General features: G+C 54.2%; 44 protein-coding genes and 1 tRNA gene (2 of these 45 cut by a window edge). 13 read left to right on the forward strand and 32 right to left on the reverse strand.

From position 1 onward, the window contains the following. The 3 genes from QGH09_07550 to QGH09_07560 all read left to right on the forward strand — a co-directional run. A protein-coding gene (locus QGH09_07550) for a M20/M25/M40 family metallo-hydrolase (protein HJO18035.1) crosses the window boundary here: on the forward strand, nucleotides 1–8 show its 3' end. The gene continues 1,546 nt to the left of window position 1, outside the view; the window shows 8 of its 1,554 coding nt (coding positions 1,547–1,554); its start codon lies beyond the left edge, outside the window; the stop codon is at nucleotides 6–8. Between the two features lie 287 nt (nucleotides 9–295). Then, nucleotides 296–1,585, forward strand: coding sequence for an aminotransferase class V-fold PLP-dependent enzyme (locus QGH09_07555; GenBank protein ID HJO18036.1), 1,290 nt, complete (start codon nucleotides 296–298; stop codon nucleotides 1,583–1,585). 245 nt (nucleotides 1,586–1,830) lie between these two features. Next, nucleotides 1,831–3,117 (forward strand): citrate synthase, encoded by a 1,287-nt coding sequence (locus tag QGH09_07560; protein HJO18037.1) that lies wholly within the window; start codon nucleotides 1,831–1,833, stop codon nucleotides 3,115–3,117. A 12-nt stretch (nucleotides 3,118–3,129) separates the two neighbouring features. Here QGH09_07560 and QGH09_07565 read toward each other — a convergent pair whose 3' ends face one another. The 11 genes from QGH09_07565 to QGH09_07615 form a co-directional block, all read right to left on the reverse strand. Then, nucleotides 3,130–3,921 carry a transporter gene (locus QGH09_07565; GenBank protein HJO18038.1) on the reverse strand — a complete coding sequence of 264 codons (792 nt, stop codon included), beginning with the start codon at nucleotides 3,919–3,921 and terminating at the stop codon, nucleotides 3,130–3,132. Then, nucleotides 3,899–4,870, reverse strand: a complete 972-nt coding sequence (locus QGH09_07570; protein ID HJO18039.1) for a hypothetical protein — start codon at nucleotides 4,868–4,870, stop codon at nucleotides 3,899–3,901. Before QGH09_07570 ends, QGH09_07565 begins: the two co-directional genes overlap by 23 nt. After that, nucleotides 4,867–7,083, reverse strand: coding sequence for a glutamine amidotransferase (locus tag QGH09_07575; GenBank protein HJO18040.1), 2,217 nt, complete (start codon nucleotides 7,081–7,083; stop codon nucleotides 4,867–4,869). The genes QGH09_07570 and QGH09_07575 overlap by 4 nt, the downstream gene beginning before the upstream one ends. A gap of 24 nt (nucleotides 7,084–7,107) precedes the next feature. Further along, the gene (locus tag QGH09_07580) at nucleotides 7,108–10,503 is read right to left on the reverse strand and encodes a DUF4175 family protein (GenBank protein ID HJO18041.1); all 3,396 of its coding nucleotides are present in this window, start codon (nucleotides 10,501–10,503) and stop codon (nucleotides 7,108–7,110) included. A 5-nt stretch (nucleotides 10,504–10,508) separates the two neighbouring features. Next, nucleotides 10,509–12,383: a BatA domain-containing protein gene (locus QGH09_07585; GenBank protein ID HJO18042.1), complete on the reverse strand. Its 1,875-nt coding sequence runs from the start codon at nucleotides 12,381–12,383 to the stop codon at nucleotides 10,509–10,511. Between the two features lie 23 nt (nucleotides 12,384–12,406). Beyond that, on the reverse strand, nucleotides 12,407–13,315 hold the full coding sequence (locus QGH09_07590; GenBank protein ID HJO18043.1) for a DUF58 domain-containing protein: 909 nt from the start codon (nucleotides 13,313–13,315) through the stop codon (nucleotides 12,407–12,409). A 1-nt stretch (nucleotide 13,316) separates the two neighbouring features. Continuing rightward, entirely contained in the window at nucleotides 13,317–14,327 is a 1,011-nt protein-coding gene (locus QGH09_07595; protein HJO18044.1) for an AAA family ATPase, read from the reverse strand. A 22-nt stretch (nucleotides 14,328–14,349) separates the two neighbouring features. Continuing rightward, entirely contained in the window at nucleotides 14,350–15,177 is an 828-nt protein-coding gene (locus QGH09_07600) for a DUF4159 domain-containing protein (GenBank protein ID HJO18045.1), read from the reverse strand. Nucleotides 15,178–15,179: 2 nt separating this feature from the next. Beyond that, nucleotides 15,180–17,774: a tetratricopeptide repeat protein gene (locus tag QGH09_07605; protein ID HJO18046.1), complete on the reverse strand. Its 2,595-nt coding sequence runs from the start codon at nucleotides 17,772–17,774 to the stop codon at nucleotides 15,180–15,182. A gap of 113 nt (nucleotides 17,775–17,887) precedes the next feature. Continuing rightward, nucleotides 17,888–18,160, reverse strand: coding sequence for a hypothetical protein (locus QGH09_07610; protein HJO18047.1), 273 nt, complete (start codon nucleotides 18,158–18,160; stop codon nucleotides 17,888–17,890). 58 nt (nucleotides 18,161–18,218) lie between these two features. Beyond that, entirely contained in the window at nucleotides 18,219–18,899 is a 681-nt protein-coding gene (locus QGH09_07615; protein HJO18048.1) for a methyltransferase domain-containing protein, read from the reverse strand. Between the two features lie 499 nt (nucleotides 18,900–19,398). Here QGH09_07615 and lepB point away from each other — a divergent pair, with 499 nt between their 5' ends. After that, nucleotides 19,399–19,944, forward strand: coding sequence for a signal peptidase I (gene lepB / locus QGH09_07620; GenBank protein ID HJO18049.1), 546 nt, complete (start codon nucleotides 19,399–19,401; stop codon nucleotides 19,942–19,944). On the opposite strand, the gene QGH09_07625 is transcribed toward lepB, so the two are convergent. From QGH09_07625 to QGH09_07645, 5 genes are all read right to left on the reverse strand, one after another. Next, entirely contained in the window at nucleotides 19,941–21,767 is a 1,827-nt protein-coding gene (locus tag QGH09_07625; protein HJO18050.1) for a long-chain fatty acid--CoA ligase, read from the reverse strand. The genes lepB and QGH09_07625 overlap by 4 nt on opposite strands. A 51-nt stretch (nucleotides 21,768–21,818) precedes the next feature. After that, complete coding sequence (gene moaC / locus QGH09_07630) at nucleotides 21,819–22,331, reverse strand: cyclic pyranopterin monophosphate synthase MoaC (protein ID HJO18051.1); 513 nt, start codon at nucleotides 22,329–22,331, stop codon at nucleotides 21,819–21,821. Further along, nucleotides 22,324–22,968, reverse strand: coding sequence for a redox-sensing transcriptional repressor Rex (locus QGH09_07635; protein ID HJO18052.1), 645 nt, complete (start codon nucleotides 22,966–22,968; stop codon nucleotides 22,324–22,326). Before QGH09_07635 ends, moaC begins: the two co-directional genes overlap by 8 nt. Nucleotides 22,969–23,237: 269 nt before the next feature. Continuing rightward, entirely contained in the window at nucleotides 23,238–23,978 is a 741-nt protein-coding gene (locus tag QGH09_07640; GenBank protein HJO18053.1) for a lysophospholipid acyltransferase family protein, read from the reverse strand. A gap of 92 nt (nucleotides 23,979–24,070) precedes the next feature. Then, nucleotides 24,071–24,712 carry a CarD family transcriptional regulator gene (locus tag QGH09_07645; GenBank protein HJO18054.1) on the reverse strand — a complete coding sequence of 214 codons (642 nt, stop codon included), beginning with the start codon at nucleotides 24,710–24,712 and terminating at the stop codon, nucleotides 24,071–24,073. 223 nt (nucleotides 24,713–24,935) lie between these two features. On the opposite strand from QGH09_07645, the gene QGH09_07650 reads away from it, so the two are divergent. Both QGH09_07650 and QGH09_07655 read left to right on the forward strand, forming a co-directional pair. After that, nucleotides 24,936–25,601, forward strand: coding sequence for a class I SAM-dependent methyltransferase (locus tag QGH09_07650; GenBank protein ID HJO18055.1), 666 nt, complete (start codon nucleotides 24,936–24,938; stop codon nucleotides 25,599–25,601). A gap of 116 nt (nucleotides 25,602–25,717) precedes the next feature. Continuing rightward, nucleotides 25,718–25,806 (forward strand) — tRNA-Leu (locus tag QGH09_07655). Between the two features lie 147 nt (nucleotides 25,807–25,953). Here QGH09_07655 and QGH09_07660 read toward each other — a convergent pair. Beyond that, nucleotides 25,954–27,384 (reverse strand): hypothetical protein, encoded by a 1,431-nt coding sequence (locus QGH09_07660; GenBank protein ID HJO18056.1) that lies wholly within the window; start codon nucleotides 27,382–27,384, stop codon nucleotides 25,954–25,956. A gap of 260 nt (nucleotides 27,385–27,644) precedes the next feature. Then, nucleotides 27,645–28,328 carry a hypothetical protein gene (locus QGH09_07665; GenBank protein ID HJO18057.1) on the reverse strand — a complete coding sequence of 228 codons (684 nt, stop codon included), beginning with the start codon at nucleotides 28,326–28,328 and terminating at the stop codon, nucleotides 27,645–27,647. 181 nt (nucleotides 28,329–28,509) lie between these two features. On the opposite strand from QGH09_07665, the gene QGH09_07670 reads away from it, so the two are divergent. Further along, nucleotides 28,510–29,367, forward strand: coding sequence for a sulfurtransferase (locus QGH09_07670; GenBank protein ID HJO18058.1), 858 nt, complete (start codon nucleotides 28,510–28,512; stop codon nucleotides 29,365–29,367). A 93-nt stretch (nucleotides 29,368–29,460) separates the two neighbouring features. Here QGH09_07670 and QGH09_07675 read toward each other — a convergent pair whose 3' ends face one another. The 4 genes from QGH09_07675 to QGH09_07690 all read right to left on the reverse strand — a co-directional run bounded on the left by QGH09_07675 (nucleotide 29,461) and on the right by QGH09_07690 (nucleotide 38,193). Then, the gene (locus QGH09_07675; GenBank protein ID HJO18059.1) at nucleotides 29,461–31,278 is read right to left on the reverse strand and encodes a TRAP transporter large permease subunit; all 1,818 of its coding nucleotides are present in this window, start codon (nucleotides 31,276–31,278) and stop codon (nucleotides 29,461–29,463) included. A gap of 22 nt (nucleotides 31,279–31,300) precedes the next feature. Then, a complete protein-coding gene (gene dctP, locus QGH09_07680; protein HJO18060.1) occupies nucleotides 31,301–32,317 on the reverse strand; it encodes a TRAP transporter substrate-binding protein DctP in 1,017 nt (338 codons plus the stop codon). Nucleotides 32,318–32,337: 20 nt separating this feature from the next. Next, a complete protein-coding gene (locus QGH09_07685) occupies nucleotides 32,338–33,270 on the reverse strand; it encodes a TRAP transporter TatT component family protein (GenBank protein HJO18061.1) in 933 nt (310 codons plus the stop codon). Between the two features lie 216 nt (nucleotides 33,271–33,486). Beyond that, nucleotides 33,487–38,193 carry a 2-oxoacid:acceptor oxidoreductase family protein gene (locus QGH09_07690; GenBank protein ID HJO18062.1) on the reverse strand — a complete coding sequence of 1,569 codons (4,707 nt, stop codon included), beginning with the start codon at nucleotides 38,191–38,193 and terminating at the stop codon, nucleotides 33,487–33,489. Between the two features lie 447 nt (nucleotides 38,194–38,640). On the opposite strand from QGH09_07690, the gene QGH09_07695 reads away from it, so the two are divergent. Continuing rightward, the gene (locus QGH09_07695) at nucleotides 38,641–39,912 is read left to right on the forward strand and encodes an aminotransferase class V-fold PLP-dependent enzyme (GenBank protein ID HJO18063.1); all 1,272 of its coding nucleotides are present in this window, start codon (nucleotides 38,641–38,643) and stop codon (nucleotides 39,910–39,912) included. Between the two features lie 38 nt (nucleotides 39,913–39,950). Here QGH09_07695 and QGH09_07700 read toward each other — a convergent pair whose 3' ends face one another. Beyond that, nucleotides 39,951–40,874, reverse strand: coding sequence for a formyltransferase family protein (locus tag QGH09_07700; protein HJO18064.1), 924 nt, complete (start codon nucleotides 40,872–40,874; stop codon nucleotides 39,951–39,953). Between the two features lie 150 nt (nucleotides 40,875–41,024). On the opposite strand from QGH09_07700, the gene QGH09_07705 reads away from it, so the two are divergent. Beyond that, nucleotides 41,025–42,428 (forward strand): LysM peptidoglycan-binding domain-containing protein, encoded by a 1,404-nt coding sequence (locus QGH09_07705; protein ID HJO18065.1) that lies wholly within the window; start codon nucleotides 41,025–41,027, stop codon nucleotides 42,426–42,428. A 7-nt stretch (nucleotides 42,429–42,435) separates the two neighbouring features. Here the strand turns inward: QGH09_07705 and QGH09_07710 are convergent, their stop codons facing one another. The 6 genes from QGH09_07710 to speB form a co-directional block, all read right to left on the reverse strand. Beyond that, nucleotides 42,436–44,889 (reverse strand): tetratricopeptide repeat protein, encoded by a 2,454-nt coding sequence (locus QGH09_07710; GenBank protein HJO18066.1) that lies wholly within the window; start codon nucleotides 44,887–44,889, stop codon nucleotides 42,436–42,438. Continuing rightward, the gene (locus QGH09_07715; protein ID HJO18067.1) at nucleotides 44,783–46,408 is read right to left on the reverse strand and encodes an amidohydrolase family protein; all 1,626 of its coding nucleotides are present in this window, start codon (nucleotides 46,406–46,408) and stop codon (nucleotides 44,783–44,785) included. The genes QGH09_07710 and QGH09_07715 overlap by 107 nt, the downstream gene beginning before the upstream one ends. Nucleotides 46,409–46,433: 25 nt before the next feature. After that, complete coding sequence (locus QGH09_07720; GenBank protein HJO18068.1) at nucleotides 46,434–46,718, reverse strand: MoaD/ThiS family protein; 285 nt, start codon at nucleotides 46,716–46,718, stop codon at nucleotides 46,434–46,436. Beyond that, the gene (locus QGH09_07725) at nucleotides 46,715–48,541 is read right to left on the reverse strand and encodes an aldehyde ferredoxin oxidoreductase N-terminal domain-containing protein (protein ID HJO18069.1); all 1,827 of its coding nucleotides are present in this window, start codon (nucleotides 48,539–48,541) and stop codon (nucleotides 46,715–46,717) included. The genes QGH09_07720 and QGH09_07725 overlap by 4 nt, the downstream gene beginning before the upstream one ends. Before the next feature lie 99 nt (nucleotides 48,542–48,640). After that, nucleotides 48,641–49,552: an EamA family transporter gene (locus QGH09_07730; protein HJO18070.1), complete on the reverse strand. Its 912-nt coding sequence runs from the start codon at nucleotides 49,550–49,552 to the stop codon at nucleotides 48,641–48,643. Between the two features lie 17 nt (nucleotides 49,553–49,569). Continuing rightward, entirely contained in the window at nucleotides 49,570–50,388 is an 819-nt protein-coding gene (gene speB / locus QGH09_07735) for an agmatinase (protein ID HJO18071.1), read from the reverse strand. A gap of 128 nt (nucleotides 50,389–50,516) precedes the next feature. On the opposite strand from speB, the gene QGH09_07740 reads away from it, so the two are divergent. Further along, on the forward strand, nucleotides 50,517–51,749 hold the full coding sequence (locus QGH09_07740; protein HJO18072.1) for an aminotransferase class V-fold PLP-dependent enzyme: 1,233 nt from the start codon (nucleotides 50,517–50,519) through the stop codon (nucleotides 51,747–51,749). A 19-nt stretch (nucleotides 51,750–51,768) separates the two neighbouring features. On the opposite strand, the gene QGH09_07745 is transcribed toward QGH09_07740, so the two are convergent. Together QGH09_07745 and QGH09_07750 are read right to left on the reverse strand one after the other, a co-directional pair. Beyond that, nucleotides 51,769–53,025 carry an amidohydrolase/deacetylase family metallohydrolase gene (locus QGH09_07745; GenBank protein ID HJO18073.1) on the reverse strand — a complete coding sequence of 419 codons (1,257 nt, stop codon included), beginning with the start codon at nucleotides 53,023–53,025 and terminating at the stop codon, nucleotides 51,769–51,771. 31 nt (nucleotides 53,026–53,056) lie between these two features. Then, entirely contained in the window at nucleotides 53,057–54,115 is a 1,059-nt protein-coding gene (locus QGH09_07750) for an MBL fold metallo-hydrolase (GenBank protein ID HJO18074.1), read from the reverse strand. 102 nt (nucleotides 54,116–54,217) lie between these two features. Here QGH09_07750 and QGH09_07755 point away from each other — a divergent pair, with 102 nt between their 5' ends. From QGH09_07755 to ahcY, 3 genes are all read left to right on the forward strand, one after another. Further along, entirely contained in the window at nucleotides 54,218–54,652 is a 435-nt protein-coding gene (locus tag QGH09_07755) for a hypothetical protein (GenBank protein HJO18075.1), read from the forward strand. Nucleotides 54,653–54,794: 142 nt separating this feature from the next. Beyond that, complete coding sequence (locus QGH09_07760) at nucleotides 54,795–55,742, forward strand: metalloregulator ArsR/SmtB family transcription factor (GenBank protein ID HJO18076.1); 948 nt, start codon at nucleotides 54,795–54,797, stop codon at nucleotides 55,740–55,742. Between the two features lie 45 nt (nucleotides 55,743–55,787). Further along, entirely contained in the window at nucleotides 55,788–57,290 is a 1,503-nt protein-coding gene (ahcY, locus tag QGH09_07765) for an adenosylhomocysteinase (protein ID HJO18077.1), read from the forward strand. A gap of 82 nt (nucleotides 57,291–57,372) precedes the next feature. Here ahcY and QGH09_07770 read toward each other — a convergent pair whose 3' ends face one another. Then, nucleotides 57,373–57,671 carry the final stretch of a carbohydrate-binding family 9-like protein gene (locus QGH09_07770; protein ID HJO18078.1) on the reverse strand. It continues 451 nt past the right edge of the window, so only the last 299 of its 750 coding nucleotides appear in the window; its start codon lies off the right edge, out of view — the gene reads right to left on this strand; its stop codon occupies nucleotides 57,373–57,375.

The following is a 57,671-nucleotide window of genomic DNA, read 5'->3' on the forward strand; positions in this document are numbered from 1 at the left end:
CCGACTAAACGGCCGACTGAGCGCTTGGCCGATTAGATGGACTCGTGACGAGGCCTGTCGAGGTGAGGCTGTGTACTATAACTTCTAATGTCGCCAGCCTTAGCTCGTGCTCAACCGACAAACTCAGACAGAGCGCGGCGGCCTTAAACCCCGTCGCGACAGGGTTTAGACTTCCCCTCCAGGCTCGCTACACCGGTCCGCTGCCCGAATAGGCAATTCGGTGGTTGCTCCGTCAGATTTCGGCTATGATGCCCGTACGTGGGACCCATTTCTCCAAATTCGAAGGAGTTCGACAATGACCGCGCACGCACGACGAGACGGTGACGGAATTAGCCGACGAAATTTTTCCCGCTTATTGGCCGTCGGTGGCTCAGCTGCCCTCCTCGGCAAAACGGGTATTGCATTTGAACGGCCGGCGCCACTCCCCCAGACCCCAGCCTCGCCTGATGAAGCTTTCTGGCGGTCCGTGCGCGAGCAGTTCCCAATGCCGACGAATATCAGCGTTATGAATGCGGCCAATCTCTGCCCATCCTCGCTGCCGGCTCTTGAGGCAATGTACGAAAACACAAAGGACGTGGATGGCAATCCATCGTTCCAGAACCGTGCCAAGATGGGAGAGGGCAAGGTTAATACGCGTAAAATCCTTGCCGATTATCTACACACGACGCCAGAACAGATCGTTATAACCCGCAACACAAGCGAGGGCAATAACCTAGTATCGAGTGGCGTCGAACTCACAGCGAACGACGAAGTCATCATCTTCAACCACAACCATCCCAGCAACAACGTGGCCTGGAAGGAAAAGGCGAAACGCTACGGCTTTACGGTAACCGAGCTCGAAGTTGTAAATCCTCATCCGGGACCCGATTACTACATTGATCTCGTTCGTCGCTCGATCACAGCGCGTACCAAGCTCCTGTCGTTCACACATCTAACAAATACGGTGGGCGACCTTTTCCCAGCAAAAGCACTTTGTCAGTTGGCCCACGAGCATGGTGTCCTGGTTCTCGTGGACGGCGCGCAAAGCTTTGGACTAATGGACGTCAACCTCAGCGACATGCAGCCAGATTTCTACACGGGTAGCGCACATAAGTGGCCGTGTGGTCCAAAAGAAACAGGCGTTCTCTTTATCAACAATCGAACACACGACAAGATCTGGCCAAGTATTCACAGTGCCGGACGGGGAGACGTCGGTATCTCGCGGACTTTCGAGAGTTTTGGCCAACGTGATGAACCAGCAATTATCGCTTTCGGCGAGGCACTAAGATTCCAACAGCGGATCGGCATGAAGACGGTCCAAGCCCGTTCCCAAGAATTGGCTCAGTCATTGATGGAACAGCTTAGGACAATCGAAGGCGTGACCTTAACGACAAGCCAGGACCCGACACTGTCTCAGGCTGTCGTGGTCTTCGAAGTCACCGGTATCGATGCAAGGAAACTGTACAACGCGCTTTACGACAACGAGAAGATAGGCACCGCGGGTCGTGCTAACGGCTTACGAATTTCGCCGCACTTCTACAATCTCCATTCTGAGATCGACCGTACCGTTGCGGCAATAAAGCATTACATGACGACTGGTGTGTAGGGAATCGCTTTCCACTGAAGCCTAACGGATGCCGGGTCTTGACAACCCCTGGCACTGCCCTTTCTGAGGGTTCACTCTCCCCCCTCAGGGGATCCTACGGCGAACGTGGGGCCTCTCCTCAGCTCTCTGCAGTGAACACTAACTGCCGATCGGCTGTAGACGCTGGCTCGATGCAAACTAACGTAGGGGCGGAGAGTGCGAGATGGCTGATGAGAAGGATCGTAATAATTGCACCGTGAACCCTCATGTCTAAGACGCTAACGATCACTGACAATCGCACCGGGAAGCAATACGAGATTCCGATTGAGCACGGCGCGATCCGTGCCATGGACCTGCGTCAAATCAAGACGAATGCTGACGATTTTGGTCTTAAGACATACGACCCGGCGTTGATGAACACCGCTAACTGTGTAAGTCGAATTACCGATATTGACGGTGATCGTGGCGTGTTACTTTACCGCGGCTACCCAATTGAACAATTGGCAGAGAATAGTGATTTTCTCGAAACCGCCTACTTGCTACTTTCCGGCGAGCTGCCAACCACGGCGCAACTTAATAAGTGGAAGACTAACGTTACGCTCCATTCAATGCTTCACGAGAACGTCAAGAAGTTTATGGAAGGCTTCCGCTACGATGCTCACCCGATGGGCATCTTTCTGAGTACGGTTGGTGCCCTTTCAACCTTCTATCCAGACGCTAAGGACATTTTCGACGAGCAGTCGCGCCTCACTCAGACAGTCCGCCTCATCGCAAAGGTGCCCAGCATAGCAGCCTATGCTTTTCGACATAGTCAAGGCTTGCCCTATATTCCCCCTGATAACGAACTCAGTTTCACTGGGAACTTTCTAAATATGCTGTTCCGCATGGCCGAACTGAAGTATCAACCGAATCCAGTGCTAGAGCGCGCCCTCGACGTTTTATTCATCCTGCACGCCGATCATGAACAAAACTGCAGTACGACCGCTATGCGGACAATTGGCAGTTCGCATTCCGATCCGTACTCAGCATTAACCGGTGCAGCTGCAGCCCTCTACGGCCCACTCCATGGAGGCGCAAATGAAGCAGTGCTAAAGATGCTATCGGAGATCGGTACCGTTGATAACGTACCAAAGATAATCAAGAGCGTGAAGAGCGGAGAAAAAAAATTAATGGGGTTCGGTCACCGGGTCTATAAATCGTACGACCCACGTGCCAAAATCATTAAGCAGACTGCCGATTCTGTCTTCTCCGTAACAAAGCAGAACTCGAGACTTGATATCGCACTTGAGCTCGAACGAATTGCCCTGCAAGATGACTATTTCATCAAACGTCGTTTGTATCCGAACGTTGATTTTTACTCAGGCCTGATCTACGAAGCCATGGGCTTCCAGCCGGCTATGTTCCCGGTACTATTTGCTATCCCCAGAACTGTCGGCTGGATCGCTCAGTGGGAGGAAATGCTACTCGACACCGAACAAAAGATTTCGCGACCTAGACAACTCTACGTTGGCGCGACACAACGCGATTATGTAAATCGAGAAAACCGTTCCTAGCTCTGTCGGTGGTCACCGTGGCAAACGAAAACTGAGACCCATTCCGATAAACACATCCTCAGTTTGTCCAACGAGACCCCTCCCGATGTATAGGTCGAGTTGGACAATATCCGTTAGTAAAAACGTGAGACCGCTGTCCACTGCAATAAACCCTTCACTGGTCACCGTGTTACCCGTTTGCTTCTCATTCCCGAAGAATTCGAAGAACGCACTTAGGCGATCGGTTAGCCCTAGGCCGAGCGCCATCGAGTACAACGTAAGCTGATCGCGCTCGGGGTTACCAGCGGATGATTCCCACTTCGCTCCAACGTTATAACCGAGCGACAGTTTCGGAGACAGTTCGTGGGCGAATGCTACAAGAAACGAGGGGTCGATACCATTACTGGAATACTTGTCGCCCCCGGTCGGGAGCGATAATCCCCCAAGCAGTGCCATCTCTGGCCGCCAGCCATCAGCACGCTCGATAAGATTGACCTTGGCACCTAGGTGACTATCACCCAGCCCCAGGCTTCCCTCTTTCCCGACTACACCAGCGTGGCCAATACGAAGTTCCGTACGGCTACCAAGACCAATGCGGAGCAAAGTCCCTGGTACTTCATAACCGTTCACTTCACCATCACGAGCCAGAAGGTATCCCGTCTCCACCTGCAGCAGACCTCGTGCAACAACCGTAGCCGACTCGGTCTGGTCCGGACGGTCGGTAGTCAGTACCGGCGATTGGGCAATTGCGCGCTCACTGCCGACTGCTAGAAATATCAAGAAGGGTAACAGTCGCACGTTCTTACTGACGGGCACGAATCTCATGTGATACACGTGCTAGCTTAAGTAGGAGGATTTCCATTTCAGCCTCATAAGTGTGTCTAGCTAATTGCCCTACCTGTGCCTTCAGCACCTCAACCTCAAGCTCTAAAATGTTTCGTTGGTCGAGAAGGCCAGCTAGCCTCTGATCTGATAATTGGTCTGCCTCCACCGAACGGTCCAGAAATACGCGCCTCGCCAAAGTACCATCGAGTCCTGGCTCGCCAGCTACCTTGCCGACGCCATCACCAGTGTCATCGAGGATTGGACGTTCTGTCGACACACGACCCTGCTGCTCATACCACCGCCCTACGCCGCTACTGGCCCGCGTGAAAGCCTCCCATATCGACACCCGTCCATCTTTATCGAAATCGCTAGCTTCAGTTTTGAACGCCTCGACGAAGAAGGCAGCGAATTGCGTCTCGTAGCGCTGCTCAGGACTGTTAGTGGCAGTGATGACAATTCGTCGTTCACCAGTCAGGTACTCTAAAAACGGAAAGCTGGCAGATGTCGTATTCGCAAAAATGAGCCGTCCCGGCAGGGGTTCCAGAAGGCTGCGCCATTCGGCCGCATCGAGGTCTGGGCCGACAAGATTAAATTTGGCATCGATACCATCGAAGGTGCCGTGGCCAATGAGTACGACGAGTAACGTAGCATCATCGCTGAGACGCCGAGCCAGGGTTCTCGTTACCTGACGGATACCTTCCTGAGAAGCACGCCCCACGCGAGGCCCAGGGATTTCGGCTAGAACGAACAAATCTTCTTCTTGGAAATGTAAATCGCTGCGAAGAGAAGATACGAGCGCACCACGCCAACGATCGTACCGTTCTGCGTACGGCGATCCTCCGGACGCGCCAGAGACAATCAGCGCAAACCTTTGTTGCGCCGACGTAGACGCTCCAGCACTGACAATAAAAAGCACTGAAATCAGGAGGCGTCTACACCACCCACTCATCGCATTCCCCATTGTCGTCGCAGAAGCCATTCGACCGACGGCAGGAATACCAGAAGCAGAAATACCCAAACATTGTTCCAGAGATCAAGTCGGACCGACGTTGCCGAAACTGTCGCATTCTCCCGTAACTGCCCAGGTAATTCGCCCAGCGCATCAACAGGCACAACGGCACCTCCTGTTCGCTCGGCCAGCCTCGCCAGCACTTCGCTATTCATGCGTGGGTCAGTTAGCTCACGATCACTACCACCGACAAGGACCCGGGTCTCCACGCTTCCAAGACTGGACGATTCTTGGTCAGCCCGCACGTCAATGCGATAAACACCGGATTGCGCCGGTGTGAACTTTGCCGTGTACCGCCCTGCCACAGCGTCGGTCAAGCTAGGTCGTATCTCCTGGATATCACCAGCCGGCCCAGTCACGCGCACTGTTATCGACGCATTAGCGACGGTCTCATAAGTCGAGTCGCGACTCGAAATCTCCAGATGCACGACCTCACCAGCAACGCGGCCTCCCTCCGTCGAGACGGTTACTGGACCGGGCGCGATCTCTGAGAGCCAGCGGACCGTCTGTTTCCAGAACGTATCGTAGGTATCGTCATGTGAGGGAAGAAGCATCTTCCACCGCCACGATGCTTCTCCAGTAAACACCATGGTCCGCCCACGACCATACCGCTGCACAGCGATCAGAGGGTATAAGCCGCCACCGGCGCCGACCGTGTGTGCGAGCACCGATGCCCCAGGTTTCGGGTCGCCGAGTGCGGCAACTCCAGCCAGCGGGGGCACCGCATCCCACCTGGCTCGATTGATGTCAGCTGTCGTTCCTAAACGCATGAGGCCGTGATTCGCGCCGGCGGCGGTCAAGCTCACGGTGTTAGGCTCACGGACCGCGCCTTGAGCAATTGTCGTGGTGCGACTAGCCAGGTACAAAGGAAGAATTGTCTCAATTGGAGTGCTCGCCAGGCCACGACCTACAAATGCCTGCGCTCCAAACACTAGTAAACCGCCTCCCCGCTTCGACACAAAATCAACCGTCATGTTGAGCTGGTCTGGCGAAAAAAATTCCGCAGGAGTGTTTGCCAAAACGACGGCATCGTAGAAGAAGAGCGCGGAACGATTCTGAGGATAACCCGTCGAGAGCGCGGGCGTCCGATCGGTATCCCCCTGAATGTAAAAAGTGTTCTGTCCTCGGTCGTTAGCACCCTTCAGCACGACCGAATCTAACTCAATCCCTTCGTCCTGGAGCCAAGCCCGCTTAAGGAAACTGTGGTCATAACCTGGGGCGCCTTCAACCAATAACACCCGCCGCAGTCGACCTGACGGTGGCACAAGCACACGCATGGCATTGTTGTCCGGGGTCAACTCAGTCGGGTCGACAGGCAACTCAACTGTGTAGCGCGTCGCAACGTCTGATTTCGGAGATACACGGAACACGATTGGTAAAGGCGCACCTGATTCGGCTGGGGTCACCCAATCCAGTTGGACTAACCGCCCATCTTCCAGAAGCCTGACCTCGATTGGCTCCTTGCCAAATCCATGACTGACAACGGACGCGCTCAAATCAACAACAGAGTTGGCCAAGTTGGCTGGCCCGACCGACACATCCAGCACCTCACGGTCTCGTTCGATAACCGCCCGACCGACACCGACAGTAAACACCGGAAAAGCACCGGCACCCGAGACCTTGACTGACTCGCTGCCTGTCTCTCCGCCATCGGAAACGACAATCACACCAGCAACGGTTCGCCCACGGTAGCGCTCACGAACACCACGTAAGGCACCCTGAAGATCACTTTGGCGAGCGTCAGCTCGAAGATTAGTCGGCTCGACCGGGGTGAGTAATTCACCAAAGCCTAGTAGGTCTACATCGAAGACTTCGCCAACACTTGGTAGCAGAACCTCCTCAACCAATCGTGACGCTTCGTCGATCCGACGGTGGCCGTCATCATTAGCATCCTTCAAGCGCATACTGCGTGAAACATCAACGAGAATCGGCACGATTGCATCGAGACGATCGGTAGACGGCTCAAGTAGAACGGGACGTTGCAAGATCAAGATCAATAGGAGTAGCACTGATAGCCGGAGTGACATCAATACCGACCGAAGTCCAATCGATATCGGCACGAGCGGTCTCCAGTAGGCACGCAACGTCACCCCAACCGCACCAATTACCAGTATCGCAATCAGCCACCAAGGCATCAACGCATCAAAAACCATCGTCACTCCTGGCTACCACACGAACTATCGCCGTCGCTCCGCTACGGCCAACGCTTCGTAATACGCCTCTACCAACGCACGATAAGTCTCAGGAACCGATTCATCAGCACCACTACTCAAGCGTCCCCGGAGTTCCTCAACCGACAGCAGTCCCGACTGGCTTGCCTCAAACCGTTCGAGAGCTTCAGCCACCTCCTGCCTAAGCTCATCCCACCGCGTGAAATCCTGTTTAAAGGCCTCGGTACCGGGTGCGGACCTGGTGTACTGGCCGCTCAGACCATTAACCCGACCGGCCAATGAAGGGTTTTCACGTCGAAGCTCACCAAGGAGGTCCTCCGCACGTCTTAATTCACGGTCGTATGCTTCACCCAGTCGCGCTAAGCCCCCAGACTCGTCTTCGAGGTTCGGTTCTACATTGGTTGCTGAAGGCGCAAGTTCACCTGCCTCACCCAATCTCTCCAGAGCTTCAATTTGACGTTCGAGATCCCCTAAACGTTCCCGTAATGCTCGCGTCCGGTCCAGTTCCTCCGAAAGCCGCCGGGCTTCATCGCTGAGACCTCCAGGCACTAACTCAAGCCGTTCAGCCACCTGCGTCAGCGTATCCCTGAGGACACCCTCCGACTCAGTCAGACTACGACGTTCGTCCTCTGAAATTCCGTCTGACGTTCCAAAAGCACGTCGTAAGGTGTCAGCAGATTCACGGAGGCGAGGAGCCAGACGTTCTTCTTCGACCATGCCAGCCACCTCTTCTAGCGTCCCTCGACCCTCTGGATCATTGTCGAGCCTACGGGCAAGTACGCCGGTGGCCTCATGAAGAAGGTCGACCCGGTCGGCCATCTGAGCCTGCTCCTCAGCGAGGCGTGTTCCCGTGTCGCGACTCGCCTGACCAACTTCGAGCTGGTCCACTTCGCGAGCGATAACCGTTTGGGCGTCAGCAAGGTCCCTCGCTTCTGACTGTAGTTCAGCTACAGCCCTTTGGCGCTCTTCCGGATTGAGATACCGCAACTCCTGTTCAAGCGCACTGAGTCGACCTAGGGCCTGTCGACCACGCTCACTTGCACCGCTGAGATCCCCACGTCGAAGGTCGCCAGCTGCAGCGCGCATCGCTTCAGAGACTTCTCGCATCCGCTCCCCATCCAGTTGGGTTGTCGGTCGTGCCGCCTGGCTAGAAGCCTGACCACCGGAAGTTTGTTGGGTCGCTTCACCTAACTGGTCAAGCATCCGAGTTAGCCGCTCAGCTTCGTCCCTCAGCTCGGTTTGTTCTCTGGTCAGTCGCTCGAGCTGCTCTTGAAATTCTCGAGGGTCCACTTCAGGACCTTGACGTTCAAGAGCCTGCTTCCGGCGATTGAGATCCGATTGCCGGCCGGCCAATTCCCTCACCTCATCAAGCGCTTCACTTTCAGGGCTGTCTGGCTGGCCAGCCGATGAGCGCGTTTCGTAGTTCGTCTGTTGCTGACGACGCAACTCCTGGTCAAACAACGCTGAGAGGTCTTGACCTGGTCTTCCCGAGCCACCACCTACCGCCGCCTGCCGCCGGGAAACTTCCCGTTGCCGAATTTCGGCCTGAGCACGCAGCAGATGGTTTAGTGCCGCCATCTCGTGGGGAATAGCCTCGTTAGTCTCAATATTGTCCAATGCCGTCTTCGCGAAACCCATGGCGCGAACTGCAAGATCCAACGGTGCTCCATCACGCGTTCCACTTGATGCCACTTCACCCTGCCGTCGTCCTGGGCCAAACTCCTCAAGAGCTTGTTCCGTGCGCACCTTGAGTTCATCCTGAGCACGGGCCACCGTACGGACCTCGTTCTCGACCCTAGAATCCTCAACCTGTCTATCGAGTTTCCACGTAGCCACTACGATCGCACGTTGAGCAGCCGTCAAATCAGCAAGACCTGTACCACCATCACCCCCTTGTGACTGGCTCTGCGCTTCAACAAATTCCTGTTCAAATGGCGTAACGTCAAGAAAGTAGATGTCACTACGCGCTTCGGTGGATGCCTTCGCTCGATTCACATCCAGTGCGCGCGCGTAATAGGTAACAAAGTCACCAGGCACAACATCAAGATCCTCAATGTATAACGTATAGATTCCAATCCTTGTCGTCAGATCAGTCGACCCTAGAAGTGGCACAGCCTGGTCTTCATCGCCCCTAACTGCATAGACGATCTCAAAGCGTTCGAGACCATAATCATCATCGGCACGGGCTTCGATGGTCACCTCCTCCAGTGGCGTAACCGAGCGGTCCCCATCTGGTCTGAGAATCCTGACGACGGGAGGAAGATCAGCGATCGCGCGAATAAAGTACTGGCCCTCGCTCAAATTACTGAGACCCTGATTGTCGGAAAGGGTCACCCGATAAGCATCATCCGCCGAAACCTCGAAGCTCCCAGTCAACGTCGTGTCGTCCCGGAGCGCCAACGGGATGAGAGACCCGTCCGAAAGCACCATTGCACCATCCTCAATCGGCTTGTCCGCGTAGACAGTGAGCGTTACCGCCGTACCAACTGGTGCATACACATCTCCGCTGTCGATCTCTATACGCCGCTCGAGCCGAGTAAATAGTGGATAGTCGTATTCGACGTCAATCCGATCAATATGGGGCACCATGAGTGCCGTCACGTTGTACTCATCCGACCATGCACTAGCTGCACTCACCCGATAACGAAAACTCTCTCTGACCGAGGTAAACTCGAACTGGAAACTTCCGTCGTCCGGCCGCATCTCAATGTCTTGCCATTCGTCACCTGACTCAACTTGTAACACCGGATGAATTAGGCGAGATGTAATCGTGACCCCTTCCACCTGCGCGCGCACCTCCAGCGATCCACCCGCCATCACACGGGCATCACCTGGCGAGACGTTGATTCGGACAGTCTCAGGAAACGCATACAGACTTGCCGCATCAACAGCTCGTTGAGCTGGTGTCAGTGCCAAGCTGAGCGCGGTCACGAGGACGATACCGCCGGCCACGCAAAGGCCGATTGCACGTCTGATCTGCGTGCTCGAGACCACGCGGTCAAGTTGCACAGTCTGAACCTGATTCGAGGCATCAGTAATCACCATCGACTGAACCGCAGATCTCACGGTACGACTACCGAGTTCAACTGCACTTGCTAGCCGGTCCTCAAATTCCGGCACTTGCTCTTCAATAAATCTGGCCACTTGTCGTGGGGACGGAGTTTTGCGAAGCGGCCACCATATTAAAAGGGTTTGACCGATCGCTACGACTGCCGCCGTCAGTGCTAATGCAATAAGCGATATGCCCGTCGGCAGCCAGAAGTGATCCACCATGACTGCAACTAGCACGATCACGCCGACACTACCAAAGACCCTAGCGCTACCACGCAACACGGCAAGCGTGACCCAGCGTCGTCTGACCTTGGCAAAGAACGTCCAGAGTGGCTCGTCTTGACTCTGCATGCCCCCTATCCCGTCCGGCGACCTAGAAGACTCTCAGCAGCGAGTGCCAATATCATCAGGCCGAGTGCGTAACGCCAGTATCCGCCGTCTCGTTCCCGTTCATCCATTGCGTGGTCAGTTGTTGAATTGATCGTAATGCCTACCTTTGCTACCTCGGCCTTGAATTCGGCAACTGACATGCTCGTCATATCAGATTCTTCCCGATCGACGTTGATTGCCACCCGTTGCGAGTCGGCTAACTCAATAAATCCTGGACGGCGAACACTCTCCCGTGGACCGTCGCCAACGACCAACTCACGCGGTTCATTCCTATCGCCACTGAGGTGCCTTAGTGTCTCGTGCACGAACGGTACGAACATCGGATGACGCGGAAAATCGTTCCACGCACTTTCGAAGTCCGAACCGAATACAAGTAGTCGTCCAAGATCGAGGTCATGTTCCATTAGCGCGGCCGTCCCATCACTGAAGTGCGCAAGCACGCTACCGTCTGTGCTTGAATCCAGTCTCCGAGTCCGCACATACCTAGCCTGAGCCAGGTTTCCCAGTTTCTGTCCAAACGCCTGAAAGATCGGGTGCCTTCCATCAGCCGGTACAAATCTTCGGTCCACCGAACCTGTGTCATCATTTTCCGGTACGGAAGGGCCCACGCCGCCAAATCCCGAAAGCATGAGCGGTTCTATATCGGGACCGGCAACAATGAGTACTCCGCCTCCCGCGCGCGTAAATCTCTCCAATCCAGAAAGTCCCCGACGGTCCAGTCCACGAGTAGTCAACAGCAGGACCACGGCTGGCGGAACGTCTGCCTCTGACAAACTCGACGAAAGCATCGCTGCCGCGGTCTGCGCAATCTCAAATCTTTTCGCAACATCTCCAACCCGAAGGGCCTGGTCTAGATAGAACGCCTCAACCGATGAGTCTCCACCCTCTGTGACCAAAAGAATCCCAAGTGGCCTCGGCGGCGAAAGCATTAAGTAACGAGCATCGTCCGCTTCGTAGCCGGTAGCATCATTTATGATGACGCTAGCCTCACCACGTTGCGGCAGGACAACAGGGAAAACAACCTCGGTGCTACCTCTCATAGGTACCGTCACCACCGCCTGGTCCACCTCGGCCCCATCGACAAGTAATCTGGCAGTTACCACTTGGCCCACCAGACCACCGTTGAGCAAGGTAGCCCTCGTGTTAGAAGGGCCGGCCTGAATCTCAGTCACAGCCAAATTGCCCATTGGGGGCTGAATGGTTACAACGTCGAGTGGAATCCGATCGGGTAATACGCCATGATCACCAGACACCCAGCCGCTCCGTTGAAGATCTGTGACAATGACAATCTTTCCGGTCTTGTCTCCAATGACCTGGGCTGCCCTATCGAGCGCAAGTCGATATCGAGTGGCGCCCCATCCGGTCGAAAGCTGAGCGATGGCTGCAAGCGCCTTCTGACGGTCAAGCGACGGTTCAGACACTAGAACCGCACCTTCATCAAAAGCCACAACTGCTACTTCCCTGGAAAAATTTTCCGCAAGTACGGCGTTAACCGCTAATTCGCGCGCACGATCAAACCGGCCTTGACCGGACATGCTGAACGATCGATCGACCGCCACAACGGTCAGGCCCCCAGTAAGGCCGACCAACGTACTAGCGAGATAGGGCCGCGCAAACGCCACAGCCAGCAAAACTAGAGCCGTCACCCGCAGAGCCAACAAGATCCACTCACGCAACATCCGTCGATTTGTTTGTTCAACCTGTGTCTTTTTAATCAGAAAGACTGCAGAAAATTCTCGGCGCGCTGCTGGAGTTCGCTTCAACAGGTGCAGTAGGACCGGAATGGCGGCCGCGGCCAGCCCAAGAAGAAACGCCGGAACAAGAAACGATACACCGAACATTTAGTTTCACTGATGGCCGTCTTCTACTGACGGCGGCTGCGTGTCGACAAATAACTCATGAGTGCGAAATCCAGTGACTTGGATGTATCCACAAGTTGGTAATCAATCCCGACCAGACCAAGTTCGCGCTTGTAATGAGACACAAGTGATTCAATCTCACCTAAATAGTGGTCACGTACTTCGAGCGGAGCTGCCATCACCTCGTCTGACGTCTCCATATCGCGAAAACGCGTTAGCCGATCGTATGGAAACGTAAGCTCATCATGATCCAAGAGATGAAAAACAACGATGTCTGTACCACGGAAACGAAGATGCTTTAGACCTTGAATTGTCTTTACTGGATCGTCAAGCAGGTCAGAAAGCAAAACAACAACTCCACGTTTAACTAATGAGTCAGCCAATTGGTGAAGTGGCTTCGCCACGTTAGAGCGAGTACCCAGAGATAACTGGTTTAGCGCTAGCAGCACTGACCTTAGATGCCCAGGACGAGCGCTCGGTGGTAGGTGGGTAACGATATTGTCGTCGAACGCAATAAATCCTACCGCATCACGTTGACGATTCATCAAGTAGGCAAGCGATGCTGTTAAATACGAACCGTACGCTAATTTAGTAACATCTCGGGATCCGTAACCCATCGAGCCGCTGACGTCGAGTAGAAGGTGACACTCTACGTTGGTTTCCTCGTCGAATTTCTTAACGTAGTAACGATCGCTTCGGGCATAAACCTTCCAGTCAATCGTCGATAGATCGTCACCTGGAAGGTACTGTCGGTATTCTGCAAATTCAACGCTGAAACCTTTAAATGGACTTCTGTGTAACCCTGACAAGAATCCTTCGACGACGGTCCGTGCCCGCAATTCCATGGAGCCAATACGAGCAACGACGGCTGGATCAAGAAAGCGAACTTCACCTCCCGTCGCCTTCATCGCCATGTTACATCTCACTCCGGGGCGGCGGAACCGCCTCAAGAAGTTGAGTCACCAACTTATCAGAATCGACCTCCTCAGACTCAGCGTAGAAGTTCGTGATTATCCGATGGCGAAGGATCGGCGGTGCTAACGCCGCAACATCACCAACGGAAACATGGAACCGCCCGTGCATAAGTGCACGAGCCTTTCCTCCGAGAATCAACGCCTGCGAGGCACGTAAGCCGGCCCCCCATTTCACCCACTGCTGAATAAAGTCAAGGTTCGCACGTCGGCCTGGGCGGGAGGCATCCACTAAACGGACTGCATAGCGTGCTACCTCTTCAGAGACATACACTTGTCGAATTAATTTCTGAAAATCGGTAATGTCAGAGCCGCGCAAAACACACGAGGCCGGCTCTCGGCTGGCTCCAGTCGTTTCCGTAACAACACGTACCTCTTGGTCCTCCGAAAGATAGGTCATTACGATGTTAAACATAAACCGATCAAGTTGCGCTTCAGGTAACGGATATGTACCTTCCAACTCAATCGGGTTTTGGGTGGCTAAAACAAAGAAGGGTTGGTCGAGTTGATAGGTCCGACCCGCTGCCGTAACATGGTATTCTTGCATCGCCTCAAGCAGGGCCGCCTGCGTTTTTGGTGGCGTTCGATTAATTTCGTCGGCCAGAATGATTTGTGAAAATATCGGTCCTTTAACGAAACGCAGCGCCCGATGCCCGCTTTCCTCGTCAAGAATCTCGGTTCCAGTAATGTCGGCTGGCATCAAGTCAGGTGTGAACTGGATCCTTCCAAAGGTCAAATCCAAGATATCTGCCAAAGTCTTAATCATTAAGGTTTTCGCTAGTCCCGGAACGCCAGTGATCAGACAGTGTCCACCCGTAAAGAGTGCAATTAACACCTGATCGATGCACTCGTCTTGACCAACAATCACCTTCCGTAGTTCAGCGAGGATCTGCTTGCGGCCATGCCTAACGCGCTCTGCCAATTCGGTTGCAGTGGTCTCCGATATTGTTTCCATGCGCCGTTTGTCACTCCCGCTATCAATGGGTCAATACGTAGATGATCTCATTGATCATCATTCGATACGACTGTCCCGTGTACTTGATGTAACCTGGATACTCTTCAGCGTTCGACCACTCCCAGCCGTCCCCCATATCAGTATTCCAGTTGATGAGAACCATTGGGCGGCCCTCATCATCTAGCACAGCACGTAGCCGTGGCACAAAGCCGCCCTTTTCCCACGTTCGGCCACTAAAAAAAGCACCTAACCCTGGAATCTGAGGATAGGAATCAATCTTGTAGAAACAGCTAAAAATCGGATGATCTGACTCAAGATCGACAATGTCATACTCAGGTAGCACCTTTGAAATCTGTGCGACAAAGTGGTCCCATTCAATCGGCCCATGGAAATCATCGAACGTGATGGTTCCACCACGCAATAAAAACTCGCGCAACCTCGTAACCTCATCCGCTCCCAATTGGAGATTGCCAGGCTCCACAAAATAGAGCCACGGATATTCCCAGATCCGTTCTTCGTCCAGTGTTACAACGATCGGATCATTCACCTTGATAGAAGTGAGCCGTGAAAGGCGACGAGAGAGGTTTTGCTCGGCTGCCGGCGCGTCGATAGCCCACGGCTCGTTCCAATACTGACGAAACCTAGCCTCGTTCATTGTTATTGAGGTATATCGAACGCGTACAAACGTCCACTCCAAACCGACGAATCGGTTACCCGAAACTATTGAAATTTGTTCGTGTACACGCGCAACGAGCGGCTGTGCGATGACCGCGAGAGCCACCAGCACTCCCACCGCGAAAACTGTCCGCACTGCGTAACTCTGCATCTCCGCACTACGTGCTCGCTTCATACTTATGGCAGCTCCCCCACTGTACGGAGCAGTAATTCCTGACCTCGTTCATACGAAGGAGCGATCTCAAGTGCAGCCAGCGCATGTTGTTTCGCCTCGCCTATTTTGCCAGCAAGGATCAGACTTTCAGCCAAATCACAATGAGCAACCACGACATCCACTGGACCTGCAGCTAATGCCACACGAAACTCTTGGACCGCTTTCTCTATCTCACCACTGTCCAGCGCCAGCCGACCAAGTGCAGCATGCGGCACGACGTCAAACGGATCAATCGCGATGATACGCTCGTAAGCCACTTGCTGATGCTCTCGGTGTCCCGTTTCCTCAGCTAGCGCTGCCAACTGCCGGGCCGATTGGAGGTCCTGGTGATCATACGCCAGCAGACCTACCAGTTGGTTCATCGCGCGATCACGCTGACCTTGTTTAATCGCGATCTCGGCCAGTAATGCACGTGGGCTGTTGGCTCCAGTCGCGACAGTTACAAGTGTCAACGCATGCTCTAACACATCAACCGCAGCATCGAGCTCGCCTGCAGAGTAGAGAGCATGGCCATAGGTCACCTGAATGGCATAACTAGCAGGATAGGACCTCGCCAATGCGCCGAGCATGTCGAGTTGTGTGCCCGCCTCTGGGAGCGGCCCAGACACAGGCTGCTGTAATGCTCGCTGTAAGCTGCTAAACCGCTCCTCAAGAGCAATATCAAAGCTTTCTTGCAAAGCGTCAAAATCGGTTCCAGCTATCTGCTCAAGTAATGCCTCGGTATCAAATCCTTCTGCATAGCCACGTAGCATCTCAGGCAACATATCCTCACCATACAAATCGACGAGATGTTCAACTACGAGAGACGCTTGATAGTAGGCTAGGACAATCGTTTCCGGTTTCGTGAATCCGATATTCAGTTGTCGTAACGGTAACGTCTCACCACTTTCAAGCGCTTGCGCAAAAGTCAATTCCATATTACGACCCCAAGCAGGATTCGCTAGCCCTTCTTCGTAGACTGAAATACCTTCAGTCAGCCAGCGCGGCACACGGTTACGAGACATCTGCAAGGTAATAACGTGTGCCATCTCGTGCCACAGAGTCGCTTGCCAGTTAAAGGTGCCGGGGGGGCGGGCGCGCGGTGAATCCATCGTAACAACCCGTCCGAAGCAAGCCCCGAGCGCGCCGATCATTCCAGGTAGCCCCAAATTACGTACAGCGAAATCATCGTGACGGGGAAATACTTCAATTAGAATTGGCCCGTCTATCTCAACACCGTAACGGCCGCCAAGCGTCTCAAGCGCCTGAGAAGCGAGAGACACAACGTAATCACCCAGTATGGGGGACTCGCTTGGATGAAGACGGACAACCAAATCACCCTTTCGAATCGTCTCAAACTCGTCTACCGCATCCAACATTTGTAGCAAGTTGAAAGTAACGATATTGAAAGGATCGGTTTCGAACGATTGATCGAGCTGCTCCCGAGCACTCACCTCATCGCCCGTGCGAAGTAAATGCATGCCCAATTCAGCCTGAGCGAGCGGGCTACCAGGCGATAAATCCAGTGACTTCTGAACTAATGTAACCGCTTCGTCAAACCGGTAATGACTCGCCGCCTGAGCCCCTGTCACACGGTAGACCTCGCCGTAATGAGGATTGAGCGCAAGAACACCAGCAACTTCAGTTTCAAAATCTTTAATCCGGTCTTCGATATAAGCAATGGCAGCACGTAGAGACCGCGCTTCAAAACTATTCGCGTTAATGCTGAGCGCTTGCTCAATTATCAAAGACGCGTCGTCGTAACGCCGTTCCTGAAGAGCTAACTCGGCTAGGAGTAGATGGGCCGCCTCCGACGACTCGTCCAGTTCAATTGCACGGCGGGCCATTTCGGCTGCATCAGATGGATTTTCACTCACCAACGTGCGTCCGAGTCCAACATGTGCAGGTACCCACTCAGGATCAGCGGTTAGGGCCGTTCGAAATGAGCGAACCGCATCCTCGATGTTATATTTTTCTAGAAACAATTCGCCCCAAGCAGTATTAATAGCTGGGTCTTGGGGAGCTGCCGCTGCGGCGCGCCTAAAAAAATCATTCGCCTCACGAGACTGGCCAAGAGCACGTGCGGCTTCGGCTACCCGAAGTAATTCCACATCGACCCGACGCCTTGCCCCTGTGTTAATGATCGGGGCTAGAGTATCTAAAGCCTCAGCAGACCGACCAAGGCGCGTCAGCAGGAGCCCAAGTTCAAGAGCCGCTTCGCCAGTCGAGTCGATCCTAATTGCAGGAAGGAAGAGCCGCTCCGCTTCAGCGTAGTTTCCCTGCCTCGCAGCAATCAGGCCCAACACTGCGGCCGCCGTGGAATCGTTTGAGCCGCGAGCAATTGCGAGACGTCGTGCCTCAGCAACATCACCTAGTGCCAGTGCACGCCTAGCAGCACGTAGAAAATCGTGCCGTTCGGACACTTCACTAACTGCAACTGGTTGTACGCCTGAGCTTTGTGTTGATGCGCTAAGCGGACTACCCAACCAGACTGCAGTTATGCAGGTAAGGACGGAGAGGAGCGCTCGAGACGGCCGCGACGCCCCGCCACGGCGCAACCCTTGATCCAGCAGAACCATGCTACGAATGGCACGATTATACCCCCGAGTTTGAGTCAGCCCTAGTGGCACTCACCTTCGTACTCGCCGTATTCCGAGGGAATTCGACAAAGCAGGACCGGGGAGGAACTGATCTAGAAAAATGCAACCGACTGATGGGATGGAATCTCAAAGCGATTACGGCAGCGTGTACAGACAACATAATCATCGACGCGTACCATATAGTCTCGCAATTTCCCAAACAATGCCCGGTCACGCTCGTCAGCGCCACGAGGTGGACGTTCCTTCTTTACGCGCCTAATCCAGCAAATCTTATACTCTCCACGATGACGACACTTAGGACAGCCATAGGTTGTAGGCTTTAGTTCCTGTTTTTCGTTAAAGAACTCCCGTTCGTTAAGCGCCATTCCGGGACCGTGTTACAAAATTTGAACTCGTTGCAGTGGTAATCCGTCGTAACGCTAGTCAATCCTTGACGAACATCACGAGCGACCAAATACGAGGGAAGTTGACCTTCTCGATCGACACAGGACAAAGCCCTGCTTGCACCAGCAACGCTCGAAGGTCAAGATCAGCCTTGAAACCCAGGTGGACCGTAAGGGGAGACAATATCCGTTCGATCCGAGCGAGAAACCTCCGTTCGCTGAGAAAGTGGTTCAAAACAATGATCCGCCCTCCCTTCCGGCACACGCGATACATTTCCTGCACCACTGATACCGGATCAGACACGACACTAATCACGTAAGGAGCATAAACCAGATCGAACGATTCATCAGGGAACTGAAGTTTTGTGGCATCCATTTGCTTTAGGCGTACGTTCCGCACCCCGCGCCGTTCTAGCCGGCGTTGCGCACCCTCAAGCATTGACACGGACAGGTCGATTCCTGTGACCTTACAATCGTCGGGGTACAGCACCGCACTTATCCCAGTACCAACCCCAACCTCAAGCACCTCGTCACCCGCCTGGATGGCCAAACGCTTGATAGCCTTTAAGCGACCAGGGTGCAGTGCTGGACCAAACATCACATCAACGATTGGCCATTTACCCAAGTAAACCGACGAAATCCGTTCGTAGACTTTATGAACGAAGCTGGTTTCTACAGATACGGTCGAAAGCGCCCGCGTACCCACATCGGACGACACCATAATGTCATTGTCCGATACCGATTCTTGGTCAAATAGAGATACCAAAACCCTCCCTCACCTCGGCACGCGCTCTTTGCGTGCGAACGAACCACGACTATATCTTGGCGGTGAATACAGAGCAAGGCAACGGCCAAGCGATGATAGTTCCCGATCGCCTCCTCCCATAGATAATCTCACGGCCTTGTCGCGGTCATCAGTCAAGTTCGCAAAGGTCGCAACTCTCTTCTGAACCATATTCGTTATAACTTATTCACAAATAAGATCATTGGTCTAATGACACGTTTGACACCCTGTCGGGGCACCGGTATAGTTTTTCGGTTGACCGGTACAGGATTGATGCCAAACGTCTTTCCGAGCTGCCGCTGTTATCTGCCACGGTGCTGAAACTCCGGTCGGATGGCTAACGATGACCGAATCTAACTCGTCTTCCGAAAACAGCGAAGACAGCCGCCTTGATCACCCCTCTTCTTCCTCGTTGGAGGCGGCGAGCAACCCTACTATGCACAGGTCTAAAGCTGCTGCGCTTATCAAGCGTTTAATACAAGAGGTCGTCAACTGGTTCAAAACCTTGGCATCGGCAGCAGTTTACGCGACCCTAATCGTAACCTTCGGTTTCCAAGTGGCACGTGTCGAAGGCCAAAGTATGGCGCCAACGCTGATCGATCAGGATCGACTAATCGTCAATAAGCTCATCTACCGACTTGGCGAGCCTCGACGTAGCGACATCGTCATGCTCTTTTATCCGATCGACCCTGGCAAGTCATTCGTAAAACGAGTCATTGCCGAAGAGGGTGATACTTTCCGAATTGAGAACGGACTCGTCTTCGTGAACGACGTGCCTGTACGAGACGACTACATACCTCAAGGATTTAGGAGCTACGAAGACTACGGGGAGCAGGTCGTGCCGCAAGGCTATTACTTTGTAATGGGCGACCACAGGAACAACAGCTCCGATAGCCGACATTGGGGAATGGTTCCGAAAAAATACATCATCGGTAAAGTTCAAGTTCGATGGTGGCCAATCCCCACCGCCCGAGTATTTTAGTCGCTTAGAGATTCCGCGTAGAGCATCTCGATCACTTTGTTCCAGCGTTCTTCCACCACACGACGGCGCACTTTCATTGTCGGCGTGAGTTCACCGCCCGCAATTGAGAACTCGGCAGGTAGAAGCTTAAACCGCCTAACCTGCTCAAATCCGGCCAGGGTAACGTTCACCTGGTCTACGACTTCCTGGTATAGCGACTGGACGTCAGCCCGTTCCACAAGATCCTCAATCGAGATAAAACTCGCTCCGTCTCGGAGGACGAGTTCCTCAAGCTGTGCTCGATCTGGAATTAAAAGTACGGCGATAAAACGACGTCGGTCACCAAGTAGTAACGCTTCAGCGACGAGTGGACTCCTTTTAAAACGCGCCTCAATTGGCTGTGGCGCAACGTTCTTTCCATTGGAAGTAACAAGAATGTCCTTCTTACGGTCAGTAATACTCACGTAACCATCGTCGTCGATATTGCCGATATCCCCTGTGTGAAACCAACCATCGCGAATCACCTCAGCGGTCGCATCAGGCTTCCCGTAGTAGCCCTGCATCACATTCGGCCCACGAGCTAGCAGCTCACCATCTGGCGCGACTTTAAGGTCAACCCCAGGTATCGCCTTGCCAACAGTGCCAATCCGCACAGCCTCCGGTGGATTAAGGGTCAATACCGGAGCCGTCTCCGTTAACCCATAGCCTTCAACGATTGGCATTCCAATTGCGCAAAAAAACTCAGCCGTAGATATCCCTAATGGAGCTCCCCCTGAAACAATTAACCTAAGCCGGCCACCAGTACGAGCACGAATCTTTCGAAAAACCATTCGGTCAGCGAGTAGGTTTTGAAACCGTATATACCAAGGCGCAGACTGGTTTGCGAACTGTCGTGAAGCACGGCTCCATCCAGCACTGATCGCCCACCCGAAGATTTTCCGGCGTATAGCTGGCGCCTGAGCCACTGATTCGAGGACCCTAACCTGCACCTTCTCGTAGACTCTCGGGACACCAGTCATGATGGTCGGTTTGATCATCCGCAGATCACGAGCGATTGTTTCGAGTGACTCAGCAAATGCCACCGTGACGCCCTCACATAGATATGCATAAACCACGGTACGCTCAAGCGAATGACTCAAAGGCAAGAACGACAGCGCAACGTCGTCAGACTTCATCGAAATCATCTGAAGTGATGCCCGAACATTTGACAGGATGTTTACATGGGTAAGCATTACACCCTTAGATCGTCCAGTTGTACCCGACGTGTAAATAATGGTTGCAATGTCGTTTGGACTAACGCCATTTACAGTCTCACGATAACGCTGCGCAAGACCTTCCTCAGCAAGCAACCGTCGCCGGCCACGTTCGGCGACATCGCACAACCCCATCTCACCAGATTCGTCACGAGAAGTCTCATCACTTTGGCGATCGATCACCACCACGATTTCCAACTGAGGTAATGTTTGCAACACACTCCGAACCTTGGCGGCCTCAGCCTCACCCGCAACAATGGCAAACCGCACCTGCGCATCGTTAAGGATTTCAAATATCTGCTCGCTTGCAAGAGTCGGATAGAGAGGCACTGTGACCGCACCGGCAGAAAGAATGGCAAGGTCTGCGATGACCCACTCAGGGCGAGTATCCGAGATAAGCGCAACACGATCACCAGGTTGGACGCCGAGAGCACTCAAACCCAAGCTAATGACACGAATTTCTTCAAAGAGTTCTTGACTAGAAAACTCATCAGCCCCAGTAGCACGACAGCGCTGAAATAAGACTGGCTTTGAAAGTCGATCGGATATGTGAAACGGTAAGGAAGCTAACGTCTTAACTTCAGAATCCATCAGACCACTTAGTCCCAAGGGGGTAATGAGCTTTAGTATCCTACCGCCAGCTCATTCTGATCGCCGATAGGAACCCGAACGTCCACCAGTCTTCTCGATTAAACGAATTTCACCGATGACCATCTCGCGATCGATTGCCTTGACCATATCGTAGACAGTCAGCGCTGCTGAAGTTACTGCCATCAAAGCCTCCATTTCGACACCCGTACGCGCCTCGGTGCGAACTGTGGCTGTGATTTCGTAGCCACCTGCAGTCGGTTCGAGTTGTACATCGACGTGAGATAGCGGCAAGGGATGGCAGAGTGGAATTAAATCCGATGTCCGTTTAGCAGCCATGATGCCAGCTAACCGTGCAGCCTGTAGCGGATCACCTTTGGCGACGTTACCAGCGCGGATTGCTTCTAGTGCCGTTGAACCGATCGCAATTGATCCTTGCGCGACCGCTTGGCGGTTGGTGACGTCCTTCGCACCAACATCAACCATGTTCACTCGTCCACGACTGTCCACGTGAGACAATTGTCGACTTGGACTTGGAGCGGTCTCTGGCGGCTTACCTTTAGACACTGTCGCCACCCTTCCCCCGCGCCAAATAAAACGATAGGCTCTCCAATGACACTGTCAGGTCAACATTCTTCAACTTCACTTCGTCTGGTGCGCGTAAGGCTTCCGGCGAGAAATTCAAAATTGCTTTGATTCCGGCCGCCACAACCTTATTAACCACCCCCTGAGCCGAACTAAAAGGCACCGCAATCACTGCGATGACAATCTGCTCCCGCAGAGCAATTCTTCGGAGGTCTTCGATATCATAAATTGGTACTCCCCCCCGCGACTGCTGGCCAATCTTCTCGTGAAGATTGTCAAAGAGCGCTACAATTTTGAAACCCTCCAGCCTGAATCCCGAATAGTCGGCTAGCGCGAGTCCAAGATTGCCAGCACCCATAATGGCAACCTTCAGGTGGAGATCGAGGCCTAGAATCTGGCGGAGTTGCCGCTTCAAATCCTTCACGTAGTAGCCGACCCCCCGCACCCCCAGTTCACCGAAATGCGCGAGATCTTTCCTAATTTGCGGTGCGTTCAAATCGAACCGATCAGCGAGCACCTTCGACGACACGGTCCGTATGTCTTCCGCATCTAGCTTATTCAGACATCGTAAATAGACCGATAAGCGATTCGTCGTAGCTTCTGAGATCTGAGTCGACATAGCTTCTCTGATGACTTATTAAACGCCCACAAAAGAGCCGCAGTCAGGGTGTGCGGTCGATATCCGTTGATCATAGCAGCCGACCACGGTGGCTGCACAGCGAGCCAAGATACACCACTACTACCGCCATCGAGCCTTCTAGAATCCACTCGGGCAATGGATCCCTTATGCCGAATGGCGCCAGAATCACCCTTGCCGAATGAAGAGCACGGGCTCTTCGTAGGAGCCTACCCTACTTCTGTAGGTTGACGCCCCAGACACCAGCAACGCTAACACACCGGACCAAGTGCCCGCAGCCGCTCTATTTCAGTACGAACCTCTCGGATAAGTTCATTGCGGTGGGAATAATCTCGCCCTATCGTAACTATAGGTGCTCCGAATCGAACGCTAACAGTTGCTGGGTAAACCAAAGCACTTCCACGCTTCATCGCCGCACGACTACCCAAAATCGCCACTGGGACAACTTGGGCCTGGGCCTCCAAAGCCAGAACAAATCCTCCCTTCTTAAACGGCAGGAGCTCATTTGTCCGACTACGGGTACCTTCTGGAAAAATCACGAACGATCCACCGTTTCGCAACTTCGTCGCCGCTTGAGTAATCGCTGCGGCACTTTTCTCACGGTCCCCTCGATGAATGCCTACAAAGCCAATTATGTCGAAGCCAATTCCTAGCACTGGCGTCTTACGGAGTCCGGCTTTGTAGAAGATGTAGAGCCTTGGAAAAAGAGCTCGAAACAACACAAATAGAATCGGGGGTTCGACGTTACTTGCATGGTTTGCAAAGTAGACGGTTGGCCGATCTGAGCGTACATACTGAAGTCCCTCAACTCGAATTCGGATCCCAGTGAGTGCTAAGGCTAAACGAACCCCGACATAACCAGACCAATAAAGCACACTGCGCTGGCGGGTCGTTAGCGCTATTACCAATACAAGAGGACCAACAAAAATAACGTATAGACCCACTATGGCGTAAGTAGCAATCGACCGGACCCAGGCAATAAACCACGCCATTACTGATATCCGAAGTATTCAGTAAGAAACAAAAAAGCCTGACCCGGTGTCCCGGATCAGGCCAATGAACCAGTACCTGTCAGAATCCTATGCTAAGAAGCACGGACCGCCCTTGAGGTTCGGCGACTACTCGACCGTGTCGAGGCCTTAGCAGTCTTGGTAGTCTTCTTGGCTCGCGAGGCCGCAGCTGCCGCCGCTCGAGCCTTACTCGCAAAGCAGCGCTCAAGAGACTTATCCACACGTTCATCTACGCTCTTCACCGGTTCATTTGAGACTTCTGCAATCTCCGAAACTACGAAGAATTTCGCTTTATCCAGCATCCGCTTCTCGCGGAAAGAAAGGCTCTTCGACTTACTTAGAAAAGTTAAGTTCTTCAGTACTTCTATTGCATCTTCGATCGAACCGCTCCGCATCTTGTCAGAGTTGTCCTTGAAGCGGCCTTTCCAATTCTGATGGTTATCGATCTTACCGTTTGCCAACCGCCTGTAGAGACGGTCAATCTCATCGTCGGAGACGGCTCGTCGGAGCCCAACGCTCTCAATGTTACCGACCGGCACCAGAACTGTCGTGTCGCTTGAGACCATCCGCAGTTGATAAAAGCCACAGGTGGTTCCCATAATTGTTTTATCTTCGATAGCCTCAACTACACCTAGTCCGTGATTTGGGTAAATGACCTTATCTCCAACATCAAATGCCACATCTCCCCCAAGCTTAGATTTCTTCCCCGAGTGCATGCTTACCGCTATTTCACCCTGCAAAGCCCAAAGATATTAACACATTCACAGCCAAAAATCAATAAAAACAACCTAAAAAAGCCTTGTTTCGCCCTATATTCTCTTGTCAAAATTACCTCATTCTGCGCCGAAACCCACCTCAATACCGATGTACACGAGCCAAAACGAATTAGACTGGGCAATTGGGATTAACCGGAGTGCATCAAGGTCACGGATGCGGAGGATGATTATGAGGTCGACTCATCAGAACCTGACTGCTTGGCCCTTAAGAGCACTTACCTTGGCAGTATTTTTCAACCTGGTCCCGATGCTACTCACAACATCAATAGCTAGCCAGGACACACCGTTGATCGGCTCCAGCGACCTTTTATCGGCATCAAAGAAAGCCACAACCACTCAGGACGGCCAGAGTCTAGCCCCTTATGTACCGACCCCTCGGGAGGTCGTCGATAGGATGCTCCAGCTTGCTGAAGTAACCCCTGATGACGTCGTCTACGATCTGGGTAGTGGTGACGGCCGTATCCCTATCTCAGCTGCGCGGGACTATGGAGCCCGCGGCGTCGGCGTCGATATCGATCCTGAACGCATCGCCGAAGCCAACGCCAACGCACGACGGGAAGGTGTGGCTGACCGAGTGACGTTTATCCTCGGCGACGCTTTGGCCACTGACGTTTCCGAGGCAAGCGTCGTGACACTCTACTTACTTTCCTCATCAAACATGAAACTTCGACCGATCTTGACAAGCCAACTTTCCGCCGGCGCCAGGATTGTGTCACACGCCTTCAACATGGGCGATTGGCAGCCAGATGCAGTCGAATCCTTCAATGATTCTCGGGGAAACCCTCGAACTATTTATCTGTGGAAATTTGACGGCGAGCATCGTCCTTAAAGTACTCATGCACCCGCGCTTGACAGAAGGAGCATCCGCTCCTGCTAAGGGAACCGCGTGCTATACTCGGCCCCCATTTTTTCGCGCCGTTACGTGCCATGGGTTAAATAACGAGGGCCGGAGTGGTGAAACTGGCAGACGCGCGGGATTCAAAATCCCGTGGGGTTCACTCCCCGTGTGGGTTCGAGTCCCACCTCCGGCACCACATGGCTCTACAGCACCAACTCTACTGACTTTGCAATAACGGGGATAGCCACGGGGCTTATCGGTGAGTCCCGCCCACTCGAACTTACACACCAAGAGGTCACCCACAGCGCAGTGCTATGCCGTACTCGTTAGCCACCGGTGTGTCCTAGTTGTGCAGCAGTTCCGTCAACAAGGTAAGCGGACGGCCTGAGTCACTACCGTCGTCAACATCAAATGGAAATTTCTTCTGGCCGAGGGCTGGACGAAGATCATCGAACCAAGCGGCGCCGTCATCGAACTCTGCTAAAAATGGCCTGTTCACCCACTCGGGGTTTCTCGCTTGGATGAAATCGCACAAAAGTAGCTTCTGGTTTGGGTCACCCAGTAGATCAAAGCCCACACTATGACGGAGCGTCTCGTACACGTGCTGACCAATTACATCAAGAGGCGTCAATACACCAAGCACTCGAACTTTACCTGGGAAGGCTGACATTGACGGACCTCGTACTGACCGCGCTAATCCAGAGACTGTTCTGTACGCTTGCGTGAAGATCTCGTGAGCCTCCACAAGCGGCACCTCAAAGTATTTCCGGGCACCGGTATCCCGTTCGACGAACATGTAATAGGGCATTAGGCCAAGTTTCACGCCGGTTTGCCAAAGCGCTGACCATGCACGGGGGTCATCGTTTACATGCCTGATGAGCGGTGCCTGCATTCGAATCTGGGCACCCGTACCACGAATTCGCCTGACCGCCTCGCGTGCAATCTCAGGTTCAAGCTCAATCGGATGAGAGTAGTGCCCCATGATGGAGACTTGACGACCCGCTGCATTGATCTCCTCAAACAACCGAAGACAGTCATCGGCATCCGTGTCAGTCACAAACCGCTGTGGCCAATAGGCTACGGCCTTCGTGCCAAATCGAATGTTCTGAATGTGCTCAAGATCGGGTGATAACAAAGGCTCTATGTAGCGCCTCAAAACCGACGACTTCATAATCATCGGGTCACCACCAGTCACAAGCACATCAGAGACCTCGGTATGAGCCTTCAGATAATCAACCAGTTGGTCGGTCTCCTTTGCCTGAAACGTGAAGCCTTCAAGCCCGACGAACTGCGCCCAGCGAAAGCAATAGGTGCAATAGGAGTGACAGGTCTGACCCTGTGATGGGAAGAAAAGCACGGTCTCCCGATACTTGTGCTGGACACCTTCCATCAGGTCGCCACCAACAGTCGGCACATTATGTGTAAGCTGACCTGCAGGGTGCGGATTGAGGTCCAAGCGGATCCGGTTAACCGCCGACGACATCGCCTCGGCCCCCTCGCCCCCACGGAGGAGCGAACGCACCTCACAGTACTCGGAATCTTCAAGCATTCCTTGCTGAGGGAATACAAGCTGAAAAATTGGGTCATCTGGAACCCTAGACCAGTCAATTAACTCATCCAGCACGTAGCGGTTCGTACGAAACGGCAGCACGCTGCCTACAACTTCAACGGCCTCTCGCACATCCACAGCAATGCTCCCCCATTGAGGCCACTTGGCAATGTTGTGCAGTCCAATTGCCTGAAAACCCGTCCCGTCCTTCGGTTGAAATGTCATAAAAAACGGTGTCCTCAGTGATCGAAAAATAAATGCACTACATTAAATAATTGCAAACAAACAACTTGCGAGATACCGCCCCCCAAGGCCCACACTTGGCAGCCTTAGCAACCACAGGCTAAAAATAGGGAGACGGACAGTATAGCCTCGTCTGCTTGAAACAGGAAATCTAATATTCGCCTTATCTTCGTTCTTAAAAAAAGTGGGAAACCGGTCCTACAGACTCGGCCAGAATCAGAACTGACGGCAGCTACACGCCATCACTCCGGTACCGTCAGGTCAATTACTGCCGTACCTGCAATGTCGACTACGCGCTCACTGCGCCGTCCAGCATTGATATTCCATACGCGTACCGTGTGACGACCAGCCGGGATACTCAACAATTCAAACCGGCCCTCACGGTCAGCCACCACTGCATAGGGAGCCTCAGTTACCACGATGTAGGCGCCCATCGCCGGATGTACGTCGCATGACACAGAGTAGGTTCCTGCATCGAAGACATGCAGATACTCGCCAGTGATCGGCGTGGCTACATTAAAAACGGTCTTGAGCGTGGCCGAACTCCTTACGTGTACGTTATGGAGAACATCATCGCCATTTGTGAAGGCAACCACCTGACCGACCCTAGCCACGAGTACGCCAGGGTCAAACGCCAGACCAAATTGGTCCATCGTCGTTTGCTCATCCGGCACCGGCACGTCCCTAGCCAACTCCGGCTCGAACATAACGACCGAGTTAAATCCACCGGTCACGGGAGGTGCTAAGCCCCGTATAGCCAATCCCTGGGCTTTCCCGGGGTGAGATACGTCAACCACCTGGTCCTCTGCATTAGGCACTGGTTTGCAGCCGATTTGGCTGGAACAAAGGAAACCAACAAGACTCAGCACGAAAATGAACCGAATGGCGAGTGAATCAAGCAACTTCTGTGCAACCTCAGTCAGCATAGAGAAGAAATTACATTGTAGCGACGCCACCTGCATCGCGCCATACCATCAGAAGAGACCTACCTGCAAGTGATGGAGGTCACAGTGTGTAATAAAACGACGCATATCGCGCCTATCACCGGTAATGGGCATGTGCTGCACTTTCGCATAAAATCGTGGACATCGTACTTTCTACTGAACCATGCCAATTAACCACCCTCTGATCGTTTCGACCGATCTTCTAGCCGAGCATCTTGACAACCCACTATGGACGATTATCGACTGTCGTTTTGATTTGACCAACACTGAGGAGGGCAAGGAATCCTATCTGGCTGCTCACATTCCGGGGGCAAGCTATGCACATTTAGACAAGGACCTATCAGGACCAACGACAGGTCACAACGGTCGACACCCGCTACCCGACCGAAAGGCAATGAGCCTCGCCTTCGGGAGATTTGGAATCTCGTCAGAGCACCAAGTGGTGGCTTACGACCAAAGCACCAGTATGTTCGCAAGCCGCCTCTGGTGGATGTTGCGTTACGCTGGTCACGAGCGTGCCGCCGTACTCGATGGGGGCTGGGCAAAATGGCAACAGGAGGGGCTCCCAGCCCATTCTGGGATGGAATTGAGAAAACCAACGGCTTTTGTTCCCAACTGGCGCCCTGACCTCTTACTCGACGCAAAAGCCGTACTTAAAAGCCTAGTGGAATCTAGATTGACACTCCTCGATGCGCGAAGTGCCCAGCGATTTGTCGGCTCGGCCGAAACCCTTGACCCAATTGGAGGTCACATTCCAGGCGCCCTGAACTATCCGTGCCAGACAAACCTTCACGAAAACGGCACGTTTCACGATTCCTCTGAGCTCAGACGGCGTTTCAAGGCTTTACTGGGGTCAACACCACCAGAAGAGATCGTGTCCTACTGCGGGTCCGGCGTCACAGCCTGCCATAATCTACTAGCACTCGCTCGCGCCGGGCTTGACGGTGGAAAGCTTTACCCCGGCTCGTGGAGCGAGTGGTGCAGTGACCCATCGAGACCCGTGGAGCGTTCTTCCACCTAGTTATCACGCCAGGACTACCTAGGTGGTTGTCGGTTAGAACGGACGAGCTGTGGCAGGCGCTACAACAGGCACTGAATGTCCTCTCGCCTCTCCTTAGCCACTCCCAAACACCACGCCAACAAGCCAAAGTGTTAGTGCCGGTACGTAGGTGATGAACAATACCGTCACCAACAGCAGAAACATATACGGAAGCGCTGACCGGTAGACCGTCGTTAGCGGCTTGTCGAACCTGTATGACGACAGAAAGAGGTTTGCCCCCATCGGCGGCGTTAGATAGCCGAGCTCAAGATTTGCTAGAAAGATAATGGCGAGATGCACCGGGTCAATGCCGTAGGCCACTGCAATCGGAGCAATCAGCGGAACCACGATGACGATCGCTGAATAGATATCGATTAGCGCCCCGACCAAAAGCAGGAATCCGTTCAACGCAAGGAGAAAGAGCATCGGCGACTCGATATGCGTCTGCACCCATTCCAGTGCCATCATTGGAATCTGTGCGATGACCAGGAAGTTTGTGAATCCAAGCGCCACGCTCAGAATGATCATGAACCCGCCTACAAGCGTCGCGCATTCAACAAAGATACGTGGGAGATCGCGCCTTACTGATAACCCGCGCTGGATAAAGCACTCCACTACGAATGTGTAGAGAACCGTTAAGGCCGCTGCTTCTACGAGCGTGGTATAGCCATAACCGATTCCGACCAACACAACGACTGGCAGCAGTAGTTCCCACTTAGCTTCCCATATCGCTGCCATCGCCTCGCGTAGAACGAACGGGGTTCGAGTCACACCGCGCAACCATCCCTGGCTCGCGGCCCAGCCGGCCACCACCAAGACCAGTAAGACGCCAGGAAGGAGTCCACCTACGAAGAGTTTTGCGTAGTCAAGATTGGCGTAGAAAGCATAGAGAAACACCGGAAGACTTGGAAACCAAAGCAAGCCGATAGAACCTGAAACCGTCACTAGACCAAGGGATGTTTGTTCTGGATATTTTGCGCGGACTAGCACAGGTAGCAACAACCCACCCATCGAGAGAATCGTGATACCAGACGCGCCGGTAAGCGGCGTAAAGAAGGCAAGCACGAGAGTGGCGACTATCGCTAGGCCACCCGGCATCCATCCGACACACGCGGTGAAGAGACGGGTCAGGCGTTGACCCGCGCTCCCTTCAGCTAACAAGTAACCTGCTAAAGCAAACAGTGGGATCGCCGGTAACATCGGTGAGTTGGTAAGTCGGTAGGTCTCGTTGGGCACGGCAGTGAGCGGCGTGCCGTCACCCCAGAAAAGGACCAACGCGGCACCACCAATCCCGGCAAAGATCGGCATCCCGAGCGCAGTGGAAAGGATGATGACAAGAGTCGCCGGTAGCACAATGCCAACGGTCTCCATACCGGACATCAAGGTAAAAAGGAACGGAATCAGTAGACCGAGCGACGTAACCGCCCTTCCCTGCCAGTCCGACGCCGCATGCCAGATTAAGCGCCCGGTAATGGCGCCAAAGCCAACGGGCAGGACCGATACCACGAGCCAGAAGGGGAAATCCCAGGAGATCACATCTCCAAAGTCCCGTTCAATTCTCACAAACTCAATGCTGGCCACAACGAGTGTCGACGTCACAGCAACAGCTATCGCCGAGGTAAAAATCTTTACGAACCTCTGTGTATGAACGGGTAAGAAATGTTGCGTAGACAGCGCGAGCAGCCGCTCGCTCCGCGACGCTAACACGGCGCCAAGCACCGTGATCCAGAGCGTAAAATTCTGAACAACAACAATCGAGCCTGAAATACCTTGGCCAAATCTGATGCGGCTATAAATTTCTATCAGCGGCAGCACAGTCATCGCCACTAAGATGGCGATGGCAACCGCATTCTCAAGGCGAAAGTGGAAAGATGGCCGTCTGGACAGCTGCATAAGCTGCGGCTAGCGGGCCCTTCTACTGGGCAGAACGGTATTCGTCACGAAGGCGACGGACTTCATCGAAGATATCACCTGGACAGTAGTCACCGCGCAGGCTCGAGTAGGTACGCTCACTCTCATTGCGCCAAGCGCTCAGCATTGAAACGTCAGGAGTGTTCACGATAAGTCCGCGTTTAGCCATTTCAGTGACCGAATCATCACCCATTTGGCGAATCTCATCACGTAACTGAACACCGGCCCGCCGTGAAGCCTCAAGCATACCCTCCCGGTGCTCAGCAGGCAGGCGGTTCCAAGCGCGGGCACTCATAACCGTGCCTCCAACAAGAGGAAGTAATTTCACATCAAGCATATGGGGCGTTAGCCTGTATAACTCCTGTATTTGAGCAAACAAAGGCACAATGGGCACGGCGTCCAGCATCCCGGTCTGTAATGACGTGATGAGGTCCACCAGCGAAAGCGGTATAGCATTAAATCCAAACTCCTTGTAGAGATTCTCAGAATCAGGATCGCCAGCTGAAACAAAAAGCTTCATACTTCTGAGGTCATCCGGTGTACGAGCAGCTGATTTACTAAACACATGCAGCCAACCACCGTCCGCCCAATTGAGAACTTTGAATCCCTTGGCCTCAATCCGCTCCTCGAGTGTAGGCGCAATCCGTTCACGGACGTAGTCGAGTTCCTCATACGACTCAATCAACATTGGAATCTGTAAGCACGCAACACTTTCGTCGATACGTGAAAGGCCAACCGAGGAAAGCGCCACGGCCTGCAGTTGACCTTGTCGCACTTTACGAACCATCTCAATTTCGTCACCCAGCACACCACCGGCAAACACCTGAACACGCACCGCGCCATCAGAGATGCGGGACCACTCTTGAGCCATGACATGTATCGTCTCGTCCCAGAGTGAGCCATCTGGCACGAGTGTGCCGATTCGAATCCGAAGGCCCCGCTGGGCCTCTACGGCTATCACAAGAAACGCGATGGCAACGAATACACCAACCACAAAGCGCATCGAACGAAACATTCTCATCAACATGCCTCAAAACAAAGTTAGGAGCCTGGCTCCAAAAAAAGATCCTCAATGCGGTCGAGTAACCAGTTTGCCCGCCGCTGCGCAATCAAGTTTACGAGCCGGTTATCCGGATCGGCGTCGGGATCGACCGAAAGCGCAACTTCCATCATCTCACGGAACTCGGCAGCATTCTGGGTCGGCACTGAGACTGCTTCAGCATAGGCAATGTGTAACCCGGCACGCCGACCGCTAGACAACTCCAGTGCGCGGTCATAGTGACGACGGATCTCGTCATAGTCAGGCTGCCCTGGAACAGCGCCGGCAACAACGACCTTGAACTCATGGAGCGCTCCCTCATCCCACCCTTCATCTAACTCCAGTGCACGTTCCAGGAGAGCCTCTACCTCCGGCAGTCGCGCCAGCATCGCGGCGGAACCAGGTGACGCTGCAATCGCAAGTCCCAGCGAGGCTGCCGTCCAGTACAACAGCGGCAGGTCGCGCTCTTCATGCCCTGGTGTGATCATAGCAACGGCGTCCTCGGGTTCGGTAGACAGCCTGCTGCGGAATCCTCGATGGTCACGCGAAAGACCACGTAGACAATAGTCGAGCGCCCGTTGATACAGTCGTCGTGCACGAGTTCGCATAGTTCGCCCAAGGCCGATGTCCTTCTCCATCGCTACTTCAGACGGATAATCAACGTAGGCGTATGCATAGAGCGAAAACCCGCGGCAAGCCGTCAATAATAGCCCGCGGTGGTCGGGAGACTCGTTCAAAAGACTTTCGGTTAGCTTAAGACCGAAGGGCAGCGCATCACCAACAAACTCGATATCATCATCGGTTTCGTAAACTGAATCGCCTTCCGCCAACGCATCACCAACCATATTGATTGCATACGTCTTCAATGAGCATCCCGAGAGCACCGGGGCAAGCAACACAGCGATGAGTAGTAAAGAACCCAGGTTTCTGGGCATGAAGGCGTCTCTGGCGTCTGTGTTCGTTCCGAGGTTGATCGAAGTCACTATCATCGGCGGGCAGCGACTCGCTCAGGCATTATATCGCATCAAGAACCAGTAACCGGCGACCTACGCGGCCAATAATAAGTGGCAACAGCGCACACCACTCACTACATCCGAACTCATTCGAGCAATGTCGGCAAGAGGAATGGCTCAGAATGGACCCGCACACCGCTAGGCGCGTGACGAAACAGCGGTAGATGCTGGTTTAGCGTTAGCCGCGCCGGATTCTTTTCCGTCGAGCTCATCACGTAGCATCGCCGCTGAACTTGCCAGAAAATCGCTGAGTGAAATGTCTCCAGCGTCAACCTTCTTGAGTAGTTGGCGCTGAGCCTGATACTCGAGGTTCTCAAGCCCGGCCTTACTCTGCAACAATCGCCAAGCCTTCCGCCGTTCCACACAAAACAGGACCATCTGACGCGACAGGAGCTGATATACAACCTTGTCTGCCTTCTCGGTCTCTATGTATACCCCGAAGTCAGGTACGAACGAGCGGTGCTCGGGGTTAAGGAAACTACGCTGGACAACATCGTCGAAGGTAATGCGCGGTAGCATGTCGTCAAGGTGCGTGTGTTGTGACAAGTCCGCCTCTTTCACTTTCTTTAGATGACGGCGGAAGCGCGCCTCCGTGGCACACCAATGCGCCACAGTGAACCGATACTTCTGCTTTGTCACCTTGCTCCTCGCCTCCCACCAGTCAGTCTTTGGCGAAGGATTCCCCTTTAACTCAAGGGTCTCGCTGTAGGTCTCTCCACGCATCGGATTAAACACGAACTCTGGCATACCGCGTGAATCGCGGGTTCGCTGCGCCTGCGCCAACGACATGTCATCAGCTACGCCGTGTTCCGGCTGACACGTAGTAAAGCACTGATAGAACGCCGTGCCCCGGTAATCTAGACCGTCGAGTAGCGCTCGGTAGAATTTTGGTGCGTTCGCAAGTGATATCTGGGCTACAAACGGTGAGCCGTGACCGGCCGTAAAGGTCTCCGCCACGTTCTTTTTTTCGATCAGTTTCCCTTGCGTGGCCTCACCCATCTGGTTCATATCATAGCCACCAGCCATCACTGATGAATCCGAGTTTTGGCCACCAGTGTTCGAGTAAACCTGGGTGTCAAGCATCAGCACTTTCACGTTCGGACGATTCTGCAGGATAACCTTTGAAAGATTCTGATAGCCGATATCGCCCATAGCGCCGTCACCACCAATCGCCCAGGCCTTAGGCAATTCCGTAATCTCTTCGTGCGTCATCAGAGCGTCAGTGAAGTGCGTGTAGTTGAAGTAGTCATCCTCAGAGCAAGCAACGTCTCCATTAAGCAGCGCGTCCGCGAGACGCTCAGGAACAATCGAGCGACGTGCGTGATCTATAATGAAACTCTCACCGAACAGCCAAGTAACTGTCGGCCCATCCTGAAATAGTGAGTTCATCCACGGATAGGGATGTGGATTGTTGGGTGGAGTAGAACCGTAAACGGTATTACAGCCCGTGCTCGCCCCCATGGCCATAACCGACATGCCATTGTCCAAGCGCCCTTCCTGCACTTGCAAGTCCTTATGATTAAAGGCTTCCTGCCGCATAACCGCGACGAGTGCATCGATTACCGCCTGGTCCAACAGTTCACCGTGGTTCTCAAGACGTGATTCGGTGTCAGCATCGTTCTCGCCACCGAGCCCCATAATCATGTGGGCCACGACTCGACGGAAGCGGCCGTAATCAGCTGGATCCCGCTTAGAAAGCGCCGCCAACTTTGCAAGCCCCCCACTGACAAGTTGATCAGCCTTGTCACGAAGGCGATCAGCCTTAGCGTGGAAGAGCGGACGCATGTAAGCCTCCGTAACCGACGCCACCGAGCGAAGGACGCTCTTCTCGCCACAGCCAGCACAAGCACCATCTCCGGAAACCAGAGCATCGTAGTTCTTCCGCACCATTAGGTGATTACGAAGCGCCGCCTCCTTGGAATCGAGGGGTTCATCGCTATCGTAGAGTCCCAGATAATGTTGCGGCGTATCAGGCAACGTGTCGAGAAAGGCCATCTGACTGAGATGAACGGCATTCAACTCGTCTGATTCCGGCATCATTCGAAGAGCATCGTGATCGCCGCACGCTTCCACGCAGGCTGCACAACCCTTACACAGGTCGGAAACCGCGATCATGAACACCCCACCATCACCAATCGCCTTCTTTTCTTTGGACGAGAAAATAGCGGTCACCTTGCTGTAGGCGACCGGCATCTTGTCCACGATGGCGTACAGCTCAGCTCGGGTTTCTTTCGAGATCGCGCCGTTCATGGCGTCAAACTCAGCACGGACAACGTCAGCAAACTTCGTGTCTCCCTTGACTTTCGCGATCTCGAGCATCTTCTCCCGAGCTGACTTGTCAATTACAGGTAGCTGGTCAAGCAGCACCCGGCGCTCAGTAGGCTCAGAGATATAGTTCATGATCGCTGACCGCAGAACGGTAATTAAATCATGAGCAGCGTTCGGGAGCGCAGTGTCAGGACATGCGACGATGCACTCCATGCACTGAGTACAGTTCTCCGCGATGTACACCGGGGTTTCGCGCCGCGCAACATATTTCGAAGCGGTCGCGCCGGTCGCCGAAGCCATCATGCCAACCGACGCCAGCGCCGTTGCCGGTTGGTCATAACCCTTACCAGCCCTGAACTCATTATCGAAATACCCAACCTCAAAGACCGGTGCTCGGCACGGCTGCTCCATCGAGGCTTCGCCACCGTTATACTTGTAGCTGTCAGCCATCGGCAGCAGCATCTTGCCGCGCATACTTGACCGGTCAGGCGCTTCCTGCTCCCTCGGGTCGAGCAGCCGAAGCTGGCCAAAGCCCTTGGTCATGACTTCCATGTTCGAATCGACAACAGCGTCACCAAGCCGACCAAACTTTTTGACATACTGTTGACGCACGACAGCCTCAAACCGTTCCGTGTCGATACCGTTATCCTTCAGGAAACTCGAGACACCAAAGAACGCACCGAGAAACGAGTTGCCTTGCATTCGCAACTGCAAATCGAGCCGATCCGTAGCATTCCTGGCTATTTCAAAGCCAGACAGTAAGTACACCTTGATGTCGTTGTCGATGATGAACTCGCGCTGACGAGGCGGAATCCGTTCCCAACTCTGTTCAACCGTTTCCTCTGACTCCCAAACAAAGGCCCCACCTGGCACCAATCCTTCGAGCGGATTCATGTGCGTAAAAGCCCTCGGGTCACAACAGAGCACGACGTTAACGTGATGCAAGTCGCAGTTAACGCGGATGCGCTCTGGCGCCGCCACTAGGAAATACGATGTTGGTGCTCCCTTCTTTTCGGAGCCATACTTCGGATTAGCACTAACATGCACCAGTTCGTTCAGACGGCCAGACTCATCATAGGATTTCTCTCGCTCAGCCACGTAACGACCAAGCTCACCGATAATCTCCCCTAGGTTCTTGCCGGTTGTGATCATTCCCCAGCCGCCGACCGAATGGAGCCGCACAGCGATCGCACCTTCAGGCAGTAATGACGGCATCTCGGCAGACTTGACCTCGTAGGGATGATCGATGCCGAGCACAAAGAGGGTTTCACCGTCCTCTGCCCTTCTCCCATCGGTCCGAGCTCGACTACCGATGGCGTACTCATACGCACCAAGAATCGCCTCAGGACGGAAGTCCCGAGAGCCGAGACCATAGACTCCACGGAAAAGCCTCGGCATCTGCTCCACTGACATCGCTGGCAGGTGCTGATGCGTGGGCTGTCGACCATTTTCCAGCGCCTTCTCAAGTGCAGTCCGGACATCTCGGGCCAGCGGGTTATCGCCTGCCATAGCCTCGTCAGTCCGCTCCAGGATGATTACGTTCTTTCTGCCGACCAAAGCATTGATAACTGCCGCTTCGGGGAACGGTCGTAGCACGTTGAGATGGAATGACCCTACCTTCTCGCCGCGAGACCGCAGCAGGTCGACCGCTGCCTCAACGTTCTCGGCAGCCGAGCCGAGAGATAAGTACACCGTCTCGGCATCGTCGGTTTCATACCCAGAAATCAGACCGTAGTAGCGGCCGGTGAACTTGCCAAACTCTTCGTAGGCTTCTTCAAGCATTGGAAGAATCGATTCCACGAAGTTGTTCCGACGGGCGACGACGCCCTGCATGAAGTGTTCCTGGTTCTGCACCGGACCCAGTAGAATCGGGTTCTCCAAATCAACCATCCGCGGTACCCGACGCCGTGTCGGGCCAAACAACAGACGCTGCGTTTCAGTCGGACACTCGATAATGTCTTCAGCATTACCCAGATACTCACGGATCAAGTCGGCCTCGTGCATGTAGAAGGTCCGCTCTAAATGCGACGTCAAGAAACCGTCCTGAATGTTCATTCCTGGCGTGAGAGACAACTCGCAGACTCTGCGCAGGATCAACGCCTGGTCGGCCGCCTGTTGGGCGTCCTTCCCGAAGACCATGGTCCAGCCAACATCAAGGACCGCATACACATCGTCGTGGCCACAATGCACATTCAGCGCGTGTTTGGTCAGCGCGCGCGCGGCCACTTCCAACACCATCGTCGAAAGCTTGCCCGGGGCGTGGTAATACTGCTCGCTGGCGTACACGACGCCCTGGCCTGAAGTGAAGTTCACAACCCGGCGGCCGGTAACCGAAAGAGCAGTGGCTCCACCCTGTGCGGCGTGCTCGCCTTCCGCCTCTATGGCCAGCGTAGACCCGCCAAACACGTTGAGCTTGCCTTCAGCAAAATACTGCTGGTAGAGCTCGCCCATCTCGGTCGAAGGCGTGATCGGAAAGAACACACCGCCGTCAGTCAGGCGAGCCTCTGTGTAGTAGCTCACCAACTGATTGCCGTTCGTCGTAATCCGGATACCCGGGTACTTCGGTGTTTCGCTCACCTAAATTCAATTTCTGACGGCTCCACGGGCGTCCGGATGCATACCCGGACCCGCTATCGTAAACCGTCCCGCTCAGAGGGCCGCACGCCGACGGGCTGGCCGCTCGTTACTGGCAGCCGTCAGTTTCCACTATGAAACCAGTGCCATTAGGACCGGAAACCACAATGAAACCGCTAAACATCCGTGCGACTAAGGCAGGATGCCGTGTTCAACGTGCCCTCATGGTATCGCCGACCAATTTAGTCGGTCAAGTGCGCACGATCAGGGGTCAGGTCGAGCACCGGCGAGTGCCCTATAATCGCCTTGCTCACACTATTAGGAAATAATGCGCTATGTCGGGAAGTTATTTACTATCGATATTTGGGAGACATCATGAGTGCACGTAACTCGAACGCTAATTTCCAGCCGATCGACCGGGTATCTCGACGCCATTTCTTATGTGGTTCTATGACAGTACTTGCGGCTGGACTGTCAGCAGCCCCGCTCCACTCAAAATCGCCATTTTCCGAAAGTCCACCTGAAACTGAGCCACAGTCCTGGCGCGAACGTCTCGATTCATCTGGCGGCCTCGACGACGCTTACTGGGAAAAAGTTCGCCAGGAGTTCAACATCGTTGATGGTATCACCTACATGAATAACGGCACGATGGGTCCGGTGCCGAGGTCAGTCGTTGAAGCCCAAACACGCTATCTGATTGATATAGCTGCCGATCCACGTATCGGTGGATGGAACCGAGTCGAGCCAGTCCGCGAAAAACTCGCAAGATTCGTCGGTGCAAACGCCGACGAAATCGTCCTGACCAGAAGTACAACCGAGGGAATGAAGATTTTCAGCCGTGGTCTCGACCTTGGACGAGGGGACGAAGTGCTGATGTCATCGCACGAACACCCGGGTGGCTATGGCCCTTGGCGTGCACGGGAGGACCGGGACGGCATAATCGTCAGAACGGTCGATATTCCTGCCCCACCTAACAGTGTCGATGAAGTAATCGACATCTGCGAACGAGCACTCCGTCCAGAGACCCGCGTCCTCGTGGTGAGCTACCCGATCTTCGTTACCGGGCTATTGATGCCAATTAAGGGATTAGCGGAAATGGCGCACCGGCATAATGTGCTGCTGTCAGTTGATGGTGCACACGCACTTGGAATGCTCGATCTGGACCTCCATGACATGGGCTGTGACCACTTCACGACGGCTGGCCAGAAGTGGCTCCTCGCCGGCAGCGGTACCGGCATGGCCTACTTCAGCAATGAGATTCAAGACAGGGTGTGGAGTGATGTGGCGTGGCCGTTTCCACTACAGGGTGCCAGGAAGTATGAATCCTCAGGCCAGCGTCACCTACCGTCTGCACTCGGTATGGGCGACGCCCTCGATTTCCAGCTCGCAATCGGTAAGACGAACATCCAGACCCGCGTCCGCCAGTTGGCAAAGCGCCTGAAGGATGGACTCAGGGATCTTCCGGCGGTGGGCTTGGGTACGTCGGGGTCTGCTGAGATGAGTGGCGGGCTAACGACCTTCTACATCGACGGCGTGCCAAAGGCTAATATTCAACAGGCGCTAATGGACCGGGAAGAAATCTATTTACCTGGGAGTGGCCTAAACGACTTCGCCTGTCGAGTCTCGACCCACTTCTACAACACGGCCGACGAAGTCGATCGTGTAATACAAGTGATACAACATATTGTGGAAAATCGAGCCGATTACGCCAGGGTGGGCTAGGCCGAATTAGAGGCTCATCGAACGCCCGCCTGCGCGTACTACCCGCAGGTTGTTCCGATGGACACGTCCGCCTCAACCGCCCACTCGCGAGTTGGACGACGCCTACCACCGTCTGGCATTGCGTCCTGCACGCAGATAGCACCATCTGAACAGGCGATCGTAACCCCCTCCTCGCCCACAGCGACTACTGTGCCCGGGACTCCACCAGCCTCCCCCACCATCCGTGAGTCATACAGCCTTACCATTGAACCAACAACGGTCGTCCAGGCCCCGGGCTGCCGACAACTACCCCGGATGAAATTGTGCACGATTTGCGCTGGCTTGGCCCAGTCAATCTCCGCCACATCGCCCTCCCAAGGCGCTTCATAAGTGGCTGCGCTTTCGTCCTGAGCAAGTCGAGGGGCCGTACCGGCTGCAACTAAGTCAACCGCGTCAGCCAACGCATCAACCCCCAGCGGAAAAAACCGCTCACGATACAGGCTATTTACAGTGTCGTTCTCTCCAATCGGGAAGCGTTTCTGTAGCAAAACCGGCCCTGTGTCGATTCCCTCGTCAACCCAGAAGATCGTCAGCCCAGTCTCAGTATCACCCTGGAGTAATGCGTGGTTGATGGCACTCCGACCACGGTGTTTCGGGAGCAGACTTGGATGATATTGAATTGTCTTACGAGAGGGATAGTCGAGAATACGCATTGGGATGATCTGTGTGACAAATGCCATGACGTTTAGTTCCGGTTCAGTCGCGGCATACCCCTCAAACGCTTCCTCGTCAGTATTTCCCTTCCGTTGCCACCGCGTGGGCTGGACCAACGTAACGCCATCGCGACGAGCAGCCTCGGCGAGCGGGTCAGGTTTGCCTTTCTCCATCGGGCCGTAGACACCGACAATCGAATGTCCTCGTTCTCGCAAACGCTCATAGACTGCCGCACCAAAAGGTGCCTGACCAAAAAGACCGATTCGCATAGTTACCTATTTCACCGGCGTAGCACCGCCGCATATGTTCCCACGAAAGAACCGGTAAGGATAGCACACGCGTTAAGGGATCACTCGTTGCGCATTTTTGCTATCATACGAACGGTCGTCGACCGGTAGAAGCCGCGCGGAGGCACTTTGATGCGAACCCCCTCAGCTTTCTTGGTTGTCTTTGCAACCCTAACTCTGCAGTCAGTGCCAGGAGCATCTCAAGTTACGGTCCAGTCATCCCCCATCCCACCATCAAGTCGGGACATTTCGACCAATGAGGTACTGCCGCTTGAGCAATTCTCTCCAGCCTTCCTTGGTATGTACCGGAAGGTCATGGAAATTGAAGACGAGATTCGGAAGCACACGGACCGTTATAACCTGCACTATGACCTCGCGCGCGCCGTCTGCCTGTACGAGTCAGGAGGGAATGCCGGACTCTCATCAGGGCCAGGTGCCAGAGGTTATTTCCAGGTCATGCCGGCTACCTTTCGGTCGTTGCGCGTCGATACAAACATCGAGGCTGGCGTGAAGTATCTAAGCATGATGGTTAAACAGTTTGATCGAGAGGATTACGCTGTAGCCGCTTATAACGCCGGGCCTGGCCGCATCGCTAGACGACGACCGATGCCTCTCGAGACGCTCCAATACGTCATCGGCGTGGGACACTTTCGAAATATTCTAATAACGCATGAGCAGTCTATCCGCCATCATGCCAACCAGTTACAGCTGACAACCGTCAAGGAGGGTGACGATTGGTGGCAACTCTCACAGCGATTAAACATCCCAATCGTTCAACTGCGGATGCACAATCCATTCTTAGCCAACCGACAACTTCGCGTCGGGCAACTAATTGCGTATCCGACCGTGGAACGCAACGATATTCTGGTAAAGATCGATGACGGCTTGGAATACATGAGCAGAATTGGTGATAACTACTTCAACATTGCATTCGCTCTCGAGGTGGACATTAACACCGTGCGGGACGAGAACGACCTCTGGCGATTACAGTCACTACCCGTGAACCTGCGGATGCGTCTGCCGACAGACTGGAAGGCCAGACACAAGGTGCACACCGTGCGCCGTGGGGAAACGATTCAATCGATCTCAGCAGATCTTAAGTCCAATCCATGGCGAATCATTAGGGACAATGAACTCTGGAACCAAGAGATTGGAACTGGAATGGTGCTACGAGTGAGGGAAGCGCCACCTAAGCCGACTTACCTCGTGCACCGCGTGACAGCAGGTGAGAACCTCAGTGTCATCGCGGGACGATACAGCACCACGGTTAGTGGAATACAGGCTGCCAATTCACTCGGCCGTCGGACACTCATACGCATCGGTCAACAGTTGCGCATTCCGACCAATGCTGCCACGGTCGCGCCCACGGCCACAACCGTTATACATCGCGTGACACGCGGTGAAACTCTGGCAGTGATCGCGCGACGATACGGCACCACGGTCAGTGCAATTCAGGCCGCTAACGAACTTGGGCGCCGGACACTCATCAATATCGGTCAGCAGCTGCGCATTCCGACCGTTGCTACCAACCAGTAGCTCTGAGCTACCTCACCCCTCCTGCCAAATCGTTGAGCAGCTGACGAGCCACGGCATCTCGCGGAGAGATCTCAGTAAACTTACGTGCAAACTCCAATGCTAATTCACGCGAACCGGCATCTCGGTGCATCGTAATCAACGCAATGAGCAGATCGCGGTCTTCCGGATGCCGCTCGTGGGCTGCCGACAACACCTCAAGCGCACCAAGCACATTACCGGTTGACTGCAGTGCAACGCCGTAGACATACACATATCGGCTTAGGTCGGGTCGACGCTCAGCTGCCGAACGCAACACCCGAAGAGCTTCTGGTAGTCGTCCTTGGCGAACGAGCAGTAGCCCGAGTGAATGCTCCACATGCGCGGGCTCCTCAGTCACCGCAAGTGCATCACGTAAAACCTGCTCACCTTCGGCCTCACGGCCCTGCTGTCGATAAAGATCAGCGAGGTTCAGATGCGCGGCCACGAACCCCGAATCGAGACGGAGTGCGGTACGGTAGGCACCCTCCGCATCGTCATAGCGGCCGAGCTGCACAGCAAGCACGCCAAGATTGAGGTGGGTTTCAGCCCGGTCGGCATTCGTTAATTGTGAGACACGATATTCTTCGAGGGTACTCGTTAGGGTAACGCGTTGACTATCTGATAACCGATCAAGGGGCACGCCCGCCAGCACACGAGCAGCTTCAAGTCTCACCGCTCGTACCGGGTCGGTTAGTAACGGCACCACCAACTCAGACCTCACCTCAGTCTGGACCAGTCCGAGTGTCGATACTGCGGCGGCACGTACAAGCGGGTCAGGATCAGTGAGTGCTCGCCGCACCACGAACAGGGACTCGGGAGTGAAGTCACGTTCCAGTAAAGAAAACGCGGTGGCCCGCACGATAGGCGGTATTACAGGATTATCGGCTAGACGGCGCAGAGCCTCGGCGGCACCTGGCAACCCTTGCCGACCAGCATAAATCGCAGTACCGAAGTGCGGTGCGGACGAACGGTCGGGCCCATACCAACCCTCGATCGCATCGGTGGACCACTGATTTGACTGATCTGTGTGACAGATGTTGCAGGCATTGGGCGTAGCGAGCGAGATAGATAAATCAGGACGTGGAATGCGAATGCTGTGATCGCGCCTCGGGTCAACGACCATGTATTGCGTAGCTGGCATGTGGCACTCGACACAGCGAGCACCAGGCGAGTCCACCTTATGAAAATGGTGTTCGGGTACATCGAACTTGGCCGGCAGATGGCAGCCGGCACAAATCGCATTACCAGTCCCCCGAACCTTGAGACTGTGGGGGTCGTGGCAGTCACTGCAGGTGACGCCTGCCGCGAACATTTTGCTCTGGAGGAACGAACCGTAGACATACACCTCGTCTAAGACCTGCCCATCCGGATGGTACAGCGGACTGTCGAGTAGGGCTGGTCGATGCGAGTCCATAAGTGGACGGCCGTAAACGTAGTCGTCCGTCAGGGCTGAGCGGCGGGAATGACATCTGGCACAGGTCTCAATCTCGACCCGGGAATTTCGGGGCGGCGTCCGCACAGCAACGCCAGATTCAATATCAAACACCCACGCCACGGGTGGTTCGTCCTTCAACGAAAGAGTCAATCCACTTGAGGGAATATCTGTACGTAACTCGCCATCAATCAGGGCCCGAGCCCAGGAAACATGCGCCGACGCAGGACCGTGGCACGATTCGCACGATACATCGATCTCCGCCCAAGTCGTTTCATAGCGGTTCTCGGCCAAGCGAAAGTTCTTGTCAATACTGGTCGAGTGACACTCTGCGCACATGTAGTTCCAATTTTGATTCGGGCTGGTCCAATGTAACGGGTCGTCTGGAGCGATCTCTTCATCGGGGTACAGATGGAACCATCGCTGGCCACCAGCGTCGGCGGGACGCGAATCCCACGCGAGGCTCAAAGCCTGGAGACGGCCGCCGGGAAACTCGACGAGGTACTGCTGAAGCGGATCAGCCCCGAACGTATAGACCACCGGATAGTCTTGGAGAATCCCATCCGGACCCTCGGTTTGCACAATGAATTGACTGTTCCGCTCAAAAAACGTCGACGTGATGCCAACCTGCGTGATCGTTACACCACTAAAGTCGCCAAGGATGGTCTCAGCACTCGCAGGTTGCATTGATAAATCGTGATGCGAGTCTTCCCAGAGCTCGGTTTCATCTGCATGGCACGATGCACACACCTCTCGACCAACAAACGTTGCAGCTGGGCCACCCGTGCCGTCATCGTGCGACCTGCCTCCCCCAGATTCTTGTGCAGCACAGCCTGAGGTCAACCCCGCCAGTCCGACAAACATCAGAACTGCGACCGGTGGGTTAAGCGTTCGAGACCAATAGTTAGTAAGATTCGGCACTCGTGTTGCGATTGGCTTGCTGCCGTTTGGCCCGCTCCACCATCCGCCGGACATCGGCCAGTAGTTCTTTGGCATCGTAGACAATGCCATCCTTTATCGTGTACCGCACCCCACCCACGCGCTCAGTTAACCCCGTCTCATCGTTAAGGCGCTCTGCACCGGTACCGTAGAGCACCTGAAAGTTTTCCAGTGGATTCTCATCAACGATTACGAGGTCTGCGAGAAGTCCTGGGCGAATGAGACCATACTCAATTGATACACCTTTTGGCTCGTGTAGCGTCTCAGCACCATTCAGCGTGGCCGAACGGATGACTTCAAGTGGGTGGAAGCCGGCCTCTTGAAGCAACTCGAACTCACGAATGTAACCAAAACCGTAAAGCTTATAGATAAAACCTGAGTCTGAACCAGTAGTCACGCGGCCACCCTGGTTCTTGAAGTCATTTAAGAAGGACATCCACACCCTAAAAAAATTCTTCCAAGCAACCTCATCATGCGTGGTCCAGTAATACCAGTAGGCCCCGTGGTTTACCCGGCTGGGTTCAAAGAATTCCCACTGCGACGGCAACGTGTAGTCGTCATGCCAATCAGCGTTGCGCGCCCTCATAACATCGCGTCCCGCTTCGTAAATCGTCATCGTTGGATCCAGCGTAGTACCTAAGTCGATGAACTCTCGGATGAGTGCCTGCCATTCGTCGCTACCACGTGGGTGGATCTGGTTCCACAGGCGCGCCACCTGACCAAAGCGATCTTGCTCGTTACTCTGGTTCTGGGAGGATGGCCAGTTCTGCACCGTGAAGTCCTTCAGTAAAGCTTCGAAGAGTCCGTAGTAGTGAGTGACGGTACCCAACCCTAATCGAGCCGCATCAATGGCATTCATTCGCCCCACACCACTCTGGCCTAAATGCGCCATGGTGCCCATGCCGTGCTGCCTAGCTTCGTCAATGAGGGCTGCCATAATCGGAGGATCGTAGGAACCCAATTTAAGCCCTTCGACACCTTTCGCAGAAGCCCATTGCACCCACGCACGTGCTGTTTCAGCGGATCGGATTAGACCACCATCCCAGCCCTCGCCTGTTCCGGGACGACCGTATGCCACGATCCGAGGCGCAACGATCTCATTACTACGACTGCGGTCACGCTCTCGAAGAACCCAGTCACGCGCACCCCCACCAGCATCCCGGACAGTCGTTACCCCATGTCCCATCCAGAGCTTGAAGGTGTACTCCGCTTCGGGGGCCTTGGGTACACCACCGATGTGCGTATGCAGATCGACAAACCCAGGCATTACATACATTCCATGGGCATCGATCTCGCTTGTCGCATTCTGCGGACGACGGGCATTATTAATTGGTGCACCTGGCGTACCCACGCCACGAATTTCCGTAATCCTGTTTCCTTCGATGACAAGGTCCATGGGGCCCTGCGGCGGCGCGCCGGCTCCATCTATCACTACGGCACCCCTTATGATTAGCCGTTCGAAAGGTCCAGCACCCTGGTCTTCGCGGTCAGGAGCCGGAATCATTTCCGCGACATCTTGAGCCGACGTCGTGACACCGACCGTAAAGCTGAACACACTCAAAGCAGCCACCGACCATCTGATCACACTCATGGAGTCTCCTCGAAAAAAAGTCTGCTCATCCTGCCATCTCTCCACCTTCTAGCGCCGAGAGAATTTGGATTTGATCGCCGCTATGTAACGGTGTCATCAACTCCTCAGAACTTAACTGCCGGCCGTTAAGGAAAACAACCATGACCGGATTCAACTCAGGGCCAGAACGCCACACAAGCGACTCTAACTCGGCATGCCGAGCCGTTAGAGCCAGTAACGCCGCTCCCACGGTCTCTCCTTCCAGTTCAACGTTTTCAGCACCACCAATGCGCTCGGCGAAGAGGGCTGGAAAGGTGACCGTCACGCTCATAGCGTAGCCATCTCAGGTTCAAAAACCTCCCAGACTTTCTGTTGGAGTTCCGCAAAGAACTCACGAGTAAGAAAGGCTGGGGTTCTAACGTTGGGGTTCGGATTATCGAAGGCCTCGGCAGGCAATGTATATTCCGCGTGCTGATAGCCCTGCTTACGCTCTATCGCCAAACCGCGGAGGTAGGCGCGACGTACGGCTGCAAGAAGGTCCTCCAAGGGTATGTCTAGACCACCTTCGACCTGTACGGCTGCAATCGCCATCTTCTGTCCCATACCAGCAAACTTACAGGTCCCCAACAAATCGTCACGCACCTGAAGCAGCCCTTTCTGCGTGATTGCCTTCACCCAGTAGTCCATCGACGTATCGCCCTCTAGGACGAGCGACATGAAGGTGCCCATAGTCATATGGCCACCAGCGATTGCCCAAGGATATCCAGGGTTCGTTTCAGGTAGATAGGCGGGCAGTTCTAATCCCTTCACGTGCATCGCATAGCCAAGGTCACCAGTCTTCACCGACAGGCGCTTGACCCCGCGTCCCACGTCGGGCATCAGCCCGCGGCCGGCCCCATCAATCAACTCAATAATCTTATCGAAGTCACCGAACCGCGCACCGTTGCACAGCGGAGCGTCCGGATGTCGCTCGTTGTAGCCAAGCACATACCCTACCGTCGTGCCGCATGAAATTGAATCCATGCCGAGGTTATCCACGAGCTGGACGAGCCGCCAAGCCTGCTCACCATCGTGGATACCGAGGTTGGTTGCGAGCAGGTTCAGTGGTTCGTAATCGAATTTCGCCCGAAAGGCGCCGCGTTTGCCGTCATCAGTTCTCTCATAAATGTTCTTGTGGCAGTTGATACCACAGCGGTAGCACGACTCCGCCTTGATAAAAAACTCCTCCTCGAGATTCTCACGAAATAGCTGATCCACAGCACCATCGGCCTTAGGGCGGAAGTTGTTTTGCGGTAAGGCATGGAACTTATCCAGAATCGGAAAATTCGACCACGTGCCACCAAGGCCACCCTTGCCAGCTTCTCGAAACTTAACCGAACCTGGACCAGTCGAGATTTTCTTATTAAGTTCCTTGACCTCTGGAGCTAGCTTCGTCAATTTGTCCTTCGATTGCGCCACAAGACCAATCAAATTCTTTGACCCCATGACCGTGCCCATGCCACCGCGACCGGCAAAACGGCACTTGTCGTCACCAGACTTCAATTCGTTTTCGGTACTAAGCGCCACCGCTGCAAAGTAGCAATTCTCATAGGCTTCGCCGGCCGGTCCAATCACAGCGAAGTGTGCGTCTGCGTAGTCTTTCTGCAGCGCCATAATCTTGTCGTGCGTCTCCATTCCGAGAAGAGCCTCAGCAGACTTCAACGTGACCTGGGGTCCGTCAGGACTCTCCTGAATTACGATCAACTGCGGGTGACTTGACCGTCCCTCAACTACAATCTCGTCAAGGCCAGCCCACTTCATCTTCGAGCCGAACTTGCCACTCGCCGCAGACCAAATAGCTGCAGGCAATCCTTTGTCGGAGTACTTGAGCGGACTATAGGCAGAAAAGTAGGTCCGCAGGCCGGTCATCACGTTCGAACCAGTCAGTAATCCAGTATTGATAACGAGAGGATTGTCAGCACCGAGAGCCTCAGCAATGTCCCTGGTCATCAACATCTGAAACGAGCGTCCGAAACCGCCCAGCACGTCCTCGAGATTACGGCACGGAACCTCCTTGACGTCGATTATCCCAGTATCAAGGTTGATCGTCGCTCGCGTGTACCACACTTTCTGGGGATCGAATGTCGTGCCGCTATTCGAATTAGCATTCCGCATAAATACCCCGTCTCGTTATTGATGAAGGCCTTGTCGACCACTACAAGAAATCATAGACCTTCCGACTCCATTCTCACGAACATTCACAAGATTTTGACGTCAATACCCGTCCATTCTAGCAGTTCGTTCCACTCGACCGAGAACCGGTCTCGTGGCCACAACAATTCCAACCACAATGATTACTGTGCCAACAAGTGACTGCGATTCTATCGTCTCGCCGAGTAGTATGTAGCCCAGTGCGATGGCCACCACAGGAAAAACGTAGGTAACGAATACTAGAGTGCTGACCGCGAACTGTTTCAAGAGGGTGTAAAAGATTACAAACGCGGCAACGGACCCAAACAGAGCTAAATACAACACCGTTCCGATTGCAGTTCCCGTCCAGCGCACGGAAGATAGATCCTCGGTCAGCACTGAAACCACGAGTAGTGCGCCCGCCGCATAGGTCATCGGTAGAGCCGTTAAGTTGTACGGATGAAGGTGCTGGCCCCACCGCTTGATACCCACCAAGCTGATAGCAGCAACAAATGGTGAAACTAGGGTTACGGCGACAGCCAACTCGCTCATGCGGTCGGGAAGTTGCAGATCATCTTTGAAGATAAACAGAACCCCAACGAACCCAAGGGTCACACCAAGCAGCTTACGCAGGGTAATCGGCTCCGACGCCAACACGAAATGTGCCAACAGCATGACAAAGAGTGGATTCGTAGCAAACAATACGGCGCTAAGTCCGGCTGGAATGTATTGTTCGCCCCAGTACACGACACCGTATGACAGACCAATTCCAACAATGCCATGACCAAGCAATCCCAGGTGAGCACGACCGCTTCGGGGCAGACGTACCCCTTGCAACCAACTCAACCCAAACAGGACGATACCGGATACTAGAAACCTAGAGCCGGCACTCAGAAACGGTGGAAGTGTCTCGAAACCGATCTTGATAATCGGCCAAGTCGACCCCCAGATTACACACAGGACAACGATCAATAGAAACGAGATCGGTCGAGACATCAACTTTCTTGATGTGGCTACTTATCAGTGATGGATAACATGCGGCCGACAACCTCTTTGAGGCACTTTGCGGCAACCATTGCAGTAACGTCGTTTACATCGCGGACCGGGTTGTACTCCACGATGTCCGCTCCGATCAGCGGCCCTCTGATCGACTGGACCACTCCCAAGACATCTCGAACGGACACACCGCCTGGCTCATAGTGCGATACGCCGGGCACGAACGATGGATCGAGTACGTCCAAGTCGAGTGAGAGGTAGACCGGGCCATCCAACTCCGTTACGACACTATCCCTCCACTGTGCCACCGTGACTACCTCAACACCGAACCGCTCCACCTGGTCTTTTTGGTGTGGAGTCGTTGTCCGGACACCCATTTGCACTAGCCGGTGGACCAGACCCTCCTCCATAATCCGTGCGAATGGGCAGGCATGAGAGAGCCTATCTCCGTCAAATTCATCGTAAAGGTCGTGATGGGCGTCGAGATGAAGCACGGTAAACCGGTCGCACTGCTTCGCGATCGCCCGAATAATTGGATACGTTACAGCGTGGTCGCCACCTAACGCGACCATCCGGTCGCCACTCTCTAATAGCTCGGACACCCCTTGTTCAATCGCGACAAAAGCGGCCGTGCCAGACGGCAACGACAGGTCGCCAAGATCTCGAAACCGTGTCTCGGCGCTGAGGTCGTATCCGGATTCGGTGATGAGATTCGTCGAGGGCGAATGCAACGCCTCACGAATCTTAGGCGGCGCTTGAGCGGCGCCACGTAGAAATGTCGAACTCTCGTCAAACGGAATACCGAGAAGGGTAATGCCCGATTTTTCAGAAGTCATCAGTTCACTATCTGGGCTGAAAGTAGAATCGCTAAGAAAGAGTTGATCGGACGGCCCAAAGACGGGATTATAGCCGACACTCGCGGAACCATTCATTTCATTGGCAACACTGAGGGGCGGAGGAGTTCATGAGAAACACAACTAAGAACTGGTCGAGGCGTAAGTTCCTGACATCAGCCGGGGCGACTCCGTTAGTAGGCGCGCTCGCAAATGGCTGTGCTACTCCCCCTGAACCAACGACCGCTACCGAAAAGATCTACGATCGCTTGAACGTTAGGCCGTTTATCAATGCCGCGGGAACCTACACGGCACTGTCGGCTTCGCTGATGCCACTTGAGGTTAAAGCGGCGATGGCTGAGGCCTCCCAACAGTTTGTATCCCTTAACGAATTACATGCCGCGGCCGGTGCGCAATTAGCCGATCTCGTTGGGGTGGAGGCAGCACTCGTCACTTCGGGCTGCGCTGCTGCCTTAACCCAAGCTACTGCGGCCTGCGTCTGCGGACGGGACCAAGACGCTATCCGGCAGGTGCCCAATACCACCGGCCTGAAGAACGAAGTAATCATTCAGCGTTCCCACCGCTTCGGCTATGACCATGCGATCCGGAACGTCGGGGTTGACTTGGTAGAAGTTGAAACGCGTGCAGAAATGGAGGCCGCGGTTAGTGCCAAAACGGCGATGCTATTTTTTCTCAACGTGACAAATGATCTCGGCCAGATCCAACGAGAGGAATTCGTTGAAATTGGCCGTCAGGCTGGAATTCCCACACTCATCGATGCGGCAGCCGACCTACCGCCCGCCGACAATCTGCAGGCTTTCACACGACTAGGCTTCGACCTTACCGCATTCAGCGGAGGTAAAGGGTTACGCGGACCGCAGTGTTCCGGCCTGTTACTGGGTCGACCGGACCTCATCGAAGCCGCCTATTTAAACGGGTCGCCCCACGGGAACTCGATTGCTCGCCTAGCAAAGGTCGGCAAAGAAGAAATCGTTGGATTGATGTGCGCTGTCGAACTGTACCTTGAAAAGGACCATGAAGCGGAGTGGGCCGAATGGGAAGCGCAGGTCCGAGCAATTATTGACGCCGTCGCCAATATTCCGGGGGTTGAGGGCGAGCAGTTTGTCCCTCAAATCGCCAACGAAGTTCCACACGCGGGTATTACGTGGGACCCTAACCGCATCGCGTTGACGCGAGGCGAAGTTGCCCAAGCATTGCGTGAGGGTCATCCGCGCATCGAACCACGTCCGAGTGCAGAGGATGCTTATCGACTCGAGATCGGTGTCTGGATGATGAAGCCCGGCGACCACGAAATAGTAGCTGGTCGTGTTGCCGACATTCTGACCCAAGCCTCCAACACCTAGCGCAGGTCAAAAAGACTGTTCAGGGCTCACCAGCACCCCGCCAGGGGGTCCCGGCACGGCCGTTCAGGTCCCAGACGACCCGTCCGCCTCGTACTGTTAACTCGGCTTCAAGCTTTTGGTCACCTGGAAGCGTCTGACCAACAACATCCAGAAAGCCAAATGTACCGTGCCGGATGCCGAGTACCGCCACATCGGCCGGCGCGCCGACACCTAGGTGACCAAGGTCCTCTCTGTCGATGACCCTGGCTGCTTGCCACGTCGAACGGTCAATCACATCGGATAGAGACATCCCCAAATTAAGGAACTTAGACATAACATTTAGCATGTCCTTCATACCGCCGTTCATACTGCCACCGTGAAGGTCCGTACTAATCGTGTCTGGCGGAAACCCCTGCCGCATAGAGGGTACGGCTTGATCGAATCTAAAGCTCCCTCCTCCATGTCCGACGTCGAAAAGTACTCCCCGTTCACGCGCCTCGAACACAAATGGCCTCAGGCGCCCTGCCGCGTCAACGAGTGAAATTCGGCCATCGACCTTGGCATAGGCGTGGGTCAAGAAGTCTCCTGGCCGAAGATGCTCAAGGAGAAGTGACTGTAGTGACAGAGGCGGCTCATGGCCACCAAAATCGACCGCGACTGGAACGTTAGCTAGACGACCTGCTTCCACAGCCCTATCGACCGGGTCCCACTCCTCCCCGAAATAGTGCGCCACCTTTACACCCACCACGATCTCTGGAAACTGGGTCGCACGCATTGCGGTGAGCTTCGAGTCCATATCAGCAAGATTCTGCTCGATGGGCCCACCTTTCATCCCATTCCCTACAATGTTTAGAAAGGCCAAGACTCGTGTCTGGGATCGGTCAACCACCTGTTCCTTGAACTGGATGAAATTTCGCCAGCCTGATCCGCCCAGGTCCACCACAGTGGTTACCCCTGACCGAAACGAAAAGGCGTCGGGCTGTACCGCAATATAGCCGTCACTCAAATACGAGTCCGGTGTGGTCCCGTAAAACACATGCGTGTGCAAATCAACAAGACCCGGCGTCACGACGAAACCAGTCGCATCGATAACGGTGACGGCACGCGCAGGACTAATGGTAGCGGCGATCTCGGCAACACGACCATCGGCAATTCCAACATCCATGACAGCATCGATCCCGTTTCGAGGGTCGATTACCCGGCCGCCGCGGATCACCAGGTCCAGTGATTGAGCACCCGTCGTGCTAGCGCCCATGAGAAGGAAGAATAGAAATACAGCAATGCCTCGAATTTGCATGACCCCTCCAATGAACAGACTATTCCTAGTCCTAGAACACATCGAAATCCTGACCGCTAACAAGAGGCCCCGCATAACCAGCTAAGCGCACCTCTTCGACTAACTCCTCGTCGCTGACTCCAAAATAGAGTTGATGGTAAAGCACTAAGGTTCCCGGGCGAGCCGTGTTCGCAACCCGCGCCACCTGCGCGGGAGAGGTATGGGCGGCGCGATGATAACGCTGCCAATCTTCCGTCCGACGAGATGGAGGGTCTGGTCCAGCGGATAGGCCTCGTTCAGAAAACACTTCGTGGAGAAGGAGGTCGGCACCACGAGCGTGTTCGACGAGGCTGTCACAGTAAGTTGTGTCACCCGAGATTACGATTACCCGATCGCCCGTTTCGAAACGATAGCCGTAGGCCTCCTGCTGTTCGTGGCAGACGGGAAAACCGGTAACCCGTACCCGCTCATCCTCAAATTGGAATGTCCCATCGATCTCATGGACCTCTGAGTTGTAGCCATGAGTTAGCACAGGCTGTAACCCTTCAGTCCGGACTCTAATGTCCCCAGCGTATGCTGCACGTAACCCATCGGTCAGTGCTTTGAGTCCTGATGGGCCGTAGGCTACAACCCGATCTTCTCGACGCCACCAGAGCGCCCAAAGAAGGTCCGCGTAATCAAGCACGTGATCACTGTGGAGATGGGTAAAGAATAAGCGGTTCGGCCAAGCTAAAGCTTCAACACCCTGCTGCGCCGCTTCGACCGTCCGGAGAAAAGCGCCTGGTCCGAGATCGACGAGGTAGGCAACACCCCCTGTGATGATAGCGACCGATGCCCCAACTTTATTCTGGTCGAGAAACGGCGTGCCGCTCCCAAGAAGAATGACTTGGGTACGTGATGGGTCGACCGGTTGGAGCACTTGGGCCGAAACCACCGCCTGCACCCCGACCGTTGCCGAAAAAAGTCCTGTCGCTACTGCTAAACCTACAAGCAGGGTTCGGATGTCATGTCCCTTGCACCAATCTGTAACTAGCAATACCACCTCCTGAAAGTGGGTCGGCACCCGTGTAAATATGCTTCGTTCCAATAAATCATTCGGTGGTTTACCCATATAGACGCCCTCACCGTAGGAGTATAATGATCGACCTTATGGTAAGCCACTGTGATTAACCTTCGCATGGGGTTTCGGCAAGACGATTTCTAGGAGAACACAATGCAGAAGCAAGCGTGGTTGGTGGTCATGGGTGTGCTCCTAACCGGAATCATCGGCCTCTCTCAATCGCGTGAGATCGCGGATGAGACCGATTTTGAAGCGGCCATGAAAGACATCGGGAAGAATTTCGGTGCCGTGCGCTCAGCAATGGAAGCACGGGAGGGTGAGGCGGTGGCCGGCGGAGCTGAGAATCTTGTAAGCATCTTTGAGGGCGTCGAGGCCTTTTTCTCGGCACGTGAACTCGAGCATGGTGTGACCGTGGCAGGCCAGGCCGCACAGGCGGCCGCCGACATTAAATCCGCGGTCGACAACGAGACGTTCGGCGAACTCGTTGGTGCCAGGGACCGTCTCGGCGCCACCTGCCGGTCGTGCCACACTGAATACCGCGAACAAGTTGAAGAAGGTGGCTACCGCTTCAAGTCGGGAGTTCTCTAGCAAATCTGCCAATACTACTTTTTGTGCCCGAGCCGGGAACCTACTGAGAGCAGGTGTCGACTTTGATTGGCCTGCTAGTCGTTGGTGTGACTTGACTCTATCCAGAAATAGTATTAACTTCTTTATCCGGATTTACGGATGAATGCCTAAAAACAGCATTGCTATTCTGAACCACATGTCGGCGCTCGCAGAGCCAACACGAACACGGGTTCTGTTGATACTGGAACGGAATGAGCTCACAGTCTCAGAACTTTGCACCGTCCTGCAGTTACCACAGTCGACGACCAGTCGCCATCTTCGTTCGCTCTCAGATTCGGGATGGATCACGGCACGAGCGGAAGGGACGAGTAACTGGTACTCGATGCTCCGGAACGGTCTAGACACCGCAGCAGAACAACTGTGGAGACTCGTAAGGGAGCAGGTCTCGGTGAGCTCGACCGCCGTCCAGGATTATCATCGACTCGAAGGAGTCCTTACCGAGCGTCGAACAACGTCGCAAGAGTTCTTCAGTTCCTCAGCAGGCCAATGGGACAGACTGCGGGATGAATTATTTGGAGAAAGTTTCCACTTTCTCGCATTGCCAGGCCTAGCCAACGACGAGTGGACAGTCGGCGACCTTGGATGTGGCACAGGCCAAGTGGCGACGTCTATTGCACCGTTCGTAAAGCGAGTGATAGCGATTGATAGCTCCATGGCAATGCTGCGGGCAGCAAAGAAGCGAGTGGGTAGAACCAAGAATGTCGAACTCAGACGTGGCGAACTGGAATCTTTACCGCTCGACAACACCACGCTTGACGCAGCCACTGTGATGCTCGTGCTACACCATGTGTCAGAACCAGAGCGGGTTTTCTCTGAAATCGCGCGGGTCTTAAAGCCGGGAGGCCGATTGCTCATCGCCGACATGTTGCCCCATGACCGTGAACACTACCGGCATCAGATGGGCCACGTCTGGCTCGGGTTTTCGGATACACAAATCGAGAGATATCTGGAACGGTCAGGCTTCGGGCGCATCCGGGTGACAGCATTACCTACCGATGCGCGCGTCAAGGGGCCCGCGTTATTTTCGGCGACTGCTCACAAAAAGCATTAACCGTCGGAACGATCAATTAGCCGTAACAATTTTTTGGAGGACCCGATGACATCAATCGCTACCAAACAGGCGCATCCTTTCATCGAAGCCAAAGAAGTAGGCCGACCCCCTTTCAAGGTCGCCGATTTGACTCAGGCTGATTTTGGGCGAAAGGAAATCCGCCTAGCCGAACAGGAAATGCCTGGGCTAATGGCACTGCGAAAAGAATACGACGGTCAACAACCGCTTCAAGGTGCGCGAGTCATGGGTAGTCTGCACATGACAGTCCAGACAGCCGTCTTGATCGAAACCCTGACCGCCTTGGGCGCCGATATTCGCTGGGTCTCGTGCAACATCTTTTCAACCCAAGATCATGCTGCTGCCGCGATTGCTGTGGGAAATCCCCAGACAGGTGGCACGCCAGATGATCCGAGGGGTATCCCGGTATTCGCCTGGAAGGGCGAGACGCTTGAGGAATACTGGTGGTGTACGAAACAAGCATTGCAGTGGCCTGACGGTTCTGGTCCGACACTAATCGTGGACGATGGTGGTGATGCAACACTACTCATCCATAAAGGCTATGAATTCGAGCAAGTCGGAACAGTTCCGGACTTTAAAGTCGATAGTGACCCTGAAGAATGGGGCGTGATTCTAGACTTGCTTCGAACGATCCAGGGTGAGGACCAGAACTATTGGCGAACAATCGCCTCCTCAATTCAAGGCGTGAGTGAAGAGACCACTACCGGAGTCCATCGCCTGTATCAGATGATGGAGGCTGGCACCCTGCTCTTTCCAGCGATCAACGTCAATGATTCTGTAACGAAGAGTAAATTTGACAACGTGTATGGTTGTCGACACTCGCTCCCCGACGGTCTAGCAAGAGCAACCGACGTTATGCTCGGCGGAAAGACGGCAGTAGTGTGCGGCTATGGTGAAGTCGGAAAAGGCTGCGCTCAAGCGCTACGCGGCCAAGGCTGCCGAGTGGTGGTCACAGAGATCGACCCGATATGTGCGCTCCAGGCAGCAATGGAAGGCTACGAAGTTGCAACGCTCGAAGACATGGTTGCAAAAGCCGATATCTTCATCACAGCAACAGGCAACTTTGACATCATCACCATCGACCACATGAGAAGGATGAAGGACAAAGCGGTCATCGGGAACATCGGTCATTTCGACAATGAAATCGACATGGCTGGGCTAAAACGAGCCGAGGGCGTCGAACGAATCAACATTAAGCCCCAGTACGACGAGTTTCGGTTCCCTGATGGCCACAGCATTATGCTGCTCGCCGAAGGACGACTACTCAACCTCGGTTGTGCAACGGGACATCCTAGTTTTGTGATGTCGGCCTCATTCACCAATCAAGTAATTGCACAACTTGAACTCCATGCAAATAAGGGTAATTACGAAAAGAAAGTCTACATGCTACCCAAAGAACTGGATGAGAAGGTTGCCCGCCTACACCTCGATCACGTGGGTGTGCATCTGACCCGTTTATCAGAAAAGCAGGCCGACTATATCGGCGTGCCAGTGGACGGACCATACAAGCCGTCTCACTATCGGTATTGATGCCCCGTTGGCCCCTCAAAAGCATGAGCCACGAGGATCAGCTCGCTAGTGGGGCTCTCTTACGGGTCTCACACCTCAGGACTTATGGTTCCGCTGGTTCGGCCGGCAATTCAAAAATAAGGTCGCGGAACACATCGGGTTCGTGAAAACTGTCGCCGTTCGGTGGTGACCACGCCGCAAACACCACATTCTCCGTCGGCCGGCGCTCTCCGTCTGGGCGCTTGATCCTAAACACATTAAACCGCCACCGGTCAGAAGACGCCGGCGGCAATACAATCGCTGACGCTGAAGGCAGTGACCGAAAACCCTCCCACGGTAGAAAAGCCACGGCGGTCCACCCCGCGGTCCGACCATCTCGATATTTATTCAGCCGCACGTGAC

It is taken from the genome of Vicinamibacterales bacterium (assembly GCA_036012125.1).
GTDB lineage: Bacteria > Acidobacteriota > Vicinamibacteria > Vicinamibacterales > UBA823 > UBA11600.

Bases quoted from the DNA above. Each gene is read 5' to 3' on its own strand.
- QGH09_07555 (HJO18036.1), top strand. From the start codon at position 296: ATGACCGCGCACGCACGACGAGACGGTGACGGAATTAGCCGACGAAAT.
- QGH09_07560 (HJO18037.1), top strand. From the start codon at position 1,831: ATGTCTAAGACGCTAACGATCACTGACAATCGCACCGGGAAGCAATAC.
- QGH09_07565 (HJO18038.1), bottom strand. From the start codon at position 3,921: ATGAGATTCGTGCCCGTCAGTAAGAACGTGCGACTGTTACCCTTCTTG.
- QGH09_07570 (HJO18039.1), bottom strand. From the start codon at position 4,870: ATGAGTGGGTGGTGTAGACGCCTCCTGATTTCAGTGCTTTTTATTGTC.
- QGH09_07575 (HJO18040.1), bottom strand. From the start codon at position 7,083: ATGGTTTTTGATGCGTTGATGCCTTGGTGGCTGATTGCGATACTGGTA.
- QGH09_07580 (HJO18041.1), bottom strand. From the start codon at position 10,503: ATGCAGAGTCAAGACGAGCCACTCTGGACGTTCTTTGCCAAGGTCAGA.
- QGH09_07585 (HJO18042.1), bottom strand. From the start codon at position 12,383: ATGTTCGGTGTATCGTTTCTTGTTCCGGCGTTTCTTCTTGGGCTGGCC.
- QGH09_07590 (HJO18043.1), bottom strand. From the start codon at position 13,315: ATGGCGATGAAGGCGACGGGAGGTGAAGTTCGCTTTCTTGATCCAGCC.
- QGH09_07595 (HJO18044.1), bottom strand. From the start codon at position 14,327: ATGGAAACAATATCGGAGACCACTGCAACCGAATTGGCAGAGCGCGTT.
- QGH09_07600 (HJO18045.1), bottom strand. From the start codon at position 15,177: ATGAAGCGAGCACGTAGTGCGGAGATGCAGAGTTACGCAGTGCGGACA.
- QGH09_07605 (HJO18046.1), bottom strand. From the start codon at position 17,774: ATGGTTCTGCTGGATCAAGGGTTGCGCCGTGGCGGGGCGTCGCGGCCG.
- QGH09_07610 (HJO18047.1), bottom strand. From the start codon at position 18,160: ATGGCGCTTAACGAACGGGAGTTCTTTAACGAAAAACAGGAACTAAAG.
- QGH09_07615 (HJO18048.1), bottom strand. From the start codon at position 18,899: ATGGTGTCGTCCGATGTGGGTACGCGGGCGCTTTCGACCGTATCTGTA.
- lepB (HJO18049.1), top strand. From the start codon at position 19,399: ATGCACAGGTCTAAAGCTGCTGCGCTTATCAAGCGTTTAATACAAGAG.
- QGH09_07625 (HJO18050.1), bottom strand. From the start codon at position 21,767: ATGGATTCTGAAGTTAAGACGTTAGCTTCCTTACCGTTTCACATATCC.
- QGH09_07635 (HJO18052.1), bottom strand. From the start codon at position 22,968: ATGTCGACTCAGATCTCAGAAGCTACGACGAATCGCTTATCGGTCTAT.
- QGH09_07640 (HJO18053.1), bottom strand. From the start codon at position 23,978: ATGGCGTGGTTTATTGCCTGGGTCCGGTCGATTGCTACTTACGCCATA.
- QGH09_07645 (HJO18054.1), bottom strand. From the start codon at position 24,712: ATGCACTCGGGGAAGAAATCTAAGCTTGGGGGAGATGTGGCATTTGAT.
- QGH09_07650 (HJO18055.1), top strand. From the start codon at position 24,936: ATGATTATGAGGTCGACTCATCAGAACCTGACTGCTTGGCCCTTAAGA.
- QGH09_07660 (HJO18056.1), bottom strand. From the start codon at position 27,384: ATGACATTTCAACCGAAGGACGGGACGGGTTTTCAGGCAATTGGACTG.
- QGH09_07665 (HJO18057.1), bottom strand. From the start codon at position 28,328: ATGCTGACTGAGGTTGCACAGAAGTTGCTTGATTCACTCGCCATTCGG.
- QGH09_07670 (HJO18058.1), top strand. From the start codon at position 28,510: ATGCCAATTAACCACCCTCTGATCGTTTCGACCGATCTTCTAGCCGAG.
- QGH09_07675 (HJO18059.1), bottom strand. From the start codon at position 31,278: ATGCAGCTGTCCAGACGGCCATCTTTCCACTTTCGCCTTGAGAATGCG.
- dctP (HJO18060.1), bottom strand. From the start codon at position 32,317: ATGAGAATGTTTCGTTCGATGCGCTTTGTGGTTGGTGTATTCGTTGCC.
- QGH09_07685 (HJO18061.1), bottom strand. From the start codon at position 33,270: ATGCCCAGAAACCTGGGTTCTTTACTACTCATCGCTGTGTTGCTTGCC.
- QGH09_07695 (HJO18063.1), top strand. From the start codon at position 38,641: ATGACAGTACTTGCGGCTGGACTGTCAGCAGCCCCGCTCCACTCAAAA.
- QGH09_07700 (HJO18064.1), bottom strand. From the start codon at position 40,874: ATGCGAATCGGTCTTTTTGGTCAGGCACCTTTTGGTGCGGCAGTCTAT.
- QGH09_07705 (HJO18065.1), top strand. From the start codon at position 41,025: ATGCGAACCCCCTCAGCTTTCTTGGTTGTCTTTGCAACCCTAACTCTG.
- QGH09_07710 (HJO18066.1), bottom strand. From the start codon at position 44,889: ATGGCATTGTCTACGATGCCAAAGAACTACTGGCCGATGTCCGGCGGA.
- QGH09_07715 (HJO18067.1), bottom strand. From the start codon at position 46,408: ATGAGTGTGATCAGATGGTCGGTGGCTGCTTTGAGTGTGTTCAGCTTT.
- QGH09_07720 (HJO18068.1), bottom strand. From the start codon at position 46,718: ATGAGCGTGACGGTCACCTTTCCAGCCCTCTTCGCCGAGCGCATTGGT.
- QGH09_07725 (HJO18069.1), bottom strand. From the start codon at position 48,541: ATGCGGAATGCTAATTCGAATAGCGGCACGACATTCGATCCCCAGAAA.
- QGH09_07730 (HJO18070.1), bottom strand. From the start codon at position 49,552: ATGTCTCGACCGATCTCGTTTCTATTGATCGTTGTCCTGTGTGTAATC.
- speB (HJO18071.1), bottom strand. From the start codon at position 50,388: ATGACTTCTGAAAAATCGGGCATTACCCTTCTCGGTATTCCGTTTGAC.
- QGH09_07740 (HJO18072.1), top strand. From the start codon at position 50,517: ATGAGAAACACAACTAAGAACTGGTCGAGGCGTAAGTTCCTGACATCA.
- QGH09_07745 (HJO18073.1), bottom strand. From the start codon at position 53,025: ATGCAAATTCGAGGCATTGCTGTATTTCTATTCTTCCTTCTCATGGGC.
- QGH09_07750 (HJO18074.1), bottom strand. From the start codon at position 54,115: ATGGGTAAACCACCGAATGATTTATTGGAACGAAGCATATTTACACGG.
- QGH09_07755 (HJO18075.1), top strand. From the start codon at position 54,218: ATGCAGAAGCAAGCGTGGTTGGTGGTCATGGGTGTGCTCCTAACCGGA.
- QGH09_07760 (HJO18076.1), top strand. From the start codon at position 54,795: ATGCCTAAAAACAGCATTGCTATTCTGAACCACATGTCGGCGCTCGCA.
- ahcY (HJO18077.1), top strand. From the start codon at position 55,788: ATGACATCAATCGCTACCAAACAGGCGCATCCTTTCATCGAAGCCAAA.